A 55602-nucleotide genomic window follows, 5' to 3' on the forward strand; every position below is an offset into this window, starting at 1 on the left:
ACGATCTCTTCATGGGACTCGTCGAAGACCCATGGGATCTCCACCCGGACACCAGCGAGGGTATTCACCGCGAAGAACCTGCGGTAGTTCAGTTCGGCGTCGGCCCTGCGCCAGCCGATGAGCTGGTAGTGCTGCCGGGCGTGGACGTCCTGGGGACTGTCACCAGGGGCAAAGGTGCCCTCGGCCAAGGGAAAACGGTGATCGTAGTAGTGCAGTTCACTGTCCACCACAGTGAGTTGCTCCAAGTCCTCATCGCTGCCCAGGACCGGAATACGGATTTTCCCCCCACCGAAATCCCAATCGACGTCGAAGGCCTCGGCGTACTTGGACCCGGGTCCTTCCTTCAGGAGCTGCCACCACCAGGCATTCTGCCCGGCCGAGGCTACACCCATGTGGTTGGGCACAATGTCGGCCAGAATGCCCAAGCCCTGTTCCCGGGCCGCCTTTGAAAGTGCAGCGAGCCCCTCGGGACCACCGCGCGAGGGATCCACGGTGGAGGGATCGGTGACGTCATAGCCGTGATCCGATCCCTCCTCCGCGGTCAGGATGGGCGAGAGATAGACCCAGTCCACCCCGAGGGTCCGCAGGTAGCCCGTGAGCTCCGCCGCGTCCTGGAGTGTCAATTCTGGCCGGATCTGGAGCCGGTACGTCGAGACGGGAGTCCTCATGAATCCGCCTTCTTCGTTGCTCCGGACTCCTCGTCGGCCGGGGCGTCTCCCTTGTAGTCGAAGGGCAGCGACGTCACAGCAGGAGCCGTGATGGACGCCGTTTCCGGAGTGCTCGTCTGGGTCAGCGCAGCCAGTGATGCTGCCACGGAGTGGTCAGGCTCTATCTCGGGAGTGCTGTGCGCACGCAGTACTACCAGGGACTTGGCACCGACCATGAGGATCTGGTCCGGCTTGACGACACCCGCCTCGGCACCTTCTCCGGCGGTGTCGATCATGACATCCCATGCCGGTGCGTATTCATCCGAGGGAATCCGGAAGCCTACCTCGTCCTGATCCGCGTTGAAGTAGAGCAGGAAGTTGACGTCGGTAATGCGCCGTCCTTGGTTATCACGGCCGTGAATACCATCGCCGTTCAGGAAAACACCAACGGAGCGTCCCAGCGCTTCATCCCAATCCGAGGGACTCATGGTGCTCGCGTCAGCGTCCAACCATACGATGTCCGGCAGACGTTCGCCTTCGCCTCGGAGCACCGGGCGTCCATCAAAGAACCGGCTTCGTCGAAGGCTGGGGTGCTTGGCACGCAGTGCGCACACGGCCGCGGTGAACTCGATGAGCGGCTGGTCCACGTTCTCCCAGTTGATCCACGTCAGTTCAGAGTCCTGGCAGTAGCCGTTGTTGTTGCCGCGCTGTGTCCTGCCGAGCTCGTCGCCGTGGAGCAGCATGGGTACACCTTGCGAGAGGAACAGCGTGGCGATGAAGTTGCGCTGTTGGCGCGCCCTCAGGCCCAGGACTGTGGGGTCCTCGGTGGGTCCTTCGGTGCCGCAGTTCCACGAGCGGTTGTGGGATTCGCCGTCGTTGTTGTCTTCGCCATTGGCCTCATTATGTTTTTCGTTATAGGAAACGAGGTCGGCCAGGGTGAAGCCATCGTGGGCAGTGACGAAGTTGATCGATGCCACCGGACGGCGGCCCGAGTGCTCATAAAGGTCTGCGGAGCCGGTCAACCGGGACGCGAATTCACCCAAGGTGGACGGTTCCCCGCGCCAGAAGTCGCGGACAGTATCGCGGTACTGGCCGTTCCATTCGGTCCACTGCGGCGGGAAGTTACCCACCTGGTAGCCGCCGGGACCAACGTCCCACGGCTCGGCGATGAGCTTCACCTGGGAAACCACCGGATCCTGCTGGATGAGTTCGAAGAAGGTTGAAAGCTTGTCGACGTCGTAGAACTCGCGGGCCAGCGTGGACGCGAGGTCGAACCGGAAACCGTCCACGTGCATCTCGGTCACCCAGTACCGCAGGGAGTCCATGAGCAGTTGAAGGGAGTGCGGGCTCCGGACATTCAGCGAGTTTCCCGTGCCGGTGTAGTCCATGTAGTACTTCTGGTCGTCTTCCACCAGGCGGTAGTACGCGGAGTTGTCAATCCCCTTGAAGGACAACGTGGGGCCCAGGTGGTTGCCCTCTGCCGTGTGGTTGTACACCACGTCCAGGATGACTTCGATGCCCGCCGTGTGCAGGGCACGCACCATGGCCTTGAAGTCCTGGACCTGCTGGCCGGTATCGCCCTTGGAGCTGTAGCTGTTGTGGGGCGCAAAGAAACCAATGGTGTTGTAGCCCCAGTAGTTGTTCAAACCCTTGTCCTGCAGAATGCCGTCGTTGACGAACTGGTGCACCGGCATCAGTTCAATGGCGGTGATTCCCAGTTTCTGCAGGTGCGAGATGACCGCCGGGTGGGCCACACCGGCATAAGTACCACGCTGTTCTTCGGGTACCTCCGGGTGCATCTGCGTCAAGCCCTTAACGTGGGCCTCGTAAATGACCGACTTGTGGTACGGAATCCGCAGAAGCTTGTCTCCGTCCCAGTCAAAGAACGGGTTGATGACGACGCCCAGCATCATGTGCGGTGCGGAGTCCTCATCATTGCGGGAATCCGGGTCCCCCAGGTTGTACGAGAACAGCGCCGGGTCCCAGTCGATCTGCCGGTGGATGGCCTTGGCGTAAGGATCCAGCAGCAGCTTGTTGGGGTTGAAGCGCTGACCGGCGTCGGGGTCGTAGGGGCCGTGCACACGGTAACCGTACTTTTGCCCCGGCTGAACCTGCGGAAGGTAGCAGTGCCATACGTAACCATCCACCTCGGTGACTTCCACGCGGACTTCCCCGCCGTCGTCGTCAAAGAGGCACAACTCTACTCTTTCGGCCTTCTCGCTGAACAGCGCGAAGTTGGTGCCGGTGCCGTCAAAGGTGGCACCCAGCGGATAAGCCGATCCAGGCCAGACTTCCATGCGTTCTCCTCTTGATGATGCGAACAACTGCTGCAAGCCTACTCATGACCCATGACACGGACAGTAACCTTAGGGTCTTGGACGGTCGCATTCCGCGTTGAGCGAACCGATGACGCCTGGTACCGCTGCCATGATCGCCGACGCTGTAATGGGGCCGCCGGCCAATTCCGCGGACGCTGCCGTTCCTGCGCGTCCATGGACGCTCGCCGCAACAGCAGCCACAGCAGCCCAGCGGTCGGCAACGTCCAGTCCCAAGCCGGCATAGGCGCCGTCGTCGTCCTTGATCGTTTCCGCGCTCTGCGCCAGCAACGCGCCCAGCACTCCTCCCAGGACATCCCCGCTTCCCGCAGTCGCCATCCACGCGGTGCCCTCGGATTGGCTGAAAACAACGCCCGACGGCGACGCCACCAGTGTGGTGGCTCCCTTCAGGAGCACGGTGGCGCCCGTTTGTTCGGCGGCCTGCCGTACGAAATGCAGCGGACGCGACTCCACGTCATCACGGGTCACAGCTACCTCCCCCGTGGACGGAAGGGAGTCCAGAAGCGTAGCCAGTTCTCCAGCGTGTGGCGTCAGTATCCAATGGGGCGGGCAGCGCTCCGGAAGGAGGCTGAGTGCACCAGCATCCACCACCACCGGCACATCGGCGGCCAAGGCAGCCGCAGCAGCGTCCCTCGCGCGCTCCAGCTGCTCTTCCCCAGCAACGCCCGAGCCCAGCAACCACGCCTGGACGCGGCCGGGTTCGTCGGGTTCCCAGAGAGCTTCGGGGGTTTGGGCGAGCACCAACTGTCCCACCGTTTGGGGGCCGGCGTAGCGCACCATCCCAGCTCCTGCGAGGGCTGCGGCATGCACACCCAAGACAGCAGCACCGGGAAACCGAACCGAACCGGCTACGACGCCCAGGACACCCCGGGAGTATTTGTGTGCCCGGCGGCCAGGATGGGGCAGTACTGCCCCTACATCCTGGGAGGTGAGGCGGCGGAGCTCCGGCTGCTGGGACGTTAGCGATCCTTCGATGCCGATCTCCACCAAGTGCACCCGCCCGGCACTGCCCTCACCGGGATCGGTCATCAGCCCTGCCTTCACGCCTCCAAAGGTGACTGTGACATCTGCTTCCAGCACCGGCCAGTGAACTTCACCGCTGTTGGCGTCCAGGCCGCTGGGGAGATCACAGGCCACTACCAACCGTGGACGCAGTTCCTGGAGGCACGCAACCAGTTCCGCTGAAGGGCCACGCAGGCCCCCACGCGCACCCGTCCCGAGCAGGGCATCGATGACCACATCGCCGGCGGCGCACAGGACCGCGAGTTCTTCAGCATTCCCGGGTTCGAGGTACAAGGTCCTCCCGTTGGCTGCGGCAAAAGCAGCCAACGCCTCCGGGTGTACTTCAGCCGAGGCGAGTACCGCCGTCGTTCGCATCCCCCGGCGGGCGAGCAGGGAGGCGGCGAAGAGACCGTCCCCGCCATTGTTGCCCTTGCCTGCCAGGACAGTCACACTGGTGCCCGCCAGCCTGCGCCGGGTTTTGACCTCGCGCACCACGGCTTGGGCCAGCCCGAACGCTGCCCGTTGCATAAGAACAGCGCCCTCACCGGCGTCAAGGAGCGGTTGTTCCGCATCCCTGATCTGTTGTCCGGTGAAGGCGCTGATCATTGCTGTTGAGAGTCCGTCTAGCCCTCGGCGAGGACAGTCGCCGTAGCGATGCCGCCGTCGTGGCTCATGGACAGGTGCCAGCGCTTGACGCCCTTGGCCTCGGCCACTGCCAGCACAGTTCCCTTGACCTGGACTGTAGGACCGTTCTCATCGAGACCGATCCAGCAGTCCTGCCAGTTCATGCCCGCGGGAGCACCCAAGACCTTGGCCACGGCTTCCTTGGCCGCAAAACGTGCGGCCAAGGAGCGGGTGTTGAGTTCCCGTTCGGCAGGAACAAACAGGCGGTCCCGGAGTCCGGGCGTCCGTTCCAGCTGCCGGCCGAACCGTTCGATGTCTACGACGTCTACGCCAATGCCAACAATCATGGCGTTATTCTACGGTCACGCTCTTGGCGAGGTTACGCGGCTGATCCACGTCATAGCCCTTGGCTCCGGCCAGTTCAGCAGCGAAGATCTGCAGCGGAACGGTAGTGAGCAACGGCATCAGCAGCGTGGGCGTTTCAGGTACGTAGAACACATGCTCTGCATAGTCCTTAACCGACTCGTCGCCTTCTTCAGCGATCACCAGGGTACGGGCACCACGTGCACGGACTTCCTGGATGTTGCTGACCACCTTGGAGTGCAGGGAGTCGCGGCCGCGCGGAGACGGCACCACAACGAAGACCGGCTGGCCGTCGTCGATCAGGGCGATCGGACCGTGCTTGAGCTCGCCGGCGGCGAAGCCTTCAGCGTGGATGTACGCGATTTCCTTGAGCTTCAAAGCACCTTCGAGGGCAACCGGGTAGCCGACGTGGCGGCCCAGGAACAGCACGGATTTTTCGTCCTTCATGCTGCGGGCGAGCTCGCGCAGGGGGCCTGCGTTGTCCAGGATTTTCTGGATCTTGGCCGGGATCTTGTTGAGGTCCGCGAGGACGTCCTTGATCTGGCCGGAGAAGATGTTGCCGCGCAGCTGAGCCAGGTAAAGGCCCAGCAGGTAGGCGGCAGTGATCTGCGCCAGGAATGCCTTGGTGGAGGCCACTGCGATTTCCGGGCCGGCGTGCGTGTAGAGCACGGCGTCGGATTCGCGCGGGATGGTGGAACCGTTGGTGTTGCAGATGGAGATCGTCTTGGCGCCCTGTTCACGGGCGTAGCGGACGGCCATCAGCGTGTCCATGGTCTCGCCGGACTGGCTGATGGAAACCACCAGCGTGTTGGAGTCGACGATCGGATCGCGGTAGCGGAACTCGTGGGCGAGCTCCACCTCCGTGGGGATGCGGCACCAGTTCTCGATTGCGTACTTGGCAACCAGGCCGGCGTACGCCGCGGTGCCGCAAGCGAGCACGATGATCTTGTCAACCTGCTTGAGGAGCTCCGGATCGATGCGGACCTCGTCCAGGGTCAGCTTGCCATCAAGATCCGAGCGGCCCAGGAGGGTCTGCGCAACGGCGTCAGGCTGGTCGTGGATTTCCTTCTCCATGAAGGAGTTGAAGCCACCCTTTTCGGCAGATGCCGGGTCCCAGTCAACGTGGTATTCCTTGCCTTCGGCGGGAGCGCCGAAGAAGTCGGTGATCTCCACGGAGTCCGCGGTGATGGTGACGATCTGGTCCTGGCCCAGTTCCACGGCACGACGGGTGTAGTCGATGAAGCCGGAGACGTCGGAGCCAAGGAAGTTCTCGCCTTCGCCCAGGCCAACCACCAGCGGGGAGTTGCGGCGGGCAGCTACGACGACGTCGGGCTGGTCTGCGTGGACTGCAAGAAGGGTGAAAGCGCCTTCGAGTCGCTGGCAGGCCAGGCGCATCGCTTCGGTGAGGTTTCCGCCGTCGCCGTTGAGCTGGGTGCGGAAGATGTCGCCAACCAGCGCGGCGGCAACCTCCGTGTCGGTTTCGGACTCGAAGGTAACGCCCTTGGCCAGCAGTTCCTGCTTGAGCTCTGCGAAGTTCTCGATGATGCCGTTATGAATCAGCGCAAGGCGGCCGCCATCAGAGAGATGCGGGTGCGCGTTGCGGTCGGTCGGCCCGCCGTGGGTGGCCCAACGGGTATGGCCGATGCCGGTCAGGGATTCAGGTACTGGATTTGCTTCCAGTTCACTGATCAGGTTGCTCAGTTTGCCGGACTTTTTACGGGACGAGATTGCCCCGTCAGCCACCACTGCGACGCCTGCAGAGTCATAGCCGCGGTACTCAAGACGACGCAGCCCTTCCACGACGACGTCAAGGGCGCTGTGACCAGCTGCCTTGCGAGACGAATTGCCAACATAGCCTACGATTCCACACATGGGTACAAGCCTAACGGCTAGCGCAAACAACTGACGTGGGACATCCCAGCTCTTCCCGTTGCCGCTATGATGTCCGGCCCCCACAATTCACCCTCCCGTCGTCGTGCATTTCCTGATCCGCCGCGTGGAGGGCAGAATCATGAGCGTGACTTTGCAACGCACCGAAGCTAATGGCGACGGCGCTTCCCCGTTTGTAGAGCTGGACCGTCAAACGTGGTCCAGGCTTGCAGCGCAGATGGAGCAGCCCCTCAACGAAGAGGACATCTTCCGTCTCCGCGGCCTCGGCGACCCCCTTGACATGAAGGAAGTCAGGGAGGTTTACCTCCCACTTTCGCGGCTTCTGCACCTGTATGTAGAGGCTTCCCACCAGCTTCACGCTGCAACAACCACGTTCCTGGGCGAACAGACCCAGCGCACTCCGTTCGTGATTGGCGTCGCCGGTTCTGTGGCGGTTGGCAAGTCCACCATCGCCCGCGTGCTCCGGGAAATGCTCCGGCGATGGCCCGGTACCCCCAACGTGGAACTCATCACCACGGATGGCTTCCTCTATCCCTTGGCCGAGCTGAAGCGCCGGCACCTTCTTGAACGCAAGGGTTTTCCCGAGTCCTATGACCGGCGGGGGCTCCTCCGCTTTGTGTCGGAAGTCAAAGGCGGCGCCGAGGAAGTCCGCGCACCCTGGTATTCCCACGTAACGTACGACATCGTGCCGGGCAAGGAAGTGGTGGTCCGGCGTCCCGACGTCCTGATCGTGGAAGGGCTCAACGTCCTCGCCCCCGCGCGCCCCCGGATGGACGGAAAACAAGGACTGGCCGTCAGCGACTTCTTCGATTTCTCCATCTACGTGGACGCCAAAACCTCCTACATCGAGGAATGGTACGTGGACCGTTTCCGCAAACTGCGCACCACCGCCTTTGCGCAGCCGGAATCCTACTTCCACCGCTACGCCACGCTGTCCGACGACGACGCCGAATCCACCGCCCGCGGCATTTGGAAGCGCATCAACGAACCCAACCTTGAAGAAAACGTGCTGCCCACCCGTGGGCGCGCCCAGCTGGTTCTCACCAAGGACGCCGACCACTCCATCCGCCGCATGCTGCTGAGGAAGGTCTAAGGTGGCCGATCCCCAGCCGCTGCCCAGCCGGCGCGCTTTTGCAGGCTTGATCGCCGCTGGCGCTGGGATGGCAGCGTTGTCCGCGTGCACGCCGGAAGCTGCCGCCCCCTCCCCCGCCGCCGCAACCGCCGCCAGTGGGGCTGCTGCGCCTTCTACGGCCCCTTCCAGCTCCCCCGCCATGGATCCGGCAACGATCGCGCCTGAGACGGCCGCGCCGTCGCCCAGCGCCACGCCTTCCAGTGCCGCGCCCTCCAGCGCAGTTACATCGCAGCATTCGCTGTCGGACCCCGCCAGCCCCTGGGTCATCGTCAACAAACACCGCCCCCTCAACCCCCAGGACTTCGTCCCAACCGATCTGGTACAGCCGAACATCCGCCTCGCCGTCAGCGGCGAAGCCGCCCTGCTGAACAGCACGACGGCGGCTGCCGCAGAAAAGATGTTCGGTGCTGCTGCGACGGAAGGCGTCGTTATGGCGTTGGCATCGGGCTACCGCTCCTACTCAACCCAAGTGGCCACGTACGGCGGCTATGTCGCCAGCACGGGCCAAGCCGCAGCCGACCGCGCCTCGGCCCGCCCGGGACACTCCGAACACCAAACAGGTTGGTCCTTCGACATTGCCGACGGTGGTGGGGCCTGCAGCTTCCAGCCGTGTTTCGCTGAGCAACCGGCAGCGGTGTGGTCGAAGGCCAACGCCCATAAGTTCGGTTTCGTGGTCCGCTACCCATGGATGTTCCACGACATCACCGGGTACTTTTACGAGTCGTGGCACCTGCGTTACATCGGGGTGGAGGCAGCAACTGACATGGTCACGCGGGGCATCGTGACGCTCGAAGAGTATTTCGGCCTCGAAGCGGCCCCGGATTACCTTTAGCCCTTAAATGGCTTCGGCCCGCTCCCCTGCCAGGCAGGGGTGCGGGCCGAAGCTCGTTCTGGCTTCTTTAGACAGCCATCTCGCTGGAAGCGCCGAGGCGTTCCTTAACTACTGCAGCAAGGCTGTTGCAGATTCGCTCAGCCGTTTCCATGTCAGCGGCTTCCACCATGACACGGACCAGAGCTTCAGTGCCCGACGGGCGGAGCAGCACGCGGCCGGTTTCGCCCAGTTCGAGTTCGGCTGCAGCAACAGCGGCCGCCACACCTTCGTCGGTACCGGCGCGGGCCTTGTCCACGCCCTTGACGTTGATCATCAGCTGCGGGAGCTTGGTCATAGCGGTGGAGAGTTCCTTGAGGCTGCGGCCTGTCAGTGCAACCTGCGCTGCAAGCTGCAGGCCGGTCAGAACACCGTCACCTGTGGTGGCGTAATCGGAGAAGATCACGTGGCCGGACTGTTCGCCGCCCAGGTTGTAGCCGCCGTTACGCATTTCTTCGAGGACGTAACGGTCGCCGACGCCGGTTTCGCGGATGGTGATACCGGCACTCTTGAGCGCGATCCTGAGGCCGAGGTTGCTCATGACGGTGGCCACGAGGATGCTGTCCTTGAGCTTTCCAGCCTCGTTGAGGGCCAGTGCAAGGATGGCCATGATCTGGTCGCCATCCACTTCATTGCCCTCGTGGTCCACGGCGAGGCAACGGTCGGCGTCGCCGTCATGGGCTACGCCAAGGTCGGCGCCATGCTGGAGAACTGCTTCCTTCAACGGGCCCAGATGGGTGGAGCCTACGCCCTCATTGATGTTCAGGCCGTCCGGCTCAGCGCCGATCACTACGACGTCCGCGCCGGCGTCCTTGAACACCTGGGGTGAACAACCGCTCGCAGCACCGTGGGCGCAATCAAGGACCACCTTCAGGCCGTCAAGGCGCTTGGGAAGCGTTCCCAGCAGGTGCACGATGTATCGGTCCTCAGCGTCGGAGAAACGCTGGATGCGTCCGACGTCGGCTCCCACCGGGCGCTGCGGCTCTTTGCCGAGCTGTGCCTCGATGGCGTCTTCGACGTGGTCCGGGAGCTTCTGGCCGCCGCGGGCAAAGAACTTGATGCCGTTGTCCGGCGCGGGGTTGTGGGAGGCCGACAGCATCACGCCGAAATCGGCGTCGAGATCTGCCACCAGGTAAGCGGCCGCCGGGGTGGGAAGAACACCGGCGTCATAGACGTCGATTCCGGAGCTGGAAAGCCCTGCTTCCACGGCGGCGGCGAGGAACTCGCCACTCGCTCTGGGGTCCCTGGCGACGACGGCGCGCGGCCGCTTGCCGTTGGTTGTGCGGTCATGGCCGAGTACGACGGCGGCGGCCTGGGCAAGCTGCATAGCCAGCTCGGCGGTGAGCAATCCGTTCGCGAGACCGCGCACGCCATCTGTTCCAAATAATCTAGACATCGGCTCAAGTTTAGACGACGCCGGGACACCATCAGTTCAGGAGCGTGTCGGAGCGTCACATGCGCGCCGTGCGACGCCCGTGTTTAACGGCGAAAGCCCGCCCCGCCGAAGTGGCGGAACGGGCTTTCGATGCCCCAATGCAGGGGCGAAGCGAATTAACGCTTGGAGTACTGCTGAGCCTTGCGTGCCTTCTTGAGACCAGCCTTCTTACGCTCGATGACGCGGGCGTCACGGCGCAGGTAACCGGCCTTCTTGAGGGTGGCGCGGTTGTTGTCGACGTCGATCTCGTTCAGCGAGCGAGCAACACCGAGACGCAGTGCACCGGCCTGGCCGGAGATGCCACCGCCGTGGATACGGGCGATGACGTCGTAAGCGCCTTCGAGATCAAGGATCTTGAAGGGCTCGTTGACATCCTGCTGGTGCAGCTTGTTCGGGAAGTAGTTGTCCAGCGTGCGGCCGTTAATGGTCCACTTGCCGGAACCCGGTACAACGCGAACGCGCGCAACGGCTTCCTTGCGGCGGCCAACAGCTGCGCCGGCAACGGTCAGTGCCGGGCGTTCCTTCTTGGGCGCATCTTCACCAGATGTGCTTTCAGAGGTGTAGCTGGTGAGGGTTTCCTCAGCCTCGACGGCTTCGGCGGTCAGTTCTTCGTTCTGAGCCACGGTTCTCCTTGTAATAAAAAGTTTAGTTGGTGGCCAGGACTACTGGGCGACCTGGGTGATTTCGAAAGTCTTCGGCTGCTGAGCGGCGTGGGGGTGCTCGGGGCCTGCGTAGACCTTGAGCTTGCCCAGCTGCTGAGCGGCGAGGGAGTTCTTGGGGAGCATGCCCTTGATGGCCTTCTCAACAGCGCGAACCGGGTTGGATTCCAACAGCTCGGCGTAGTTGACGGAGGTCAGGCCGCCCGGGTAACCGGAGTGGCGGTATGCGCGCTTCTGCTCCAGCTTGGCGCCGGTGAGGGCAACCTTTTCAGCGTTGATGATGATGACGAAGTCGCCCATGTCCATGTGGGACGCAAAGGTCGGCTTGTGCTTTCCGCGCAGCAGTGTTGCGGTCTGGCTGGCAAGACGACCAAGGACAACGTCGGTGGCGTCAATGACGTGCCACTGGCGGTTGATATCGCCGGGCTTCGGGGTGTACGTACGCACGGTTTTGCCTCGTTCTTGTTCTGGCGTTCATGTTTTAGGCGACACGCAATAAGGCGTGTACCTACTATGTATGCGCTACCGGAGCAGAGGTGAGGGCTCTATGTACCAGTCATCCCAGAATCTCGAAATGCCTCAGGAGTTGGCGATCCTGCAACTGGATCCCCCGTAAGGCATGTGTCATCGAGATAGGACACGCACAACGACTCTAAACAATACCTTCAACGGGCCGCCCGGGTCAAAATGGGGTAATCGCCCTTGGGGCTTGGGCACTGATTGAGGGAGAGCACATGACCGACGGGCCCGCCTTTCCACTCATTATCGCCCTCGCGGGCCTCCTCCTGAGCCCTGCTGCAGAGTGGCTCATCTCAGTGCGGCTGCCTCGGCTCGGCGGACCCCCTTCCCCGAGGGTCCGGATCACGACGGCGGCTGTCACCTCGCTGCTGTTTGGCTTGCTCGCGTGGCGGTTTGACGCTTCATGGGAATTGCCGGCATTTCTTTTCCTGGCATTACTTGGAGTGCAACTGTCACGCATCGACTTTGCCCTCCATTTGCTGCCCAACGCCCTCGTCGTGATCCTCCTCGGAGGTGGGCTGCTGCTCCTGACGGCATCCGCAGCCCTTGCCCCGGGATGGCCGGAGCTGTTCCGGGCCCTCGCCGGCGCAGCCATTCTGTTCAGTGGCTACTTAATTCTTGGACTTCTTTCGCCGGGAAGCATCGGAATGGGCGATGTGAAGCTCGCAGCACCCCTGGGGCTGTACTTGGGGTACTTGGATTGGCAGCAAGTACTCTTCGGGGGACTACTGGGATTCGTGGTGGGCGGGGTGCTCACGGTACTGATGTTGCGCCTGCGACGCGCGGAAAAACCCACAGAATCAGCCCATGGCCCGGCAATGGTCATCGCCGCCCTTGGCGTTGCCCTGGTCATGAACTGAAGCGGCTTAGTACGCACTTACCTCCCCCTTCACAGGCGCCCAAATTGATAAGGCAGCTTTCGAAACCAAGTAGTTTCGGCGCCTTTTCCTTCCAAAACTGAGTACTTCCTACCCTCAGTACGTGCCGGCGAGTAGAGCCACCTCCCCCAAGTCGAGTACGGCTACGCATTGTCGCGACTGCTTCCCAGGGTGAATTCTTATCTCATCGAATTCCGAACCGCTAAAGGCAACATGGGGGTAGTTCGGAAGTCGAAGCAAATTCCGATAATTTGCTGGACCTATAACCCAATTCGTAAATATTTTTTCTGGGAAGGAAATTCCAATGTCTGCACTCATGCTTTCCATTACTTCGTACATCGCCGGCGTCAAGACCCGCTTCACCAAGGAGGAGAAGGGAGCGACGATGGTTGAATACGGCCTCATGGTCTCCTTGATCGCAATTGTCGTGATCGCCGGCCTTCTGATTTTGGGCCCCGCCATCCGCGATCTCTTCATCGGCGTTGCCGGCCAACTCTAGGTTGAGCTTTGGCTGCGCTGGCGATCCAGTCGCCGGCGCAGTCAATCCTCCTCTTTAACGCCACATTTGCTTCCGCGATTCTGGGCCTGGGAGACGCTCGTGAAAACGAAAGAGAAAGAACGCGGCGCAGTAGCCGTGGAAATGGCAATCATCTTGCCGCTCCTACTGCTGATCTTGATCGGGGTCATCGAGTTCGGTCGGGCATTGAACGTCCAGGTTTCACTAACGCAAGCAGCCCGTGAAGGTGCCCGCTTCGCAGCAGTTCATTACCAGGACGGCGCAGTGGACGTAGCTGGAACGGCGCTCTCATCCGCACCTTCGCTCGATGGTCTGGGCGTGTCGGTCAGCGACAACGCATCAAGCTGCGCTCCTGGCTCCACTGTCACGGTGACTACCAGTGTCTCGTTGCCCTCCATGTCGGGATTCCTCGACTCAGGTTTCTTTGGCGCTCCAGGTATCTTTCCGCTCAACATGACAGGGGTAGGGGTGATGAGATGCGGTGGTTAGCAGGAATGAGTCGCCGGATCCGGGCAATAACAGCAGCGGAAGATTCGGAGCGTGGCGCAGCCACAATAATGGTCGCCGGCATGATGGTGGTCCTGCTTGGCTTTGCCGCTCTGGCCGTCGACGTCGGAGCCCTCTATGCGGAGAAGGCACAGCTCCAGAACGGGGCTGACGCTGCCGCCCTGGCCATCGCCACTGACTGCGCCGGCGGCAGCTGTGGAAGCAGCACATCTACGGGAAACCAGTTCGCCAACGACAACTCCAACGACAACACCAGCGGTGCTGTCGTAACTTTTCCAGCCGCGGCCACCGTGCGGGTGGTCACCAACGCCCGCGACACAGCGGGGGAAAACAGCTTCTCGTTGTTCTTCGCACGGGCCATGGGCTTCAACACCGCAAATGTTGATGCCGCAGCCGAAGCATCCTGGGGCGCTCCATCCTCTGCGAGTACTCTTCCGTGGACGGTCAGCGAGTGTGTTTTCAAGAAATACCTCTCACCAACGCAACTGGCATCGCTGAATTCCACCGGCACTTTCACCGGCGATCCTGTGCCTACTCATATCCTCCTCCGCTATGACGAGAACACTCCGACCGTGCCGGGGTGCGCGGCCCAAAATGGGTACCAGCCCGGCGGCTTTGGTTGGTTGGTGACCACTTCCGGATGTTCCACAGACATCGATCTTGATATGACAGTCAATGGTCAAACAGGAAACCATTTCCCGAATGCGGCAGGCTGCAATGCAGCCTTGTCCAACATCATGGATGAGCCCGCCCTCATCCCCCTTTTCAACACAGCAACCGGCAATGGAAGCAATGCGAAGTACACCTTGATCGGGTTCGCGGCATTCCAGGTGACCGGTTACAAGTTCAGCGGCTCTGGGGCCGTTGTCGATCCCCTTGCTCCAAGCTGCAACGGAAATTGCCGAGGACTCCAAGGGTATTTCTCCCGCTTCGTCTCGCTCGAAGAGGGCATGCAGGCTACCGAGGGAACCCCGAATTACGGGGCCTCTGTTGTCACGCTCACTGAATAGCCGGTTGAAATGCCGCTGTTCTGGAATCCGAAAGAATCAGAGGAGTAGAAGTGAAAACACGCCTACTGGGAGGCATTGCAGCACTGCTTTTGGCAGTCATAGGCACCGTTTTGCTGGTTACCTATGTACAGGGAGCCGACAAGCGAGCGCAGCAAGGGCTTGATCCCGTCACCGTACTTGTAGTTAAAGAACGCATCCCTGCCGGCACCAAGGCAGAGGAACTGCAGGCCAAGGTCAAGACCGAGACCTTGCCGCAGTCGGCAGTCGCACCCGGCACCATCAGCGCCCTCAATGATCAGAAGGGCAAAGTAACCTCCGCGGACCTACAGCCCGGGGAACAACTACTGGGCGTCAAACTGGTGGATCCCAAAGAGCTCGCGCCAGGCACAGTACCAGTCCCCGAGGGCTTGCAGGAAGCAACGTTTGTTCTTGCACCCGAACGAATCCTGGGTGGCCGGATTGAGGCTGGCGACGCCGTCACCGTGTTTGCCTCTTTCAAATTGGATGAAGCTGTTCCTGCAGGAGCAAACCTTCCTGCTGGCTTGACCGGTTGGAAAGATTTCACAGAACTGCTTTATCACGACGTTTTGGTCACTGCCGTCCAGCAAGCGGCACCTGATGCAGAGAAATCAGCAGGAACCGACAAGGGTGTGGCACTTCCCAACGGCTCCGCCTACGTCACTGTCGCCCTCAGCGATGCCGACGCCACAAAGATGGTGTTTGGCGCCGAATTTGGCACCCTATGGCTCTCCAAGCAGACTGACAAGACTGTCAAGAGCGATCCTCCCACCACCACCTTTGGAGGGCTGGTCCAATGAGCCGCTTCGTAGCCATCACCGCCGTCCGTGATTTTGAAGGACGCGTACGGCAAGCCATCAGTGGCGCACTGCACGGAGAGCTGCAAACGCTGTCTCCGACGGTCCTCCAATCCGGCACCGACGAGATCTTCAAGCAGCTCACAGGTGCTCCTCCTGAAGTCATGATCCTTGGCCCAGGCGTCAACCCTGACGATGCTTTCAAGCTGGCCACAGTGATCGACCTCCAATACCCGGAGATCAGCCTCCTGATGGTGGCCGAACCCAGTGCCGACATTGTGCTTAAGGCCATGCACGCCGGGGTCAGGGACGTGGTTGCGCCGGAAGCTGAGGTCAATGAACTCCGCGTCCTCCTGGAGCGCGCTTGCTTGGCATCCGCGAGCCGGAGACGAGGGATGCAGCCTGCTGCCGAATCCGGACAGGAACGAGGAAGGGTCATTGCCGTCATGTCACCGAAAGGTGGCGTCGGAAAGACGACGGTGGCCACCAATCTCGCAATTGGGTTGGGAACACTCGCGCCGATGAGCGTAGTGATCGTAGATCTCGATTTGCAGTTCGGCGACGTCGCCTCGGGTCTGCTGTTGGAACCGGAGCATTCAATCACCGAGGCAGTCCACGGGGCTGCAGCCCAGGACTCCATGGTGCTCAAAGCATTCCTAACAGTCCACCCGGCTGGAATCTATGCCCTCTGCGCCCCGCAAAAGCCGTCCGATTCGGACTACATCACCGCCGAACATGTAACCCGGCTCATCAACCAGCTTGCCACCGAGTTCAAGTACGTCGTGGTGGACACTGCACCAGGCCTTGGCGAGCATTGCCTCGCCACCCTGGAGTTGGCCACCGACGGAGTATGGGTGTGTGGGATGGACGTGCCCAGCATAAGGGGTCTGAGAAAGTGCTTCAGCGTTCTGAAGGAACTTCAGCTATTGCCACAAGGCCGGCATACCGTCTTGAATTTCGCGGACCGGAAGAGCGGTCTTTCCGTTCAGGATGTCGAAGCTACCATCGGGGTTCCCATTGACACGGTGATTCCTAGGTCCCGCACGCTCCCCTATTCCACGAACCGGGGAATTCCTGTACTTCAAGGGACTGCCAGGGACGCGGCCATCAAGGGACTACGGAAGCTGGTTCAGCGTTTTGACCCGCGCCTGGAATCCACACCTCAGAACAAACTGCACCGGAGGGTGGTGGTGTCATGAAACTCTCGGAGCGGCTTTCGAAGAACAATCCTTTTGCTGTCAACGAGACCATCGACGCATCGTCCGGACAAGCGGTGGCGGGTAATCATGAGGCTGCATCGGGTCCTGCAGTGCCAGGGCCCTCCGTTCCGATGCTGGGCGGCGCTCCCTCAGTTCCCGTTGTCGACGCGCTTTCGGGGCTGAAGCAACGCGCTGCTTCGGCACTTTTTACTCGAATGGGGTCAAGGATCGGGGATACGTCTTCCTCCGAAGAGGACCTCCGGTCTTTCGCAGTGGAGGAACTGTCAGCGGTCATTGATGATGAACAAGTCCCGCTGTCTCCCGAGGAACGCCGTAGGTTGATCCGTGAGATTTCGGACGAAGTGATGGGTTATGGGCCGCTCCAACGCCTGCTGGAGGACCCCTCAGTCACTGAAGTCATGGTGAATCGCTTTGATCAGATTTATGTGGAGCGTCACGGTCATCTTGCCCTGACCGAACTGCAGTTCAGTTCGGATGATCACCTGAGGAAAGTCATTGAACGGATCGTTTCCAAGGTGGGACGCCGCATCGATGAATCATCTCCCTTGGTGGATGCCCGGCTGGAAGACGGATCCCGTGTCAATGCCATTATTCCTCCCCTGGCAGTCAACGGCCCCTCGCTGACCATTAGGAAATTCAGCCATGTTCCTCTCACTGTGGCGAACCTGATCGAGTGGGGGTCCATGAGCCAGGAAATGGCGGAGTTACTGAGCGCCTGTGTTCGGGCCCGGCTCAACGTCATTGTGTCCGGCGGAACCGGCACAGGCAAAACGACCCTCCTCAACGTTTTGTCCTCGTTCATCCCCGCCTCTGACCGCATCGTCACCATTGAAGATGCGGTAGAACTTCAACTACAGCAAGACCACGTGGTGCGCTTGGAAAGCCGTCCCCCCAATATCGAGGGCAAGGGTGCCATCACCATCCGCGATCTCGTTCGAAACTCACTCCGCATGAGGCCTGACCGGATCATCGTAGGTGAGGTGCGCGGGGGTGAGTCATTGGACATGTTGCAGGCCATGAATACCGGCCATGACGGGTCGCTTTCCACGGTGCACGCCAATTCTCCCCGCGATGCGATCGCTCGTCTGGAGACCCTGGTGCTGATGGCTGGTATGGACCTACCTCTCAGGGCCATTCGCGAGCAGGTTTCCTCTGCTGTGGATCTGATCGTCCAAATCACCCGGCTGCGCGACGGAACACGTCGTGTCACGCATGTTACCGAGGTGCAAGGCATGGAGGGCGACGTCGTGACCCTGCAGGATGCTTTTCTGTTCGACTACTCTGCAGGAATTGATGCTCAAGGCCGTTTTCTGGGTCGCGCTCTTCCGACCGGCATCCGACCACGATTCCTCGACCGCTTCACTGAGTTGGGAATTGCAGTTCCCCCATCAGTTTTCGGCGTAGCTCCTGCACCCCTGGGAAGGCGGTAACCATGGACTCCCCCGTGCTCTTCGTGGTCGCCATAGGGCTGTGTTTTGCCGCTATTGCGGTCTTGGTCTTGATTGTCTTGAAACCGAAAAATGGAGCCATTCCCCTTGAACGCCGCAGGCTTGGTGCCTCAACCGATGACTCTGCAGTCGGAAAAGTCTCGCAATCCGCCGTCCACTTTGTCGACACGGCAATTGGTCGCTCGGGCGGCCCCTTCAACCGGGAGGTCCTCTACCAAGCAGGCGTGAAGCAGGCACCAGCTGACTTTACGGTTATGGTGGCCATCGCAACGATCGCAGTAGGTGTCCTCGGATCGCTGCTCGTCTCGGTGATCATCGGAATCCTGATGGCGCTGTCTACTCCGTTCGTGGCAAAACTCGTATTGGTAGTCAAGACAGACAAGCGCCGATCGAAGTTCGATGCACAACTGACGGATACCATCCAGATGCTCATCGGCGGCCTCCGCGTGGGCCACAGTATCATGCGCTCCCTTGAGGCGGCTGCCCAAGAAGCAGAGGCACCCACCTCCGAAGAACTGTCCCGAATTGTCAATGAAGTGAGGATCGGAAAGGATCCACGACAAGCCCTGGAAGAATGTGCCACCCGGATGGATTCCGAGGACTTTCGCTGGATTGGACAGGCCATTCAGATCAACCGGGAAGTGGGTGGCGACCTTGCGGAGGTCCTGGAGCAAGTTGCAGGAACTATCCGGGAACGCAGTGAAATCAAGGCCCACGTCAAGGCACTGAGTGCCGAGGGAAAGATGTCTGCTTACATCCTCATGGCTTTGCCAGTTGGTGTCGGTCTACTCCTGACCTTGATGAACCCCAAGTACATGTCAGTCTTCGTCACCCATCCTGTGGGGATCGCCATGCTGGTTGCCAGCGCAATCCTCTTCGTCATCGGCGGTTTCTGGATGAGCCGCACTGTAAAGATCAGGTTCTAGGAGGACTGTCATGACGCTTATCCCGTGGTTGATCATTGCAGCAATTATCCTTCCCGTCGGCTACTTCGCCTGGTCCCTCGCATCGATCGACCGGAAAGGCATCGTAGCCATTCAAAGCAATTTGGGTTCCGGCTTTGCGCAAGGAACTGGAGTCGACGTCCGACGTCCGCCCCTGCTTCTGGGAGTCGCCCGGAAACTGACCCCTGGAAGCTACGAAGCCAAGCTTGATCACTGGCTCGCTTTGGCCGGTCGCCCCAAATCCATGCCGCTGACAAAACTCATCGCACTGAAGCCAATCCTCGCGGTGTCAGGAGCCGGCGCGGGTGTGCTGCTTATTCTTGCGAATCCCAGCCCGCTCAGCATCGGATTGTGCATTTTCCTCACAGTCTTTCTCTATTTCATCTGCGACCTTCTTGTGTACAACACCGGACTCAAACGTCAGGAGGCCATCCAAGTAGAGTTCCCCAACACCTTGGACCAGATGCTGATCTCGGTTGAGGCAGGACTCGGTTTCGAATCTGCCATGGAGCGCGCGTCAGCGCATGGGGACGGCCCGCTGGCGCATGAGCTGATGAGGACGCTTCAAGATATCCAAGTAGGACGTCCTCGGCAGGAAGCCTACGAAGCACTTGCAGAGCGTTCTACTGTTTCCGACGTTCGCAGCTTTGTCCTTGCCGTCATCCAGGCCGACAAGTACGGCATTGGCATAGCCAATGTGCTCCGGGCCCAGGCCAAGCAGGCAAGAGTCAAGCGACGTCAAAACGCTGAAGAGAAAGCGATGAAGTTGCCTGTCAAGGTGCTTTTCCCACTGCTGTTTTCAATCTTCCCAGTGTTGTTCATAGTCCTTCTGGGTCCCGCAGTAATCAAGATAGCCGAGGCCTTCTCCTGATCTTGATCCTCGGGAAATAGACCGGCACTTCGCGGATCCCAGACCACGGAGTGCCACAACGGCCCCCTTCCGGTACCCAGAGCCGGGAGGGGGTCCTCCAACGCCCAGGGAAAGCAGCAAACAAGAAGACGCTACGCCCGCCGCGCCCGCGTCAGCTCAGCCCGGGCCAGCATCTCGGCATCCGAAGGATAAGAAACTTCCTCCAGCACCAAGGGATGCGGTGCGGCGAGCACGGATTTGGCATCGCGCTTCCTCTCCAGAAGGCGCGAGTGCAGCCAGCCCGGAGCCTCCAACTTCTCCCCCACCCGAAGCGCAGAGCCCACCAAGGACCGCACCATGTTGTGGCAGAAAGCGTCGGCCTGAACGGTGGCCACAATGACACCGTCGCTGTCGCGGGTAAAGGAGAACTTCTGGAGTTCCCGGATGGTGGTGGCGCCTTCGCGCGGCTTGCAGTACGAGCGGAAATCCTGGAGTCCCAGCAGCGCCACGGCCCCGGAGTTCATGAGCGAAACATCCAACGGCGCTTTGTGCCACAGCGTGATTCCCCGCAGCAGGGGGTCCCACCGTTCGGGACCGTCGGCAATGCGGTAACTGTACCTGCGCCACAACGCTGAAAAGCGGGCGTCGAAGCCTTCAGGCGCCAGACCGGCGTCGTGCACTTCCACAGCGCCGGTGAGGTCGCCGAGGATCCGGCTCAAAGCTCCGCGGAGGCGCCGCAACAGCGCGACGGCGGGATCGAGTTCGTGCCCACGCGGCAGTGACAGCCACTCGGCTTCGGTCAGGTCCAGGTGAACCACCTGGCCGCGTGCGTGGACTCCCGCGTCAGTCCTGCCGGCCACCGTCACGCGGACAGGTCGTTGCAGCAGGAGCGCCAGCGCTTCCTCCACGGAGCCCTGGACAGTACGAAGCCCGGGCTGCAGGGCCCATCCATTGAAGGGTGCGCCGTCGTAAGAGAGATCAAGCCTTACACGCAAAAACCCGCCGCCCCCCAAAACGGGGGCAGCGGGTTTTCGTTCGTTCATAGACTTAAGTCTACTGCGAAGAATTCAGTGAATTACTTCTTGTCCTCAGCGGCCGGAGCCTCTTCGGTTTCAGCGGCTTCAGCTTCAGCAGCGTCGGCTTCAGCGGCCGGAGCCTCTTCGGTCTCAGCAGCTTCTGCTTCTACAGCTTCGGTCTCAACGACCTCTTCCTCAGCAGCCGGAGCTTCAGCAGCCGGAGCAGCCTTGGCAGCGGCAGCGGTTGCTTCAGCAACAACGGCCTGCTTCGGGGAGACCGGCTCGAGAACGAGCTCGATGACAGCCATGGGAGCGTTGTCGCCCTTGCGGTTGCCGATCTTGGTGATGCGGGTGTAGCCACCATCGCGGTTGGCAACGGCGCCGGCGATGTCGGTGAACAGCTCGTGGACAACGCCCTTGTCGCTGATCAGGCCGAGAACGCGGCGGCGGGAAGCGAGGTCGCCACGCTTGGCGAAGGTGACCAGACGCTCTGCGTACGGCTTAAGGCGCTTGGCCTTGGTGACCGTGGTGGTGATGCGCTTGTGCTCAAACAGAGCAGCTGCCAGGTTCGCGAGCATCAGGCGCTCGTGAGCCGGGCCGCCTCCGAGGCGCGGACCCTTAGTGGGGGTAGGCATAGTTATTTCTCCTGTTATGTAAGCCGTTCAGGTCCATTGCTGGACCCAGCGGCCAAGATCTGCTGTTTAGAGCTCGTCGTCGCTGAACGCGGCGTCGTCCTCTTCGATGGCTGCGGCGCGGGCTGCGAGATCGAAACCGGGAGGGGAGTCCTTGAGGGACAGACCCAGTTCCACGAGCTTTGCCTTGACCTCGTCAATGGACTTCGCACCGAAGTTACGAATGTCCATCAGGTCAGCCTCGGAGCGGGCAACGAGTTCACCCACGGTGTGGATGCCCTCACGCTTGAGGCAGTTGTAGGAACGGACGGTGAGGTCCAGATCCTCGATCGGCAGAGCCATGTCAGCTGCCAGGGCAGCGTCCGTCGGCGACGGGCCAATCTCGATACCTTCAGCTGCGGTGTTCAGCTCACGAGCCAGACCGAACAGTTCCACCAAGGTGGTGCCTGCGGAAGCAACAGCGTCGCGCGGAGCGATTGCCTGCTTGGTCTCGACGTCGACAATGAGCTTGTCGAAGTCGGTGCGCTGCTCAACACGGGTAGCTTCCACGCGGAAAGTTACCTTCATGACCGGCGAGTAGATCGAGTCAACCGGAATACGGCCAATCTCGGAGTCGCCGGACTTGTTCTGAGCTGCCGAAACGTAGCCACGGCCGCGCTCGATGGTCAGTTCGAGTTCGAACTTGCCCTTCGAGTTCAGAGTGGCAATGTGCAGATCCGGGTTGTGGAATTCGACGCCGGCCGGCGGAGCGATGTCCGCGGCGGTGACGACTCCGGGGCCCTGCTTGCGCAGGTACGCAACAACCGGCTCATCGTGCTCGGAGGAAACCGAAAGGTTCTTGATGTTCAGGATGATCTCGGTGACATCTTCCTTGACACCCGGAACCGTGGTGAACTCGTGCAGCACGCCATCGATCCGGATGCTGGTTACAGCGGCACCGGGGATGGAGGAGAGCAGGGTACGGCGGAGGGAGTTTCCGAGGGTGTAGCCGAAGCCCGGCTCCAGCGGTTCAATGATGAAACGGGAGCGGTTCTCGGATACAACTTCTTCAGACAGGGTGGGGCGCTGTGCAATGAGCACTTAGGTTTCCTTTCGGCGAGCATCCGCTATATGACGCAACACAGGTGGTGGAAATCGGCTTCGGTTTCCAGCCTGACCAGCCGGGCCATGCTTATGAAGGGTCGAAACTCTCCACAGCAGGCCCGGCCAGTCAGGCAGGGAAGACCTAATTAGACGCGGCGGCGCTTCGGCGGGCGGCAACCGTTGTGGGCGCTGGGGGTGACGTCCTGGATGGAGCCAACCTCGAGGCCAGCGGCCTGAAGCGAACGGATTGCGGTTTCGCGTCCGGATCCCGGGCCCTTGACGAATACGTCAACCTTGCGCAGACCGTGCTCCTGAGCGCGCTTTGCAGCGGCTTCAGCAGCCATCTGGGCGGCGAAGGGAGTGGACTTACGGGAGCCCTTGAAGCCAACCTCACCGGCGGAAGCCCATGAGATGACAGCACCGTTCGGGTCCGTGATGGACACGATGGTGTTGTTAAAGGTGCTCTTGATGTGCGCCTGGCCAAGCGCAATATTCTTCTTATCCTTGCGACGCGGCTTACGAACCGCTCCACGAGTCTTCGGGGGCATTGTTTCTCCTACAGAAAGTTATCGGGGGAAAACCGGATCAATCCCGAGGGATTAACGTCCGGCCTTCTTCTTGCCGGCGACGGTGCGCTTCGGGCCCTTACGGGTACGAGCGTTGGTCTTCGTACGCTGTCCGCGTACGGGCAGGCCCTTGCGGTGGCGCAGGCCTTCGTAGCTGCCGATCTCTACCTTGCGGCGGATGTCAGCGGCTACCTCGCGGCGAAGGTCACCCTCAACCTTGTAGTTGCCTTCAATGTAGTCACGCAGCTGAACCAGTTCGGCGTCAGTCAGGTCCTTGACGCGAACGTCGGCGCTGATGCCAGTGGCAGCCAGGGTTTCGTGTGCACGGGTCTTGCCCACGCCGTAGATGTAAGTAAGCGCAATTTCCAACCGCTTTTCGCGGGGAATGTCTACGCCAGCGAGACGAGCCATAGTGGCGGTACTCCTTGAATAAACCGGAGGTCGTAGGCAGTACACCCACACGTTCCGTGTGGCCCCAGCCTCCGACCGGGGGTTCGCTGACCAGGCTCTATACTGCAGTCCTGGCACAGCTTGTGCTGCCTTTATTTACTTGCGTGGGCTAGCAACCCAGGTTTGCCCTTGCGGGCGCTGATTCCCGGAAGGGGAATTAGCCCTGGCGCTGCTTGTGGCGCGGGTTCTCGCAGATCACCATGACCCGGCCGTTACGGCGGATCACTTTGCACTTGTCGCAGATCTGCTTGACGCTCGGCTTGACCTTCATGGCGTTCCTTTGCGTGTTTTGCAGTTGATCTGCTGGAGCGGCTTAGGCACTATTGCCTGGCCGCCCAGCAATTTACTTGTAGCGGTAGACGATACGACCACGTGTGAGGTCGTATGGGCTCAGCTCAACCACTACCCGGTCCTCGGGGAGGATTCGAATGTAGTGCTGTCGCATCTTCCCAGAGATGTGTGCGAGAACGACGTGCTTGTTGGTGAGCTCAACGCGAAACATCGCATTGGGCAGCGCCTCAGTCACAACGCCCTCGATCTCAATGACCCCGTCCTTCTTGGCCATATCCTCCGCTAACTGTTGTTTGCCGCTGTCCTTCAGTTAGGCACCGAAGATCCAGCGGACGTTTTTTGTTTGCTTGGCCCTCTTGAACCACGACACTAAAAAGGGCGTGGCTGCACAGACAACCAACAAATAACTCTACGCCAATCAGGCCGGAAAGTTAAATCCGTCCATGGTAGCGCAAGGGTCCCCCGCCGTCACTCCCCTGCGGGCCTGAAAGCCGGGAATTCACCTGCCGCCGTCGAGACACTTTCCGCAGCCCCGACGCCGTCGAGTATCGCGAGCCGAACGGCTTCCGCCGCGGCACTTTGAAGCGTTATCAGCGACACTTGCCGCGCCTGTTCAGTACTGCGATCCAGCACGACGGCGCCTGTCGCCAAAGCGAACACGGTATCACCGTCCGCAAGGGTGTGCGACGGATCCAAGGCCCGGGCCAACCCCGCATGCCCGGCACTGGCGGTCCGCCTGCATTCGGCAACATCAAGGGCAGCATTCGTAGCGACCACCACCAACGTCGTGTTGAGCCCCTGCGGTGGAACCCCCGGGCCGGCAGAGGGTTGTGGCCCTGTCGCGCTGAACACCGGCGAACCAAGCGCATTTACTACCGCGATGGCCCCCACAATCACGCCGCCGTCGAGGGTGATGGACGACGTTCCGATGCCACCTTTGTACTGCCCGCGCGCAACAACGGCACCAGTCCCCGCACCCACGTTTCCACGTTCGACGACGGCATGGTCACCTGAGGCGAACGCTGCAGCGGCTGCCTGGTATCCCATGTCGGCGCCGGGTCGAGCTTTCACGTCACCGCCCCGCCCGAGGTCGAAGATGGCGGCCGCAGGCACAATCGGCACCACAGTTCCGGGAACAGCGAAGCCCCTCCCCTGTTCTTCGCACCACAACTGGGCCCCGCCAGCCGAGGCCAACCCAAAAGCGCTGCCCCCGGTCAGCACCACGGCATCCACAGTGGATACCAGCGTGGTGGGATCCAGTGCGTCGGTCTCATGAGTCCCAGGACCTCCACCGCGAACATCCACAGACCCCACGGTCCCCACGGGAGGAAGAACAACAGTCACCCCGGACAGCCACCCCTCCCCCACCCTCTGCACATGCCCAACCCGTATGCCGGCAACATCGGTGATCGAATTCATGGCTCCATTCTCCACCTGCACGAAGGCGGACTCAGCGAATTGACTGGCACCCGGCAGCGCGCGTCTAAGGGAGGAACGACCGAGCGCGCAGAGGGTGGCAGCCAATTGGCTGCCACCGATGAAGGGCAAAGTGGGAGCCCGGCCTCGAATACGAACAAGCGAGTAACGCCGAGTAAACGGGTTGGGAAGTGTCAGACAACTATCGCTACGGACCGCGTATTCGGCCCATTCAGCCGCTGTGCGTGTGGTGAGCTAGGCCTGTCTTCGCCGCCCCGTTCCGGGAGTTGGCTGCCCCACGTTCGCCAAAAAACGTTAGTGACCCATGACTACCCGACAGATTCACAGCAGCACCGCGCCTGCAGGCAGGCCGGACTCCACGCCGCCGGTTCCGCCCGTCGATGCCGCCCAGCACCCTCCGGTAAGAAGGGGCTGGTCTGGCCGCAGCCGCAAAGACTTCATGGTTTTCCTAGCCATGGCTTTGCCGAACCTAGTGTTGATCGGCACGTTCACGTATTGGCCCCTGATCAACAACATCTATTACTCCACGCTGGATTGGACGCTGGGTTCGGCGTCGGCCACGGTGGTGGGGCTGCAGAACTATGTCACCTTCTTCACCAGCGAGGATGCGTCCAAGGTTCTGGGGACCACAGCCGTCTTTACGTTGGTGACGGTGGGTGGGTCGATGGTTCTCGGGTTGCTGGTTGCCCTGGCGTTGAACTCGAAGGTCCGTGGAACCACCTTTGCGAGGTCCGCGGTGTTTGCCCCTTACGTGCTGTCCGGGGTGGGCGTCGGCCTGGTGTGGCTGTTCATCTTCGATCCCGGCTACGGCGTGCTGGCGTGGATTCTTCGGGGAATGGGGCAGCAGAGCCCACAGTGGATCAACGATCCCCAGTTGTCGTTGGTGATGGTCATCATCGTCTACATCTGGAAGAACCTGGGCTATTGCGCCGTGGTGTACCTCGCCGGGTTGCAGTCCCTTCCCCGCGACGTCATGGAAGCTGCAGCGCTTGATGGGGCAAACAGCGTGCGGAGGTTCTTCAACATCTCCATGCCGCTTCTTTCCCCCACTACGTTCTTCCTCTTGATCACCACCATGCTGAGCTCTTTGCAGGCCTTCGACCTCATCCGCATCATGACTCCGTTGGGCAACGGCACCAGCACGTTGATTTATGAGGCGTATCTGCAGGCATTCGGCGCCTATAACCGGGCCGGGTATTCCGCCGCGATCTCGGTGATCCTCTTCGCCATCCTGCTGATCATCACGGTCCTCCAACTGCGGTTCGTTGAGCGAAAGGTCCACTACTCATGAGCGCACCGTTACCAGCCGCCGTCGTGCCTTCCCCACAGGACTCACAGCAGGACAACCGGCAAGAGTCGCAGCAACCGCAACGGCCGCGTCCCTTCTCCAGCGCCAACCTGCTCCAGACTGTCGCAACCGGGTACGTCCCGTTGATCATTGCCACACTGGTGGTGTTCCTGCCCCTGCTGTGGATGCTGTTGAGCTCTTTCAAGCAGCCGGGCGAGATCGTCACCATGGATTTGAAGATCCTGCCGGAGTCCCTGAACCTGGAGAACTACGCCACGGCGATGACCACCGTCCCGTTTGCGCAGTTCTTCGCCAACAGCCTGATCGTTACCGTCATCGGCTCATCCATCAAGGTCGTCCTGGCCATCCTGACTGCCTACGCCCTCGTGTTCGTGCGATTCCCGTTCAAGAACGTGATCTTCGTGCTGATTCTGGTAGCCCTCATGGTCCCGGCCCAAGTGTCCATCCTGCCCAACTACATCCTCATTGCAGGAATGGGCGGGAAGAACACGTTGTGGGGCATCATCCTCCCCGGCCTCGGCACAGCGTTTGGGACGTTCCTGCTGCGCCAGCACTTCCTGACGCTGCCGCCATCGATCCTCGAAGCGGCCGAAATCGATGGTGCCGGCCACTGGCGGCGCTTGTGGCAGATCATTGTGCCGGTCTCGGTCCCGTCCATCGCCACTGTGGCGTTGGTGACCGTGGTCAGTGAATGGAACGACTACATCTGGCCGCTCATTATCACTGACCGCCCCGAAACCATGACGCTGCCCGTGGGCCTGACGTTGCTGCAGAACTCGGAAGGCAATGGGGCAGGCTGGGGAATCCTCATGGCCGGCGCCGTTCTGGTGATCGTCCCCATCCTGCTGGTGTTCGCAGCACTCCAGCGCTACATCGTGGCCGGCCTGACCCAAGGAAGCGTCACCGGCTGATTTTCTCCCTCCGCACCATTCGCATCGAAATACCCTAGTGAAGTTATTGAGAGGAAGCACCATGCGTACCAACCTTGACCGCCGACATTTCCTGGGCCTGGCCGGACTGGGCGCCGGAGCCGCGGCACTGGCCGCCTGTGGCGGACCTTCGACGGCGGGCACGGCAGACGCCGTCGAGACCGCAGCGATCGATTTCAGCGGCGTGAAGCCGGCTGGCTCCATCGACTTCTGGACCAACCACCCAGGCAAGTCGCAGGACGTGGAGAAGGCGATCATTGAGAAGTTCCACGCCAAGTTCCCGGACATTAAAGTCAACCTCGTCACGGCCGGGGCCAACTACGAGGAGATCGCCCAGAAGTTCCAGACCTCGCAGGCAGCCAAGACGGGTCTACCGGCGCTGGTTGTCCTCTCTGATGTGTGGTGGTTCCGCTACTTCTCCAATGGCAGCATCATCCCCATCGATGGACTGGTGAAGCAGCTGGACATCAAGATCGACGACTTCCAGAAGTCGCTGGTGGACGACTACAAGTACGACGACAAGCAGTGGGCGCTCCCCTACGGCCGGTCCACCCCGCTGTTCTACTACAACAAGGACCATTTCAAGGCGGCGGGCCTCCCTGATCGCGCACCGGCCACGTGGCAGGAATTCGCGGAGTGGGCCCCGAAGCTTAAGGCCACGTCCGGCGCACAGTATGCCTACATCTACCCGGCCCTTGCCGGCTACGCGGGCTGGACCTTGCAAAACAACCTGTGGGGCTGGGGCGGCAGCTGGTCCAAGGACTGGGACATCACGTGTGATTCCACCGAGTCAGTCGCTGCATTGCAGTGGGCGCAGGATTCCATTTACAAGGAGGGCTGGGCGGGCGTTTCGTCCAAGGAAGCCGCAGACGACTTCGCCGCGGGCATCACCTCGTCCACCATTTCCTCCACTGGTTCCTTGCTGGGCGTCCTGAAGGCAGCCAAGTTCAACGTTGGCGTCGGTTTCCTTCCGGGCGGGCCCGAAGTGCCCAGCGGGGTCTGCCCCACGGGCGGTGCCGGTCTCGGCATCCCGAGCGGCATCACCAAGGAGGAACAGCTTGCTGCGGCCACGTTCCTGAAGTTCATGACCGAACCGGAGAACACCGCCGCTTTCTCCGCTGCCACCGGGTACATGCCCACGCGTCTCTCGGCCGACATGTCCGCTGTCCTCGCCGCGACACCGCAAATCAAGACCGCCATGGACCAGCTCGCCGTGACCAAGGTCCAGGACAACGCACGCGTGTTCCTGCCGGGTGCGGACCAGGAGATGGCCAAGGCCGCTGCCAAGATCCTCACGCAGCAGGGCGACGTGCAGGCAACCATGACCGAGCTTAAGAAGACGCTCGAGGGCATTTACACCACGGATGTGAAGCCGAAGCTGAAGGCCTGATTTCTCCTCCAGGCATGAAGAGAGCCGGGCTGCTTCAGCAGCCCGGCTCTTGTGCTTCGGGGCGTACGGCCCGGGTCTTACGGGATTGGTACAGGCCTTACGGGATCGGTACAGGCCTTACGGGATCGGTACAGGCACGACGCCGAGCGGCGCCAACTGCTCGGCGCCCCCATCCGGGGCGGACAGGACCCAGATGCCCTTTTCGTGGACGGCGACAGAATGCTCCCACTGGCAGGAACGCTTGCCGTCAGTGGTGACAACGGTCCAGTCGTCGTCGAGGGTGGCGGTTTCGATGCCCCCGCGCACCAGCATGGGTTCGATGGCCAGGCACAGGCCTGGGCGGATCTTCGGTCCGCGGTGGCCGGTCCGGTAGTTCAGGACATCCGGGGCCATGTGCATTTCGGAGCCAATGCCGTGCCCTACGTAGTCTTCCAGGATGCCCAAGGGCTTGCCGTGGACGGAGGAGACGTAGTCATCGATCGCGTTGCCGATGTCTCCGACGAATTTTCCGTTGGCAAGGGCGGCGATGCCACGCCACATGGCAGCCTCAGTGACGTCGGAGAGCCGCTGGTCTTCGGGATCCGCCGTACCCACGATGACCGTCCGCGCAGAGTCTGAATGCCAGCCGTCCACGATGCAGCCGCCGTCGATGGAAATAATGTCACCCTCCTTGAGGACCTTGGTCCCGGGGATGCCATGGACCACTTCTTCGTTGACGGAGGTGCAAATTGTGGCGGGGAAGCCGTGGTAGCCGAGGAAGTTGGACTTGGCACCTGCATCGTTGAGGACCGCGGCAAAAACATCGTCCAGGTCTTTGGTGGTGACGCCCGGCTTGGCCGCCGCAACTGCAGCATCAAGTGCACGGCTCAGGACAAGCCCGGCCTCCTGCATCTTGCGCATCTGCTCGTTGGTCTTGTATTCAATGCGGGGCTGACCGAACGCCATGTTCTCCTCTGGAAAGTTTGCTGACGGAGCCGATCAGGCTCCGTGCTTGAACCATTTTCCCGCATCCGAGACTGTGGTCGAAATTGGCTCGATTCCCAGCTCGTGCCGGAGGCGTTCCAAGGAGTAGGTTCGCTCCCTCCCGAGTTGGCTCACCGCGTAACGTGTGAGCCGCGGATTCCGGCCGCTCGCCCGTGAAACCGCCTCCGAAATGCCGGCTAAAGCCATGGCCGCGGGCTCGGGAAGGTACCTGATGTCCACGCCGTGGAATCCAGAGGAGTCCAGCACCTGGCGCAGCACTCCACCCAATTCAACAGGCTCAGCGTCCCCCACGTTGACGGCGCCCCGGATTTCGGAGCGGCAGGCGGCAAGGGTAGCTTGCACCAGATTGTCCACGTGCGTCAATTGATGTTTCACCTGGGCATGTCCGACACTCAGCAAATGGCCTCGCCTGATGTTGCTGATCAGACGTGGCAGCAGCGTCCGGTCCCCCGGCCCGTAGACACCGTGCGGGCGCAGTGCCACGGCATTGCCATGGCGACGGGCTTCGACGTCGGCGAGCGCCTTGCTGCGTCCGTAGGCACTCAGGTGGCGTGTGGCTACCTCATCCTCGGCCCGGTTGACACATGATTCCCACCACGGGTACACGCTGGAACTGGAGATGTGGACCAGGCGGGTGCCAGCGAAGGCCTCGGCCACGGCACGGGTGCCCAGGACGTTGGCCCGGTGGAAGAGGGCAGACGGACCCCAATCGGCAACGTGTGCTGCCGCGTGCACCACAGCGTCAACGCCGGGAAGCCGCGCTGGGGGAAGCCCGGTCAGATCCCAGTAATTCAGGCCAGGTCCGTGCTGTCTCGCGAAGCGGACTACCTCCCATCCCTGGGCCTCCGCAGCTGCGGCCACGGCTCCCCCGATGAACCCAGTGGCGCCGGTGACTGCAATCTTCACCGTGTTCCCGCTGCGTCTGCGTCTGCCTCTGGCTGGGTGCGTGACGCGAACTCCTGCCGCAATGCTGCACGGTCAGGTTTCCGGTGCCGGCCACCGGACAGGATGGACTCCAGGACTTCAATGTGGTCCGGGAGCGCGGATTCGTCGATGAGCCGTGGGAGGTCTCGGGCAAGCCGCGACTTCATCAGGGCTGCACTTTCGCCAGCCGCAACGACGACGGCCAGCCACACTGCCTCGTCTCCGACGTCATCCGGAACGCCTACCATCACTGCTTGCCGGACCCCGGGGATCCCGGCAATGACCGGCTCGTAGAGTGCCGGGTAGATGTTGGTCTTCCCTCGGATGATCATGTCCTTCTTACGCCCGATCATCACCAGCCTGGGCGCCCCGGCGCTGCCGTGGTCCAGCCGGACGAGGTCCCCCGTCGCGTGCTCCACCATCGGGTCTTCGCCCAGGTAGCCGTGGCACACATTGGGACCCCGGACCAACAGTTCGTGGTCTTCAGCCACCCGGATTCCGACGGCGGGCAGCGGCTCCCCCAGGAAGTCACCTTCGCCTGTGCCGTCGGGGGCCGTTACTTCAGCCTCTGCACCTGACGCGAAGGCCAATTTCTCGTGTCCGTCGGCAATGGCGATTGGAAGCGCTTCGGTCATGCCATAGATCAGTTTGAACTCGATGCCCGGAAGCAGTTGCATGGCCCGTTTCAGAAATGGCGCCAGGATCGGCGCCGCCCCAAGCATGACTGTCCTCAGCGATGCCGGCATCCTGACCGTTCCTTCCTCGATCGAGTCCAGGATGGGCGCCAACTGTGACGGCACCAGGAAAAGGTGGGTGGCGCCGTCGTACGCTGTTTTTTGGCCGGCCACAGGCCCAAGTTCGCCCGCAAGCCGGAGAGGATCGATGTGGGCGGAGAATCCGTACGCCGGCATGGTCCAGTGCGCACCGGCAATGAGCGCGGGCAGGCCCATCATGAGTTGCTCCGAGTGGACCCTGTCGCCTTCCCTGAAGGTGCAGCGCGTGGTGAGTTGTCCAAAGCCCGCGGCGAGCGATCCCCGGGTGTGGATCACGCCTTTGGGAGCACCGGTAGTCCCCGATGTGAAGATGATGACGGCTTCCTGCGAGGACGCATTCACCGCGTCGCCGCCAATTTTGCCATCCCCCGTTGCCATCCGCGTCGACGCCAGGGCCCTCACCGGCGACGCGCCCCGTGGCACGCCAGGCAACCACGGTCCCGCGTAGTAGTGGCGGACCTCCATGGCGCCATAGTCGGGGAGAAGCAGGCCCCGTCTCCGTGCAAGGGGACGGAAAGGGCTCTTGGCGCTCAACGCGTACAGGAGCGACTCCGAGGCTGCCCACTGCGGCGACGCGAGCCCTGCACGATCCCGAAAGAGGGAAGGACCGATTCCCGGGTCAATAAACACCACCGAGCCACCCGCCCGTACAGCGCCCAAGGCCAGGACAAACGCCGCAGGGCTGGGACGTACGGAGAACAACATGCGCTCCCCCAAGCCGAATCCGTCCTTCTGGAGGCTGAGCGCCGTCGCCTCGATCCCGTCCACCAGCTCACGGTAGGTGATGGTCTGTCCGGGTTTCACTGCCTCCGCACCACGCACGCCCCTGATGCGGCGTGCTTTGCCTGGGGCTGTGATCGCCGGGTGTTGCGGGAACCGTTCCGCTGCTGCATATACGGCGGCGATCAGGTCGGCAGTGCCCGCTGACTGCTCAACTGTCTCCTCAGACATTCGCCAGTTCCAGACTCTTGTATCCCGGAATGAGAACACCTCTGCTGACACGGCGGCTCCGGATGGTCCAGGGTTGCTGAAGATACCGGTCCAGCAGTACGTCCAAGGCTGCGTTGATCTCGGCCATGGCCAACGGCATGCCGATACAGAAGTGTGCTCCCGCGCCGAACCACAGCTGACGCGCTTGCGGGGGTATGGCTTCTGCCGGGTCAAAGCCGCGGAGGCTCTTGGCAGCATGGACGGTGGACAGCAGTATCCTGTCGCCGGCCCGGACCTCCGTCCCTCCAATGACCCCGGGGGCCACTGCATCCCGGATCATCATGGGCGATGGCACTGTGAAGCGAAGGGCCTCATTGATCACGGCAGGAACGGTTGAGCGCTGGTTGGCCAGTTCCTCCACCCGTCCGCTGTCCGTAAGGAGCGCCACCATCCGCGGAAGGAATGAGACCAGCGTTTCGGTGCCCACCATGACGAAGGCACTGATGATGCCCATCGCTTCTTCCTCGCTCATGCCGAGTTCCCGGAGCCTCCCGGGAAATGTCCCGGGGTCACTCTCCCGGTAAGCCACCCTGGCCGGTCCTGCCAGGATTCCGACGGCGGAACGCCCCTTCGCGATTTGCCGCGCCGTCAGGGAGGGACGCCCCAAGCGGACAAGCGAGGAAATGGAAGAGCCCAGGTTGAAGAGTTCCTTGTTGGGTAGCCTGCCCGGCGCGTCGTCGGGCACTCCCAGCAACCGGGAGATCACTCCCCCTGCCAGGTCCTTCACGCATTCCACCACGTCCACCGAACGTCCCGCGTCCAGTTCCTTGGCGATTCGTGACTCAAAGGCGGATGCCGCCGGCTCCACTATCCCGGCTACCGATCGCGGCGTGAACAGATCACCGAGGCGTTGCCGCAATTTCTTGTGGTCTTCTCCATCCATGTTCACCAAGGCTTTGGGGCCCACCACGGGAGTCCAGAGGGCGCCTGAACCCGAGCGGCCATTCTTGACAAATCTCTGCTGGTCCATGAGGACCTCACGAACCAAGCCGGCTTCACTGACCAGCACCCCCAACCCTGGCAGCTTGACCACCGGACGGAGGCTGCCCAAACCTCGAATCAACGGATACAGCAGAGGGTGGGCGCCCAGGTGGATGCGTCGTTCCCATTGCTCCGCCGTGGCCACGTCCGCCATCACCGGATATCCACGTGCTCGGGACGGTACCGGTGGTCTGCATACCACGCCAGAGTGTTCTTCAAGCCCCAGGCCTTGACGCGGCGTGATGAGCCGAACACCACAACATCCCGCCGCAGGGCGTAGTTCCGGGTCAGCTTTCTGACCCGGTTGGACAGTGCCCTGTCCTCATGGAGGTCTTCGATGCTGGAGCGGGGGAATCCGCCGGACCGGTGGTACATATCTGCGGTGATGGCCATGTTGCAGCCCGGGAGCATTTGGTACGGCCCCAGGTACCCCTCGCCCTTATTGCCGGGACGAATACGCCCAAAGAATGAGGCCACCTCCACCGCGAGCAACATCATCCGCCGTTCACCGGCGCTGATTCCCTCATCAAGCCTCGGATTAAGCTGACCAGCGATCAGTTCCAGCCCGTCATCGAAGGCGGCCATGATCCTGGCAGTCCAGTCCGGAGCTGCAAGGCAATCGGAATCGGTGCGGGCCAACCATACTGCGCCGTGCTCCACACCGAAGCGCATGCCCGTATCCGCTGCCGCCCCAGTACCCTTCTGCCCTTCGGTCAGGAGCCGGATGTCCATTCCGGGATGTTCCGCGGCGAACTCAGCCACGATGCCACGGCTGTTATCAGTGGAGCCGTTGTCCACCACAACAACCGTGAAATCCTTGTGCTCTTGGGCCGCCAGGGACAGCAGTGTCTGACGTACCAGTTTCTCCTCGTTCAGCATCGGAACAGCGATACACAGCGGCCTGGTGGGAGCGCTGCTTTCCAGCCCTGGGCTTGCAGGCTCCGGCCGTGCGTTCATGGCCGTCACAGCCGCACCACTGCCATGCCCAGGCTGACGCCGCCGGCCAATCCCACCAACGCGACGAGGTCACCTGGTCCACACCGCCCGCTGTCCATGGCGAGTTTCAGTTGCAGCGGCAGGCTGACTGACGCCAGGTTGCCGAAATCCTCCACGGAAGGGACCAGCAACTCACTGGGAACACCGGCACGCTCAGCGAAGATCGCCCGGTACGGAGCACTGACTTGATGAACACACACCACTGCGAAGTCCGTCCATGACAGGTCAAGCCGCTCGAGCGTCTGGTCAAGAATCTCAGAACCAAGATCCAGGAACGCGTCCTTCAGCTTTTCACCGTCCATGCTGAAATAGCTGGCTTCCGGATCGCGGGGAAACGCGGAACCTCCCGCTGAGAGCGTACCCACAGACCAGTGGCTGCTCCGCGCCGTGAAGGCCATGGACAGGATTCCGGCCGCCCCTTCGGGACCTGACGGCTCCCGGTCTGCCGCCTCAAGCAAAACTGCGGCACCGCCGTCGCTCATGGTGTACCCGGGAAAACTGGACGCAAAAGTCTCAAAGTCCGGAACCTTCCACCGAACTGCCCTCGACGGCGATTCACCGGTGGCCACCAGCACGCGGGCATAGCGTCCCGTAGCGATCAGGGAGTCCCCCACTTCGACGCCGTTGAGGAAACTGTTGCAGGCGTTCTTGACGTCCATGACCGGGCATGCGAGCCCCAACTTTGCCGCAACCATATGTCCGGTGGCCGGCTCCACCATGTCCTGGCTGGCCGAAGCAAAGATCAAGAGGTCTACTTCCGGAGCCTGCAGTCCACACTCAGCCATAACCTTGGCCGCAGCGTTGGCCGCCAGGTCCGACGCTTGTTCGGTTTCAGCCATGACACTGCGGGAACGGATTCCCGTGACGCGACCGATCAGGCCCTGAGGGACCCGGAACCCCGGACTGTGCTCAGCAATACGGCGCTCGACGGCGGCCGTGTCCAGCCGGGCGGGTGGCAGGTAGACCTCGAGCCCCGAAATCCGGCTGTGCCCAGATAAAGCAGTGTGCATGCGGTTCCCCCAACAGTCTGCCGCGAAACGAAAAATGGGTGTGCCCCGCACCAATGGTACGGGACACACCCTTCGCTCCAGAGCCGCGCGAACCGGCTATGTGGAAAACAAGCTAGACGGCCTTGGCCGACTCAATCGCGGTGAGGACACGATCGGTAACTTCATCGATACCGCCAATGCCATCAACCTGCGTGAGGATTCCACGCTCGGCGTACTTGGCCACAACGGCTTCGGTTTGCTCGTGGTACAGATCAAGACGGTGACGGATCACGGTCTCGTTGTCATCGGAACGTCCGGTCTCTTTGGCACGGCCAAGGAGACGGGTCACCAGTTCTTCGTCATCGGCGGTCAGCTGGAGCACGACGTCGAGCTCCTGCTGGCCTTCGGCGAGGATCTGGTCCAGGTAATCAACCTGGGCCGTGGTACGCGGGTAGCCGTCCAGGAGGAAGCCGTTCTCCACGTCGCTCTGGCTCAGGCGGTCCCGAACCATGTCGTTCGTAACGCTGTCCGGAACAAAGTCGCCTGCGTCCATGTACTTCTTGGCTTCAATGCCCAAGGGTGTTTCGCCCTTGACGTTGGCACGGAAGATATCGCCAGTGGAAATGGCGACTACGCCGAGGCGCTCGGAAATCCGTTCAGCCTGCGTACCCTTGCCCGAACCGGGAGGTCCAATGATCAGCATTCTCGTCATCGCAAAAGCCCTTCGTAGTGACGTTGTTGTAGCTGCGCATCAATCTGCTTGACGGTTTCCAGGCCGACACCCACCATGATCAGGATTGAGGTGCCACCGAACGGGAAGTTCTGGTTGGCATTGATCAGGACGAGTGCAACCAGCGGAATCAACGCCACGAAGCCCAGGTAGAGGGCTCCAGGCAGGGTGATCCTGGAAAGCACGTACTGCAGGTAGTCCGCGGTCGGTTTACCCGCCCGGATGCCCGGAATGAACCCGCCGTACTTCTTCATGTTGTCCGACACTTCTTCAGGGTTGAAGGTGATGGCCACGTAGAAGTACGTAAAGAACACGATCATGGCGAAATAGAGCGCCATGTAGATGGGGTGGTCGCCACGGGTGAGGTTGTTGTTGATCCACTCAACCCACGGGGCCATCTGCTCCCCTGGCGCCGGCTGGTTGAACTGCGAAATCAGCCCGGGCAGGTAGAGCATGGAGGACGCGAAGATGACAGGCACAACGCCGGCCATGTTCACCTTGATGGGAATGTAGGTGCTGGTACCGCCCACTGTGCGGCGGCCGATCATGCGCTTCGCATACTGGACCGGAACACGGCGCTGGGACTGCTCCACGAAAACAACCAAGGCCACAGTCAGCAAACCGACAGCCAGCACGGTGAAGAAGGTGCCGGGACCCTTGCTCTCCCAGATGGCACCCAGCGAACCCGGGAAGCTTGCAGCGATGGAGGTGAAGATGAGCAGCGACATACCGTTGCCCACACCCTTCTCCGTCACCAGCTCGCCCATCCACATGATGAGGCCGGTACCGGCCGTCAACGTGATGATGATGAGGATGGTGGTCATGATGCTCTCATCAGGGATGATGGGCAGGTTGCAGCCCGGGAGCAGTTGACCGGACCGGGCCAGCGACACCAGAGTGGTGGCGTTCAGCAGGCCGAGGGCGATAGTGAGGTACCGGGTGTACTGGGTCAACTTTGACTGTCCCGAGGAACCCTCTTCGTAGAGCTGCTGGAACCGGGGAATGACCACCCGGAGCAGCTGCACGATGATGCTCGCCGTGATGTAGGGCATGATGCCCAAGGCAAAGACTGAGACCTGCAGCAACGCGCCGCCGCTGAACAAGTTAACCAGCTGGTAGATGCCCTGCGAGGTGTCACCGGTGTTCAAGCATTGCTGGACATTCTGGTAGTTCACACCAGGCGAGGGGATAAAAGCTCCCAAGCGGAAGATTGTGATGATTCCCAGCGTGAACAACAACTTGCGTCGCAAATCAGGCGTCCGAAACGCCCGGCCGAATGCGCTTAGCAAGCGTCCTCCTGAGTAGAAAGTACAAGGATGTGATCGGGCTCAATGAAACCCAACAACCGAGTCTAACTGCTTGTGACGCCGTCGTAATAATCGAGAGTCCTCAACCACGAAAAAAATCCCGGTACACAGGGCCGAAGCCCCGCGTACCGGGATCCTTTTTTACAACGGGCATCTGCCCCACTGGCTCTTAGAGAGCAGTGGTGCTTCCGCCTGCTGCAGCAATCTTTTCCGTAGCACTGGCGGAGAATGCGTGGGCCGTAACATCAACCTTGACGGTGATGTCGCCGGTGCCAAGCACCTTCACGGGCTGGTTCTTGCGAACGGCACCCTTCTCAACCAGGGACTCAACGGTGACAGCGCCACCTTCCGGGAACAGCTCGTTGAGCTTTTCCAGGTTGACAACCTGGAACTCAACCCGGAACGGGTTCTTGAAGCCGCGCAGCTTCGGCAGGCGCATGTGCAGCGGCAGCTGGCCGCCGGCAAAGCCAGCCTTTACCTGGTAGCGGGCCTTCGTACCCTTGGTACCGCGACCAGCGGTCTTACCCTTGGAGCCTTCACCACGACCAACACGGGTCTTGGCGGTCTTGGCACCCGGGGCGGGACGCAGGTGGTGGACCTTCAGAGCGTTCTGCTTCTCAGCAGTCTCTGCGGCGGTCTTGTTCTCTGCCATTACTTCGCCTCCTCTACATTCACGAGGTGCGGAACCGTGTTCAGCATTCCAACGGTCACGGCATCAGCGGAGCGGACAACAGTGTGTCCGATGCGCTTGAGGCCGAGGGACCGAAGGGTGGCGATCTGGTTCTGCTTGGCGCCAATGACGCCCTTGATCTGGGTGATTTCCAACTTGGCGTCGGAGGAAGTCAGGTTCTTAGCCATGACTAAACACCTGCCTTCTGGTTCTGGAGCGCGCGCACCAGAGCAGCAGGAGCAACCTCGTCCAGCGGCAGGCCACGGCGGGCAGCCACGGAAGCGGGCTCTTCGAGCTGCTTCAGAGCGGCAACGGTCGCGTGAACGATGTTGATCGCGTTGGAAGAACCGAGCGACTTGGAGAGGATGTCGTGGATGCCCACGCACTCCAATACCGCGCGGACCGGGCCACCGGCGATAACACCGGTACCGGCGGAAGCCGGACGCAGCAGGACTACGCCTGCAGCAGCCTCACCCTGCACACGGTGCGGGATGGTGCTGCCAACGCGGGGTACGCGGAAGAAGGACTTCTTGGCCTCTTCAACGCCCTTGGCGATAGCAGCGGGAACTTCCTTGGCCTTGCCGTAGCCGACGCCGACCATACCGTTGCCGTCACCGACGACGACGAGAGCGGTGAAGCTGAAGCGACGACCACCCTTGACGACCTTGGCAACGCGGTTGATGGTGACAACACGCTCTACGAACTGGCTCTTCTCAGCCTCACGACCGCCGTCGCGGCCACCACGGCCACCACGGTCGCCGCGGCCCTGGCCACGGTCGCCGCGCTCGCCACGACGTCCGCCGCGGCGGTCATCGGCAGCGGGTGCGGTCTCAGTTGCTTCAGCAGCTACAGCTTCAGTCACCTGAATGTCCTTTTCGTTATTTTCAACGGTCACAGTGCCAGCCCACCTTCGCGAGCACCGTCAGCGACGGCGGCGATGCGGCCGTGGTACTTGTTACCGCCACGGTCGAAGACAACAGCCTCGACGCCTGCAGCCTTGGCGCGCTCTGCAACGAGCTCGCCGACGCGCTTGGCCTTGGCAGTCTTGTCTCCGTCGAATGCGCGAAGGTCAGCTTCCAGGGTGGAAGCGTAAGCCACGGTTACACCCTTGCTGTCATCGACAACCTGGACGAATACGTGACGTGCCGAACGGTTGACGACCAGACGAGGACGTACAGCCGTACCGGTGATGCGCTTGCGGATACGAAGCTGGCGACGGCTGCGTGCAGCAGACTTGCTCTTGTTCGTACGCTTCTTATTAATTGCGATGGCCATGGTTTACTTACCAGCCTTTCCGACCTTGCGGCGGATGACTTCGCCGGCGTAACGGACACCCTTGCCCTTGTAGGGGTCAGGCTTGCGCAGCTTGCGAATGTTGGCAGCAACCTCGCCGACCTGCTGCTTGTTGATACCCGAAACAGAGAGCTTGGTCGGACCCTCTACTACGAAGGTGATGCCTTCGGGTGCAGAGACGTTAACCGGGTGGCTGTAGCCCAGAGCGAACTCCAGGTCAGAACCCTTGGCCTGAACGCGGTAACCAGTACCAACGATTTCAAGCTTCTTCTCGTAGCCCTCGGTAACGCCCTGAATCATGTTGGCGATCAGGGTGCGGGTCAGGCCGTGCAGCGAACGCGAGTTGCGCTCGTCGTTCGGGCGGGTGACCGTCAGGGTGTTCTCTTCCTGGGTAACCTCGATCGGGCTGGCCACAGTGTGGCTCAGCTCGCCTTTGGCACCTTTGACGTTGATGACGGAGCCATCAAGCTTGACCTCAACTCCGGCAGGAACGGTGATGGGGAGACGTCCAATACGTGACATTATTCTCTTCCTTTCCCGTTACCAGACGTACGCGAGGACTTCGCCGCCCACGCCCTTCTTGCCGGCCTGCTTGTCAGTCAGGAGGCCGGAAGAGGTGGACAGGATTGCGACACCCAGGCCACCCAGCACGTGCGGCAGGTTGGTGGACTTCGCGTAAACGCGGAGACCCGGCTTGGAGATGCGGCGGACGCCAGCGATGGAACGCTCGCGGTTCGGACCGAACTTAAGGTCGATGGTCAGCTTCTTGCCAACCTCGGCGTCTTCTTCCTTCCAGCCGGCAATGTAGCCTTCTGCCTTCAGGATGTCAGCAACGCGTGCCTTCAGTTTGCTGTACGGCATGGACACGGTGTCGTGGTATGCCGAGTTTGCATTGCGCAGACGCGTGAGCATGTCTGCGACAGGATCTGTCATAGTCATTTGGGCTATAGCCCTTCCTCGTACCGGTTTCCGCTGCGCCGGCTCTCAAGAGCCTGCGAAGACGGACCTGTCACGTAGTTAGTTTTCGGTCTTGAACGGGAAACCAAGCGCCTTGAGCAGCGCGCGGCCTTCGTCATCGGTCTTGGCGGTGGTGACGACCGTGATGTCCATACCGCGAACGCGGTCGATGGAGTCCTGGTCGATCTCGTGGAACATAACCTGCTCGGTCAGACCGAAGGTGTAGTTGCCGTTGCCATCGAACTGCTTGCCGTTGAGGCCGCGGAAGTCACGGATACGCGGCAGAGCCAGCGAAACCAGACGATCCACGAATTCCCACATGCGGTCCCCACGCAGAGTTGCGTGTGCACCGATCGGCATGCCTTCGCGCAGCTTGAACTGTGCGATTGACTTGCGGGCCTTGGTTACCTGCGGCTTCTGGCCGGTGATCAGGGTGAGGTCGCGGACAGCGCCGTCGATCAGCTTGGAGTCCTTGGCGGCATCTCCAACACCCATGTTCACTACAACCTTGACCAGGCGGGGAACCTGGTTGACGTTCGCGTAGCTGAATTCCTCCTGCAGGGACTTCTTGATGGTCTCTGCATACTTGGTCTTCAGACGCGGAACGATCTTCACTGGAGTCTCGAGTGTCTCACTCATCAGATGTCCTTCCCGGTGGCCTTGGACACGCGGATACGGACGGTCTTGGTAGCGCCATCCTTCTCAACGGTGTCGAGACGGAAACCAACACGGGTCGGCTTCTTGGTCGACGGGTCAACCAGAGCAACGTTGGAAACGTGGATCGGGGCCTCAACGACCTCAATGCCACCGGTCTTGGTGCCGCGCTGCGACTGACCGACCTTGGTGTGCTTGGTGACGCGGTTGATTCCCTCTACCAGCACGCGGTTGGTGTCCGGGAATACGCGCAGAACCTTGCCCTGCTTGCCGCGGTCTCCGCCGCGTTCCTGCTTGGCGCCGGTGATGACCTGAACGAGGTCACCCTTCTTGATCTTAGCCATGGACTAAAGCACCTCCGGGGCCAGCGAAACGATCTTCATGAACTTCTTGTCGCGAAGTTCACGACCAACCGGGCCGAAGATACGGGTACCGCGGGGGTCACCGTCATTCTTCAGGATCACAGCTGCGTTTTCGTCAAACTTGATGTAGGAACCATCCGCACGGCGGCGTTCCTTCTTGGTACGAACGATGACAGCCTTGACGACGTCACCCTTCTTTACGTTGCCGCCAGGGATAGCGTCCTTGACGGTAGCGACGATCACGTCGCCAATGCCTGCGTAGCGACGACCAGATCCACCGAGAACGCGAATGGTAAGGATTTCCTTAGCACCCGTGTTGTCGGCGACCTTGAGTCGCGACTCCTGCTGAATCAATTTCTACTCCTTGCGTCGCGCCGGTTCTCAGACCGAAATCATGCATACGGAATGAGCCTTGCGGAACGGTTGATCGGGGTGTCTCTTGACCTGCCTGGATTTTGCCAGTACAGGCCTAAACGCCCGTGCCACAAGCATCAGCTTCCCTTGCAGAAAACTCTGCGCGGGGCAGTATGCAGCGGCACGATTGTTTACGAGGTAGTTGACGGCGCACAAGTGGCGCCATACAAACTCAATATCCTAGCACGTTTACGGCCTGAAGCCGAAACGGCCGGAGATGCGGAAAGGCCCGCGCTCCCTGGGGAACACGGGCCTTTCCAGTGAATCACTGCCAGGCATGCCCGGCGTCGGATTTACTTGGCCTTTTCGAGGATCTCCACCAGACGCCACCGCTTGGTAGCGGACAGCGGGCGGGTCTCAGAGATGAGAACGAGGTCGCCGATGCCGGCGGTGTTCTCTTCGTCGTGAGCCTTGATCTTCGAGGTGCGGCGAATAACCTTGCCGTACAGAGCGTGCTTCACGCGGTCTTCAACCTGAACAACGATGGTCTTTTCCATCTTGTCAGAGACAACGTAGCCGCGACGCGTCTTACGGTAACCGCGCTGTTCAGCGCTGGCTGCTGCTTCCGTCACAGTTTCCTTCTCGCTCACTTGGCGTCCTCTCCAGCTTCAACCTCGGCCTTTTCAGCCTTGGCAGCCTTCTTGGACTTCTTTTCTTCCTTGGCTTCCACAACCGGTGCGGCAACCTCGGCACGAATGCCCAGCTCGCGCTCACGGAGAACGGTGTAGATGCGTGCGATGTCCTTCTTTACCGCACGCAGGCGACCGTGGTTCTCCAGCTGTCCGGTGGCGGACTGGAAACGCAGGTTGAACAGCTCTTCCTTGGACTTGCGGAGTTCTTCAACGAGACGCTCGTTGTCGAAACCGTCCAGCTGTGCGGGTGCGAGATCCTTCGACCCTACTGCCATTTCTATTCACCACCTTCGCGACGCACAATGCGTGCCTTCAACGGGAGCTTGTGGATTGCCAGGCGCAGGGCCTCGCGAGCTACCTCTTCATTGACACCGGAGAGTTCGAAGAGAACCCGGCCCGGCTTGACGTTTGCGACCCACCATTCCGGAGAACCCTTACCGGAACCCATACGGGTTTCAGCAGGCTTCTTCGTCAGCGGACGGTCCGGGTAGATGTTGATCCAGACCTTGCCGCCACGCTTGATGTGGCGGGTCATCGCAATACGAGCGGACTCGATCTGACGGTTGGTAACGTATGCCGGGCTCAGGGCCTGGATACCGTACTCACCGAAGCTGACCTTGGTGCCGCCCGTAGCAGCGCCGGAACGACCCGGGTGGTGCTGCTTACGGTGCTTTACTCGACGTGGGATAAGCATTTAAGCCTGTCCTCCTTCTGCTGCGGGAGCAGCAGCTTCAGCGGCCGGTGCTTCAACGGCAGCGGGTGCTGCCTCAGCTGCCGGACGGTCGTTACGACGACGGCGGTCGCCACCCGGGCGGCCCGGACGGTCTCCTGCACGGCCACGGGACGGAGCAGCAGCTGCCTGCTGAGCCAGTTCCTTGGCAGTTACGTCACCCTTGTAGATCCAAACCTTCACACCGATGCGGCCGAAGGTGGTCTTGGCTTCGTAGAAGCCGTAGTCGATGTTCGCGCGGAGGGTGTGCAGGGGCACACGGCCTTCGCGGTAGAACTCCGAGCGGGACATTTCTGCGCCACCCAGACGGCCCGAGCAAGCAACACGGATGCCCTTGGCACCCGCACGCTGTGCGGACTGCATTGCCTTCTTCATCGCACGGCGGAAAGCCACGCGGGAAGTCAGCTGCTCAGCGATGCCCTGGGCAACAAGCTGTGCTTCCATCTCGGGGTTCTTGACCTCGAGGATGTTCAGCTGAACCTGCTTGCCGGTGAGCTTCTCGAGCTCGCCGCGGATGCGGTCTGCTTCAGCGCCGCGGCGGCCGATGACGATACCCGGGCGTGCCGTGTGGATGTCCACGCGGACACGGTCACGGGTGCGCTCGATCTCGACCTTGGCGATGCCGGCGCGCTCCATGCCGGTGGACATGAGCTGACGGATCTTGATGTCCTCGCGGACGAAGTCCTTGTAGCGCTGTCCGGGCTTGGTGCTGTCAGCGAACCAGTGCGAAACGTGGTCGGTGGTGATGCCGAGTCGGAACCCGTGCGGGTTTACTTTCTGTCCCACTTAGCGAGCCTCCTCTTTCTCCGGGGTTGCGACAACCAGCGTGATGTGGCTGGTCCGCTTCCTAATGCGGTAGGCGCGGCCCTGGGCACGCGGCTGGAACCGCTTCATGGTCGGGCCTTCATCAACAAATGCTTCGGTGATGAAGAGGTCGCTGTCGTCGAATGCAACGCCGTCACGGTCCGCGAGGACACGTGCGTTGGCCATTGCCGACTGAAGTACCTTGAATACCGGCTCCGAAGCTGCCTGGGGGGCAAACTTCAGAATTGCCAGAGCCTCATTCGCTTGCTTACCACGAACAAGGTTGACGACGCGCCGGGCCTTCATAGGCGTTACGCGGATGTGACGCGCAATAGCCTTGGCTTCCATTGCTTTCCTTCTCTCGTCTAAGACGTAAAGTCAGGCGCCTAGCGGCGCTTGCCCTTACGGTCGTCCTTAACATGGCCGCGGAATGTCCGCGTGGGAGCGAATTCGCCGAGCTTGTGCCCGACCATCGACTCTGTGACAAACACCGGGATGTGCTTGCGTCCGTCGTGTACGGCGATCGTGTGCCCGAGCATGTCGGGGATGATCATCGAACGGCGGGACCAGGTCTTGATGACGTTCTTGGTGCCCTTATCGTTTTCCCGTGCGACCTTCACAAAGAGGTGCTGGTCAACGAAAGGACCTTTTTTCAGGCTGCGTGGCATGTGTCCAGGCTCCTATCGCTTGTTCTTGCCAGTACGGCGGCGACGAACAATAAGCTTGTCGCTCTCTTTGTTCGGACGGCGGGTACGGCCCTCGGGCTTGCCGTTCGGGTTAACCGGGTGACGTCCACCGGAAGTCTTACCTTCACCACCACCGTGCGGGTGGTCAACCGGGTTCATGGCTACACCACGGACGGTCGGGCGAACGCCCTTCCAGCGCATGCGGCCGGCCTTGCCCCAGTTGATGTTCGACTGCTCGGCGTTGCCCACCTCGCCGACGGTTGCGCGGCAGCGCACGTCAACGTTGCGGATTTCACCGGAGGGCAGACGCAGCTGGGCGAAACGGCCTTCCTTGGCAACGAGCTGTACCGAAGCACCTGCGGAACGAGCCATCTTGGCGCCGCCACCCGGACGCAGTTCAACTGCGTGGATTACGGTACCAACCGGGATGTTGCGCAGCGGCAGGTTGTTGCCCGGCTTGATGTCAGCGTCGGGACCAGCCTCGACGAAGTCACCCTGGGACAGCTTGTTCGGAGCGATGATGTAACGCTTGGTGCCATCAACGTAGTGCAGGAGTGCGATGCGAGCCGTGCGGTTCGGGTCGTACTCGATTTCGGCAACGCGGGCGTTGACGCCGTCCTTGTCGTGACGACGGAAGTCGATCAGACGGTACTGGCGCTTGTGCCCACCACCCTTGTGACGGGTGGTGATCTTACCGGAGTTGTTACGGCCGCCAGTCTTGTGCAGCGGACGCAGCAACGACTTTTCCGGAGTCGATCGCGTGATTTCAGCAAAGTCGGCTACGCTCGAGCCACGACGGCCCGGGGTAGTCGGCTTGTATTTACGGATTCCCATAATTTATTTCCTCGTTAAAGTGGTCTCCGCTACGCGAGCGGACCGCCGAAGATGTCGATTGTGCCTTCTTTGAGGGTGACAATTGCACGCTTGGTGCTCTTGCGCTGACCCCAGCCGAATTTGGTGCGCTTGCGCTTACCGGCACGGTTGATGGTGTTGATCGAGTCAACCTTGACCGAGAAGATCTTCTCGACGGCCAATTTGATCTCGGTCTTGTTCGAGCGAGGGTCCACCAGGAAGGTGTACTTGCCTTCGTCGATCAGACCGTAGCTCTTTTCCGAAACGACGGGTGCAAGCACGACGTCGCGCGGGTCCTTGATGGTGGTTACGCTCACTTGGAGGCCTCCTCGTTCTTTAGCTTGTCAGCGACGAACGCCTCGAAAGCAGCCTTGGTGAAGACCACGTCGTCGGAGATAAGCACGTCGTAGGTGTTCAGCTGGTCTGCGTACAGAACGTGAACATCCTGGAGGTTGCGCACGGAAAGTGCAGCAACATCGTTGGCGCGCTCGATTACGACGAGCAGGTTCTTGCGCTCAGTGACGGAGCGCAGCGAAGCCAGTGCGTCCTTGGCGGACGGCTTGGTGCCGGCTACCAGTTCAGCGATGACGTGGATGCGGCCGTTGCGGGCGCGGTCAGACAGGGCGCCGCGGAGTGCAGCAGCCTTCATCTTCTTGGGGGTGCGCTGGCTGTAGTCACGAGGGGTCGGACCGTGGACAACGCCACCGCCGGTCATGTGAGGAGCACGGATTGAACCCTGACGGGCGCGGCCGGTGCCCTTCTGCTTGAACGGCTTGCGACCTGCACCGGAAACCTCGGCGCGGGTCTTCGTCTTGTGGGTACCCTGGCGTGCAGCAGCGAGCTGTGCGACGACGACCTGGTGCAGCAGCGGCACGTTGGTCTGGACGTCGAAGATCTCTGCAGGCAGGTCTACCTTGACAGTGCTAGTCATTGAACTAGGCTCCCTTCACGGCGGTGCGTACGAGTACGACCTGGCCGCGGGCGCCGGGGACGGCACCCTTGATAAGGAGCAGCGACTTCTCAACGTCAACAGCGTGAACCGTGAGGTTCAGCGTGGTGTGACGTTCGGCGCCCATGCGGCCGGCCATTTTCAGGCCCTTGAAGACGCGGCTCGGGGTGGATGCGCCACCGATGGAGCCAGGCTTACGGTGGTTCTTGTGGGCACCGTGGGAAGCGCCAACGCCGTGGAAGCCGTGACGCTTCATAACACCGGCGAAGCCCTTACCCTTTGAGGTGCCGACGACGTCGATCTTCTGGCCGGCTTCGAAGATCTCAACAGAGAGCTCCTGGCCCAGCTCGTAGGATGCGGCGTCTGCGGTACGCAGTTCGACGACATGGCGGCGAGGGGTGACGCCAGCCTTTTCAAAGTGACCAGCCAGCGGCTTGGTGACCTTGCGGGGATCGATCTGGCCGTAGCCGATCTGTACGGCGACGTAGCCATCTACCTCTGCGTTGCGCAGCTGGGTGATGACGTTGGAGTCAGCCTGGACAACAGTTACCGGGATGAGCTTGTTGTTCTCGTCCCAGACCTGGGTCATGCCGAGCTTCGTGCCCAGCAGGCCCTTTACGTTACGGGTTGCGGTCATAGTCTCTCAGCACCTCCCTAGAGCTTGATTTCGATGTTCACGTCTGCAGGCAGATCGAGACGCATAAGCGAGTCGACGGCCTTCGGCGTGGGGTCGATGATGTCGATCAGACGCTTGTGAGTACGCATTTCGAAGTGCTCACGGCTGTCCTTGTACTTGTGAGGAGAGCGAATTACGCAGTAAACGTTCTTCTCCGTGGGCAGCGGCACCGGGCCGACTACCGTTGCGCCTGCGCGCGTGACCGTCTCAACGATCTTCCGCGCTGAAACATCAATGACCTCGTGGTCATATGACTTCAGCCGGATGCGGATTTTTTGTCCCGCCATGTCGCCTGACTCTCTTTCAGCTAGTGCTGCTCTAGTTAGGGCTGCTCTGTTTACTTACCTGTTGATGTGGCCGCCGAAGCGTTTGAGGATTTACCACCACACGCCGCACAAGCTGAATCCGGATATTCCGGGTTCCTCAACCTGCCGGCGCACCGACCCCCGCGGTCGGGCGTGTCGCGATTTCCACGCAGACTCGACCGCATTCCATGGGGTTCAGGGTTATGTTTGGTCTTCCACTTGGACCCTGACACCCGGCATTATCCGGATCGGGACACGAAGAAGCGCTTGAACAACTCATCCAGTATGGCGGAAATATGAGGCAAAGGCCAATCGACGGTATAAGGGCCCCTGCAAGACCATTGCCCGGGCGCCTGCACCTGAGGAAGATGGGTGCATGACCGTCCAGGATTCAGGCTCAGTGGAAGATCTTGCCGCGCGCCTGCGTCCGGGTTTCACCCTGGGGGTGGCGTCTGCGGCTTTCCAGATTGAAGGATCACTGACCGCTGATGGCCGTGGTCCGTCGGGCTGGGATGCCTTCGCGGAAAAGCCAGGAGCAATAGTCGACGGCGACTCCCCCACTGTAGCGTGCGACCATTACAACCGCGCCGATGAAGACATCGCGTTGATGCAGGAGCTTGGCGTGGACTCCTACCGCTTCTCGCTGTCCTGGCCGCGGATCCAACCCGGCGGCAAGGGCTCCATCAATCAACGCGGTCTGGACTTTTACGATCGCCTCATCGACAAACTCCTGGCCGCAGGCATCTCCCCCATGGCTACCCTGTTCCACTGGGATACCCCTTTGGAACTGGAGCATGCAGGCGGGTGGATGAACCGCGACACTGCCGAGCGCTTTGCTGTCTATTGCGCCGCCGCTGCAGACCGCTTCGGTGACCGTGTTGATCACTGGGTCACCATGAACGAACCCGTGTCAGTCACCGTGCAGGGGTACTCCTTGGGAGTGCACGCCCCGGGCCGGCAACTGCTTTTCGATTCCCTGCCTGCCGCACATCATCAATTACTGGGACACGGAATGGCCGTCCGGGCCCTGCGGAACGCCGGCGTCAAAGGGCAGATCGGAGTGTCCAACATGCACTGCCCCGTCGAGTCTGCCAGCAACAGTCTGGGCGACCGGCTGATGACGCAGGCGCTGGACCTGATCCTCAACCGCATCTATGCCGATGCGATACTGCTAGGCCAATACCCCAAGCCACCCTGGCCCATGAAGCCGTGGTTCCGCTCACTCGGCACCATCCACGACGGCGATCTTGAACTGATCAGCCAACCTTTGGACTTCTACGGGCTCAACTACTACTACCCCGTGAAGGTGGCAGCAGGACCCGGGCCTGCGGAGATCCCCACCGGAAAGTCACCGGAGATGAGCGAAGTTCCCTTCCACCTGGCCGCCTACCAGGAGTATGAAACCACAGGGTTCGGCTGGCCCGTTGCACCGGAGTACCTGGCGCTGTTGCTGCGACAAATGAAGGACCGGTACGGGGACGCTCTTCCCCCGGTGTACATCACCGAAGGCGGGGCAAGTTTTCCGGAGCCGCCCCACGTTGACGGCCCCGTCCAGGACACCAACCGCATTTCCTACCTGGCTGAGCACCTCGGCCACGCCCTGACAGCGACAGGTCCGGGCGGTATTGCCGAGGATGTGGATCTGCGCGGCTACTACGTCTGGACGCTGCTGGACAATTTCGAATGGGCGGCCGGCTACTCACAGCGTTTCGGATTGGTCCATGTGGACTTCCACACCCAGGAACGGACTCCCAAGGAGTCCTATTACTGGTTGCGTGCACTGGAGCGAGCCCGCTCCCAAGAACCGTAGGCCGCCTGGCTAGCCCAGTCCTGCTAAAACGACGGGTTACTTGTTCTTGTTGGCACGCCTGATGCGCTTTGCGCGTTCAATCTCGCTCCGGAAGTTCTTGCGGCCCCACAGCACGCCCCCACCGATGGCGGCAATGACTGCCAGGAAAATCAGGAATTCCATACTGCGCTCCTCTTCGTAGACTGCCAGATTATCGGATTCCGTCCCTGTCCTGTCCCCACGGGGCATTACCGGGCGAAGCATTGCCCGGGTAGACACCGTCGGAGTGAGCACTGTCGGGTGAAGTATCGCCCCGGTTGAAGCCGTCGGTACTGGCGGCGCCCGGCGCAAAGTTCTGCGGCGGAACACCACCCGGCGCAAAGTTCTGCGGCGGAACACCACCCGGCGCAAAGTTCTGCGGCGGAACACCACCCGGCGCAAAGTTCTGCGGCGGAACACCCCCGGGCGCAAAGTTCTGCGGCGGAACACCACCGGGCAGCTGCGGCTTCCGGTTCAGGCGCCACACTGCCAGGACAATCAACGCCAGGGCAACCAGCGCCAGCATGGCGAACGCGTACGAGCGCAACGCCCACATGACACTGAGGGCAACGCCCACGGCGCCCCACCACACCATGGCCCGTTCGGCCAGCAGCAACCCGGCGACCAGAAGCACCGCGTGGCCCACCAGCACATACAACTGCTGCGGGGCTGTTCCGCCAAAGATGGTCCCCAAGGATGTCAAAGACAGGGCGCCCGCGGCAAGGACCAGCCGAAGCAGACCTTCGCTCCGCTGCTTTCTCATGTAGCGCAGCCCTGCTAAAACAGCCCCGGCCAGGACGTACCACTGCACGGTCCAGAACCAGTCCGGCCCAGTGTCGCCCACGAACAGCACCGCACGCTGGAGGGCGGCTAAAGACGCCAGCGCCGCAATTTCTCCAGCAAGCCACTTGCCGTACGGTATCTCAACAACTACCAGCGCACCGGTCGCGACCACCAGGAAAAAACCGACCCATGATGTCTCATCGCTGATCAAACCAATGGCGGCCGACGACGCGAGCGCCACGGCTGCTGTTCCCGTCAGGGCGTTTCGCCTCAGCGGTTCCCCGCTGATTGCTGCTCCTCCGAGCCGCTTCACCGCGTAAAGAAGCACTGCTGTTCCAACACCACCCACCAGCCATGGTGCGTAGTCGCTCCATACTCCCGGCGCCATGTCCCTCAGCAAACCTTCGACGGCGGGAACGGCACCAACCAGCATGGACGGCGCGGCGCCGAGGTAGAGGGCGGGCAAGTGCTCAACGTGCGAGGCAGCGAACAGCACGGACGCAAGGACCAGCACTGCCAGCCCAGCCAGGGCGTAGGACACGGCAAGGGTCAACAGACCACCGGTGACGACGAACGCCACTGCAGCAATGAACCAGAACCAGCGCTCCGCAACGTGGCCGGCGGCACCTTGTCCGGGACGGACCGTGGCACGCACAACCCGGACAACGACGAGCACGGCTGCGAGCCCCAGGAGCACCACCGGTACCTGGGCCCTGTCCAGCAGTGGCTGGTACAACCAGGTGCCCGACGGGAACGTCAAGGACGGACCGGAAGCAATCACGCCCCCGACCACGGCAGGGATACCGAAGTATTGGATTCCATGGATTCCCAGAAGACGCCAAGCGATCACAGCGGAGGCCGCGCAGAGTCCCAACTCGATAAGGACCACCCAACGGCCGCCGCCGTTGTAGGTCACTGCCAGCAGGTAAGCCGCGGGCAGAAGGAGCTGGGCAGCCAGAGTACCCCACACCATGGCCTGCTGGAAGGCGATGTCCACACCACGGCTTCTCTGGATCCAGGTCACGGCATGCTGCAGCACGAGGACCACAGCCAAGGTCATGGAGACGGTGGTGGTCGACCCGGAAAGATCCCCCACCAGCACGCCAATGAAGGCCAAAGACAAAACACGGAGTCCCAGCATGTAGGCGCCCCGTACTAAACGGCCCTTTGCCGCTGCCACCATGAAGCCGCTGTAGGCCGCGAAGAGTCCCAGCAGGATCTCAACATCCCGCACACTTCCGAGCCGTAGAGCCAGAAGCAACACCAATGCCGCCGGCGCGAAAAGCCATGCTGCCGAATGCCTGCGCAGGACTACGCCGCAGAGAATTGCCGCAAGTGCCGTCGCGATTGCTGCAACCCCAGGCTGCCAGCCTCCGCGCAGGAATTGCTCCCCTGAGGCCATGGAAACCGTCAGGACGGTGGCGGCTCCCGCCATCACGGTCACCACCGCTCCGGCGTCGACCACGGATGCACGGGGGAAGCGCCTGCGGCTGCTTTGCTGCAAGGGAAGGACCAGCTGCAGGGCCCCCGCTGCAACTACGACCAAGGCCACCTTGGGTAGCTCGCCAGCCACGCTGAAGCTGAAGCCATGCCGCATCGCGTCAAAGTAGGAAGAACCGGCCAGGACGGTACCTGCAGCCCGAGCAAGCCACCAATAGGACTGGCGGTGGGAGGAAACAGGCATTCGGATGGCGGTCGCGGCGAAGTAGGCAACCGCTACCAGGAGGACCACGTTGCCCAGCGCCAGCGACACCGTGGCCGATGCCACCACGCCTGCAACGATGGCCGTAGCCGGGGCCAGGACCTCGCCCAGGGTAGGACGCCAGGACCCGACGCCGGCCTTGCTTTGCCGGGTGGGCGGGAACATCAAAGCACCTGAGGCTGCACCTGCGAACAACACCAACAGCACCGCGGTCCCTACGAGGGGATGACCCGCAGCTCGGTCCACGAACGGCAGGACGAGCAAGCCCGCTACTGCGAGCCCACCGAATCCAGCAAGGGTCGCCTGCGGAACCAAAAGGTGGACTCCAGCACGTTCAAGCCAGGCGCTGACCAGTTGCTGCACTCCAGCCGCAGCCACAAGTGCTACCAAGGAAAGGGCAATCCTGTCCGGGCTTTCGGCAAAAACACCGGCAGCCGCGGTAGGCGCTGCCACCGTCACGGCAAGTCGTGCTGCAAGCACCAATGGTTGACGGAAGGATGCCGGATGAGCAGCCGCCCGCACTGACCAGTACAGTGCGGCAGACGCCAGGAGCGCCGACACCGGCCATGCGCCCAACAGACCCATGAACGGCAGGGACACCGCGAGGACGACGCCGGGCGCGAACTCGGTGCCGTGGCCCAACTTCCAGCCCACCACCATGGCGGTCACCATGGTCACGCTGAGTGGAACATAGCCGGGCAAGTCGTAAGCCCCGAGGGCCAAGACCACTGTCAGGATGGCTGCCGTCGCCAATTGAAGGCCCAGGCAGGACAAGGCGTCGTACCACCAGTGCCGCAGATTCAGCCCCTTACCCCCGAGCGCAACTCCCAGGGACTGGACTCCACAGCAAATAACTGCCGCTAGCATCACTGCGCTGACATCCGAGGTGGTATCCCACACCACTCCCAGCAACGCCAACGTCAGCGTTGCGCGCGCTCCGTAGGCGTGCTGCAGTCTGTACCGGGCCTGTGGAATGAAGGCCATTACGGCGAAGTACATGCCGCACATCAGCATGACCAGCGGGTACTCACCCTTGGCCAGGAGGTGAGGTGTGACCGTGACCGCAAGCGCCACCAAGGGCACTACATAGGGATGGAGCACCATCAGCGGACGGACATAAAGCGGTGGCAACCACCGCGGACGAGTCAGCGCACCCAGGGTCAGGACGATGGCGACTCCGATCAGCGCAGTGAAGTACCAGACCAAAGCGCCGCCCAGCACTGAAACTCCGGACCACGCGGTAGAGACAACGAAGCTCAGGGAAAGGAAGGCCAGGACCTTGTTGTCCAGACGAACCGCGGTATACGTATAAACAGCTGTTCCCAGCAGTGAGGTGACCAGCCACGCGGCCGGACCGTTGGGCAGCACAAAGTTGTACATGGCAAGGCCCGTCACGGGAATGAGCGCCAAACCCGTGCCGACGAAGGCAACTGCGGCTGGACGCAACCGCGGCATTTTGGCATGGATGACCAAACCGGCAACGTAGAACAGGGTGGTGATGAAGCAGATACCTGCAAAGCGGAAGAGTGCAGGAAGGCTTGTCCCCACAAAGAGGGCACCCGCGGCGACCAAGAGAAGACTGGCTACGTAGAGCGTGACGTTGATGTTCTGTTGGTCGCGTTTGGCCTTACGGGCCGCGGCCGCCTCGGGAGTTTCCCGATGTATCGGTACCTGCTGGCCCGCTGCCCACTGCGGCTGTGTGGCCATGACGGGACGCTGCGGGACTGCGGGAGGGTGAACGCCCGACGGCGGCTTGGGGGCCTGCGCTGGGAAGGGCACCGCCACGTGCGTCGGTGGATGCACTGAGTGCGCGGGGGCCTGCGCTGGGAAGGGCGCTGCCACGTGCGTCGGTGGATGCACTGAGTGCGCGGGGGCCTGCGCTGGGAAGGGCGCCGCCACGTGCGTCGGTGGATGCAGTGGTGCTGATGCAGGCATCACGGCGGCCCCGGCCCCGTAGGTTATCGGAGCCGAAGCGGCTGGTTGAGGGGGCGTCGACACCTCTGCAGCGTGGATCTTGGCCTCGGCGTCGCGCCAGCCGGCCATGTGGCCTGCCAGAAAGCCTGCCTGGTAGGCGCGGTGCTCAGCGATGCCTGTGGCGGCAGCGGTCCCCGCGGCATCTTTCCGGCCCCGGCCTCGACCGATGGCACTGCTCACCGCCGCTGTCACAGCAAGGAGTATCAGTACTAACAGGACTTCCATGGCTACTCCTTGATGTCACGGGAATCTGGCATTTCGCCGACGTTTATTCCAATCGATAGAGTAACTGTACCAAAAAGAACCCCACCGCCGAAACGGTGGGGTTCTTCTTGAATGACTACCGGTTGAGCCGGAAGGTCACCGATCTACAAGTAGTGACTACTTGATGATGCTGGTGACACGTCCCGAACCAACGGTGCGGCCGCCTTCGCGGATAGCGAAGCCGAGGCCCTCTTCCATAGCGATCGGCTGGATGAGCGCAACGGTCATCTCAGTGTTGTCGCCAGGCATAACCATTTCCGTGCCTTCCGGCAGGGTGATGACGCCGGTTACGTCCGTGGTACGGAAGTAGAACTGCGGGCGGTAGTTGGAGTAGAACGGGTTGTGACGTCCGCCTTCGTCCTTGGACAGGATGTAGACGTTGGCTTCGAAGTCGGTGTGCGGGGTGATTGAACCCGGCTTGACGACAACCTGGCCACGCTCGACATCGTCGCGCTTCAGACCGCGGAGCAGGAGGCCACAGTTCTCGCCGGCCCATGCTTCGTCGAGCTGCTTGTGGAACATCTCGATACCGGTAACCGTGGTCTTCTGGATCGGGCGGATGCCAACGATCTCAACCTCGGAGTTGATGGCGAGGGTTCCACGCTCGGCGCGACCCGTAACAACGGTGCCACGACCGGTGATCGTGAAGACGTCTTCGATCGGCATCAGGAACGGCTTGTCGCGGTCACGTACGGGGTCCGGAACGGACTCGTCGACTGCTGCCATCAGGTCCTGGACGGACTTGACCCAAACCGGGTCGCCTTCCAGAGCCTTGAGGCCGGAAACGCGAACAACCGGAGCCTCATCGCCATCGAAGCCCTGCGAGCTCAGGAGCTCACGAACTTCCATTTCGACGAGGTCGAGGAGTTCTTCGTCATCAACCATGTCGGACTTGTTCAGTGCGACCAGCAGGTAGGGAACGCCAACCTGGCGGGCGAGCAGAACGTGCTCACGGGTCTGAGCCATCGGACCATCGGTTGCAGCAACCACGAGGATTGCGCCGTCCATCTGGGCAGCACCGGTGATCATGTTCTTGATGTAGTCAGCGTGACCCGGGGCGTCTACGTGTGCGTAGTGGCGCTTCTCGGTCTGGTACTCCACGTGGGAGATGTTGATGGTAATACCGCGCTGGCGCTCTTCCGGAGCAGAGTCAATCGACGCGAAGTCGCGCTGCTCGTTGAGATCCGGGTACTGGTCGTACAGCACCTTGGAAATGGCGGCAGTCAATGTCGTCTTACCGTGGTCAACGTGACCAATGGTGCCGATGTTGACGTGCGGCTTAGTCCGCTCGAACTTTGCCTTTGCCACAGGTTCCTCCTAGAACGATTTCAAGTGAAGTGCTCCTCGGCCGCGCTTTTCGCGGCAGAAACTTTAGCAAGTCTACTTGGGGGCTTGGTTTTGGTGAAATTGCAGATTCAGGAACCAATAATAGTTCCTCGAGCCTGTTTGCGCAGGGACCGGGCCGCGGCTCTCGCCGCAGCCCCGCCTCATGCGCTTAGATGCCTTCCCGATACCGGAATTGCATCCGTTACCGGGAGATTACTCGCCGCGGGTTTTCTGGATGATCTCGTCGGCAACTGCCTTCGGGACCTCCGCGTAGCTGTTGAACGTCATGGAGTACACAGC

General features: G+C 61.4%; 63 protein-coding genes (2 of these 63 running past the window's edge). 15 read left to right on the top strand and 48 right to left on the bottom strand.

Annotation, left to right across the window (positions count from 1 at the left end; translation table 11 throughout):
• The 5 genes from treY to glmS form a co-directional block, all read right to left on the bottom strand.
• Positions 1–668 carry the 5' portion of a malto-oligosyltrehalose synthase gene (gene treY, locus AYX22_RS15485; RefSeq protein WP_207594212.1) on the bottom strand. 1645 nt of this gene lie to the left of the window's left edge, so only the first 668 of its 2313 coding nucleotides appear in the window; it begins with the start codon at positions 666–668; its stop codon lies off the left edge, out of view.
• A complete protein-coding gene (gene glgX, locus AYX22_RS15490; protein ID WP_207594213.1) occupies positions 665–2944 on the bottom strand; it encodes a glycogen debranching protein GlgX in 2280 nt (759 codons plus the stop codon). Before glgX ends, treY begins: the two co-directional genes overlap by 4 nt.
• Before the next feature lie 69 nt (positions 2945–3013).
• Complete coding sequence (locus tag AYX22_RS15495; RefSeq protein ID WP_207594214.1) at positions 3014–4591, bottom strand: NAD(P)H-hydrate epimerase; 1578 nt, start codon at positions 4589–4591, stop codon at positions 3014–3016.
• A 17-nt stretch (positions 4592–4608) separates the two neighbouring features.
• A complete protein-coding gene (locus AYX22_RS15500; protein ID WP_011775548.1) occupies positions 4609–4956 on the bottom strand; it encodes a holo-ACP synthase in 348 nt (115 codons plus the stop codon).
• A 4-nt stretch (positions 4957–4960) separates the two neighbouring features.
• A complete protein-coding gene (gene glmS / locus AYX22_RS15505; RefSeq protein ID WP_207594215.1) occupies positions 4961–6844 on the bottom strand; it encodes a glutamine--fructose-6-phosphate transaminase (isomerizing) in 1884 nt (627 codons plus the stop codon).
• Positions 6845–6983: 139 nt separating this feature from the next.
• On the opposite strand from glmS, the gene coaA reads away from it, so the two are divergent.
• Positions 6984–7955, top strand: coding sequence for a type I pantothenate kinase (gene coaA, locus AYX22_RS15510; RefSeq protein WP_011775550.1), 972 nt, complete (start codon positions 6984–6986; stop codon positions 7953–7955).
• Positions 7956–8022: 67 nt separating this feature from the next.
• Positions 8023–8826, top strand: coding sequence for a M15 family metallopeptidase (locus AYX22_RS15515; RefSeq protein WP_207597610.1), 804 nt, complete (start codon positions 8023–8025; stop codon positions 8824–8826).
• Between the two features lie 67 nt (positions 8827–8893).
• On the opposite strand, the gene glmM is transcribed toward AYX22_RS15515, so the two are convergent.
• The 3 genes from glmM to rplM form a co-directional block, all read right to left on the bottom strand.
• Positions 8894–10258 (bottom strand): phosphoglucosamine mutase, encoded by a 1365-nt coding sequence (glmM, locus tag AYX22_RS15520; RefSeq protein WP_207594216.1) that lies wholly within the window; start codon positions 10256–10258, stop codon positions 8894–8896.
• 155 nt (positions 10259–10413) lie between these two features.
• Positions 10414–10920: a 30S ribosomal protein S9 gene (rpsI, locus tag AYX22_RS15525; RefSeq protein WP_089595774.1), complete on the bottom strand. Its 507-nt coding sequence runs from the start codon at positions 10918–10920 to the stop codon at positions 10414–10416.
• A gap of 39 nt (positions 10921–10959) precedes the next feature.
• Positions 10960–11403 (bottom strand): 50S ribosomal protein L13, encoded by a 444-nt coding sequence (rplM, locus tag AYX22_RS15530; RefSeq protein ID WP_011775554.1) that lies wholly within the window; start codon positions 11401–11403, stop codon positions 10960–10962.
• Between the two features lie 287 nt (positions 11404–11690).
• Between rplM and AYX22_RS15535 the strand changes: the two genes are divergently transcribed.
• The 9 genes from AYX22_RS15535 (at position 11691) to AYX22_RS15575 (ending at position 19685) form a co-directional block, all read left to right on the top strand.
• A complete protein-coding gene (locus tag AYX22_RS15535; protein WP_207594217.1) occupies positions 11691–12335 on the top strand; it encodes a prepilin peptidase in 645 nt (214 codons plus the stop codon).
• Between the two features lie 322 nt (positions 12336–12657).
• Positions 12658–12852, top strand: coding sequence for a Flp family type IVb pilin (locus AYX22_RS15540; RefSeq protein WP_242703354.1), 195 nt, complete (start codon positions 12658–12660; stop codon positions 12850–12852).
• 99 nt (positions 12853–12951) lie between these two features.
• Positions 12952–13359, top strand: coding sequence for a TadE family protein (locus AYX22_RS15545; RefSeq protein ID WP_207594218.1), 408 nt, complete (start codon positions 12952–12954; stop codon positions 13357–13359).
• A gap of 5 nt (positions 13360–13364) precedes the next feature.
• Positions 13365–14387: a Tad domain-containing protein gene (locus AYX22_RS15550; RefSeq protein WP_207594219.1), complete on the top strand. Its 1023-nt coding sequence runs from the start codon at positions 13365–13367 to the stop codon at positions 14385–14387.
• A gap of 50 nt (positions 14388–14437) precedes the next feature.
• The gene (locus AYX22_RS15555; RefSeq protein WP_207594220.1) at positions 14438–15205 is read left to right on the top strand and encodes an RcpC/CpaB family pilus assembly protein; all 768 of its coding nucleotides are present in this window, start codon (positions 14438–14440) and stop codon (positions 15203–15205) included.
• The gene (locus AYX22_RS15560; RefSeq protein WP_172324899.1) at positions 15202–16401 is read left to right on the top strand and encodes an AAA family ATPase; all 1200 of its coding nucleotides are present in this window, start codon (positions 15202–15204) and stop codon (positions 16399–16401) included. The genes AYX22_RS15555 and AYX22_RS15560 overlap by 4 nt, the downstream gene beginning before the upstream one ends.
• Before the next feature lie 131 nt (positions 16402–16532).
• Positions 16533–17852 (top strand): CpaF family protein, encoded by a 1320-nt coding sequence (locus AYX22_RS15565; RefSeq protein ID WP_242703643.1) that lies wholly within the window; start codon positions 16533–16535, stop codon positions 17850–17852.
• 2 nt (positions 17853–17854) lie between these two features.
• Complete coding sequence (locus AYX22_RS15570) at positions 17855–18796, top strand: type II secretion system F family protein (RefSeq protein ID WP_207594222.1); 942 nt, start codon at positions 17855–17857, stop codon at positions 18794–18796.
• 10 nt (positions 18797–18806) lie between these two features.
• Positions 18807–19685, top strand: coding sequence for a type II secretion system F family protein (locus AYX22_RS15575; RefSeq protein WP_207594223.1), 879 nt, complete (start codon positions 18807–18809; stop codon positions 19683–19685).
• 131 nt (positions 19686–19816) lie between these two features.
• Here AYX22_RS15575 and AYX22_RS15580 read toward each other — a convergent pair whose 3' ends face one another.
• The 8 genes from AYX22_RS15580 to AYX22_RS15615 form a co-directional block, all read right to left on the bottom strand.
• Positions 19817–20707 (bottom strand): tRNA pseudouridine synthase A, encoded by an 891-nt coding sequence (locus tag AYX22_RS15580; protein ID WP_207594224.1) that lies wholly within the window; start codon positions 20705–20707, stop codon positions 19817–19819.
• Positions 20708–20739: 32 nt separating this feature from the next.
• Positions 20740–21315: a 50S ribosomal protein L17 gene (rplQ, locus tag AYX22_RS15585; protein WP_207594225.1), complete on the bottom strand. Its 576-nt coding sequence runs from the start codon at positions 21313–21315 to the stop codon at positions 20740–20742.
• A gap of 66 nt (positions 21316–21381) precedes the next feature.
• Positions 21382–22392: a DNA-directed RNA polymerase subunit alpha gene (locus AYX22_RS15590; RefSeq protein ID WP_011775567.1), complete on the bottom strand. Its 1011-nt coding sequence runs from the start codon at positions 22390–22392 to the stop codon at positions 21382–21384.
• Positions 22393–22541: 149 nt separating this feature from the next.
• Entirely contained in the window at positions 22542–22943 is a 402-nt protein-coding gene (gene rpsK / locus AYX22_RS15595) for a 30S ribosomal protein S11 (RefSeq protein WP_014922380.1), read from the bottom strand.
• A 51-nt stretch (positions 22944–22994) separates the two neighbouring features.
• Positions 22995–23372, bottom strand: coding sequence for a 30S ribosomal protein S13 (gene rpsM / locus AYX22_RS15600; RefSeq protein WP_011775569.1), 378 nt, complete (start codon positions 23370–23372; stop codon positions 22995–22997).
• Positions 23373–23568: 196 nt separating this feature from the next.
• Positions 23569–23682, bottom strand: coding sequence for a 50S ribosomal protein L36 (gene rpmJ, locus AYX22_RS15605; RefSeq protein WP_011775570.1), 114 nt, complete (start codon positions 23680–23682; stop codon positions 23569–23571).
• Between the two features lie 72 nt (positions 23683–23754).
• Positions 23755–23976, bottom strand: coding sequence for a translation initiation factor IF-1 (gene infA / locus AYX22_RS15610; RefSeq protein ID WP_011775571.1), 222 nt, complete (start codon positions 23974–23976; stop codon positions 23755–23757).
• A gap of 194 nt (positions 23977–24170) precedes the next feature.
• Entirely contained in the window at positions 24171–25121 is a 951-nt protein-coding gene (locus AYX22_RS15615; protein ID WP_207594226.1) for a P1 family peptidase, read from the bottom strand.
• Between the two features lie 322 nt (positions 25122–25443).
• Between AYX22_RS15615 and AYX22_RS15620 the strand changes: the two genes are divergently transcribed.
• The 3 genes from AYX22_RS15620 (at position 25444) to AYX22_RS15630 (ending at position 28767) form a co-directional block, all read left to right on the top strand.
• Positions 25444–26430, top strand: coding sequence for a sugar ABC transporter permease (locus AYX22_RS15620; RefSeq protein WP_207594227.1), 987 nt, complete (start codon positions 25444–25446; stop codon positions 26428–26430).
• Positions 26427–27359, top strand: coding sequence for a carbohydrate ABC transporter permease (locus AYX22_RS15625; protein WP_207594228.1), 933 nt, complete (start codon positions 26427–26429; stop codon positions 27357–27359). Before AYX22_RS15620 ends, AYX22_RS15625 begins: the two co-directional genes overlap by 4 nt.
• A 61-nt stretch (positions 27360–27420) precedes the next feature.
• Positions 27421–28767, top strand: coding sequence for an ABC transporter substrate-binding protein (locus AYX22_RS15630; RefSeq protein ID WP_207594229.1), 1347 nt, complete (start codon positions 27421–27423; stop codon positions 28765–28767).
• A gap of 117 nt (positions 28768–28884) precedes the next feature.
• Here AYX22_RS15630 and map read toward each other — a convergent pair whose 3' ends face one another.
• The 28 genes from map to rpsJ form a co-directional block, all read right to left on the bottom strand.
• Entirely contained in the window at positions 28885–29712 is an 828-nt protein-coding gene (gene map, locus AYX22_RS15635; protein ID WP_207594230.1) for a type I methionyl aminopeptidase, read from the bottom strand.
• A gap of 33 nt (positions 29713–29745) precedes the next feature.
• Positions 29746–30657, bottom strand: coding sequence for an NAD-dependent epimerase/dehydratase family protein (locus AYX22_RS15640; protein WP_207594231.1), 912 nt, complete (start codon positions 30655–30657; stop codon positions 29746–29748).
• Complete coding sequence (locus AYX22_RS15645) at positions 30654–32399, bottom strand: class I adenylate-forming enzyme family protein (RefSeq protein ID WP_207594232.1); 1746 nt, start codon at positions 32397–32399, stop codon at positions 30654–30656. The genes AYX22_RS15640 and AYX22_RS15645 overlap by 4 nt, the downstream gene beginning before the upstream one ends.
• Positions 32392–33573 carry a cytochrome P450 gene (locus AYX22_RS15650; RefSeq protein WP_207597612.1) on the bottom strand — a complete coding sequence of 394 codons (1182 nt, stop codon included), beginning with the start codon at positions 33571–33573 and terminating at the stop codon, positions 32392–32394. The genes AYX22_RS15645 and AYX22_RS15650 overlap by 8 nt, the downstream gene beginning before the upstream one ends.
• Positions 33573–34376 (bottom strand): glycosyltransferase family A protein, encoded by an 804-nt coding sequence (locus AYX22_RS15655; RefSeq protein WP_207597613.1) that lies wholly within the window; start codon positions 34374–34376, stop codon positions 33573–33575. Before AYX22_RS15655 ends, AYX22_RS15650 begins: the two co-directional genes overlap by 1 nt.
• Before the next feature lie 5 nt (positions 34377–34381).
• The gene (locus AYX22_RS15660; RefSeq protein WP_207594233.1) at positions 34382–35425 is read right to left on the bottom strand and encodes a 3-oxoacyl-[acyl-carrier-protein] synthase III C-terminal domain-containing protein; all 1044 of its coding nucleotides are present in this window, start codon (positions 35423–35425) and stop codon (positions 34382–34384) included.
• A gap of 112 nt (positions 35426–35537) precedes the next feature.
• Complete coding sequence (locus tag AYX22_RS15665) at positions 35538–36107, bottom strand: adenylate kinase (protein WP_172324492.1); 570 nt, start codon at positions 36105–36107, stop codon at positions 35538–35540.
• 5 nt (positions 36108–36112) lie between these two features.
• Positions 36113–37423 (bottom strand): preprotein translocase subunit SecY, encoded by a 1311-nt coding sequence (gene secY, locus AYX22_RS15670; RefSeq protein ID WP_207594234.1) that lies wholly within the window; start codon positions 37421–37423, stop codon positions 36113–36115.
• A gap of 187 nt (positions 37424–37610) precedes the next feature.
• Positions 37611–38093 carry a 50S ribosomal protein L15 gene (gene rplO, locus AYX22_RS15675; protein WP_207594235.1) on the bottom strand — a complete coding sequence of 161 codons (483 nt, stop codon included), beginning with the start codon at positions 38091–38093 and terminating at the stop codon, positions 37611–37613.
• Entirely contained in the window at positions 38093–38299 is a 207-nt protein-coding gene (rpmD, locus tag AYX22_RS15680) for a 50S ribosomal protein L30 (RefSeq protein ID WP_207594236.1), read from the bottom strand. Before rpmD ends, rplO begins: the two co-directional genes overlap by 1 nt.
• A 2-nt stretch (positions 38300–38301) precedes the next feature.
• Positions 38302–38973 carry a 30S ribosomal protein S5 gene (gene rpsE, locus AYX22_RS15685; RefSeq protein ID WP_198318248.1) on the bottom strand — a complete coding sequence of 224 codons (672 nt, stop codon included), beginning with the start codon at positions 38971–38973 and terminating at the stop codon, positions 38302–38304.
• A 29-nt stretch (positions 38974–39002) separates the two neighbouring features.
• Complete coding sequence (rplR, locus tag AYX22_RS15690) at positions 39003–39386, bottom strand: 50S ribosomal protein L18 (RefSeq protein WP_089595796.1); 384 nt, start codon at positions 39384–39386, stop codon at positions 39003–39005.
• A gap of 3 nt (positions 39387–39389) precedes the next feature.
• Positions 39390–39926, bottom strand: coding sequence for a 50S ribosomal protein L6 (rplF, locus tag AYX22_RS15695; RefSeq protein WP_089595797.1), 537 nt, complete (start codon positions 39924–39926; stop codon positions 39390–39392).
• An 18-nt stretch (positions 39927–39944) separates the two neighbouring features.
• Positions 39945–40343 carry a 30S ribosomal protein S8 gene (rpsH, locus tag AYX22_RS15700; protein ID WP_089595798.1) on the bottom strand — a complete coding sequence of 133 codons (399 nt, stop codon included), beginning with the start codon at positions 40341–40343 and terminating at the stop codon, positions 39945–39947.
• Positions 40344–40421: 78 nt separating this feature from the next.
• Positions 40422–41000, bottom strand: coding sequence for a 50S ribosomal protein L5 (rplE, locus tag AYX22_RS15705; protein WP_207594237.1), 579 nt, complete (start codon positions 40998–41000; stop codon positions 40422–40424).
• Positions 41000–41359, bottom strand: coding sequence for a 50S ribosomal protein L24 (gene rplX, locus AYX22_RS15710; RefSeq protein WP_062073171.1), 360 nt, complete (start codon positions 41357–41359; stop codon positions 41000–41002). Before rplX ends, rplE begins: the two co-directional genes overlap by 1 nt.
• A 3-nt stretch (positions 41360–41362) precedes the next feature.
• Positions 41363–41731 carry a 50S ribosomal protein L14 gene (gene rplN / locus AYX22_RS15715; RefSeq protein ID WP_003803789.1) on the bottom strand — a complete coding sequence of 123 codons (369 nt, stop codon included), beginning with the start codon at positions 41729–41731 and terminating at the stop codon, positions 41363–41365.
• 353 nt (positions 41732–42084) lie between these two features.
• Entirely contained in the window at positions 42085–42381 is a 297-nt protein-coding gene (gene rpsQ / locus AYX22_RS15720) for a 30S ribosomal protein S17 (protein WP_011775587.1), read from the bottom strand.
• Positions 42378–42698: a 50S ribosomal protein L29 gene (gene rpmC / locus AYX22_RS24325; RefSeq protein ID WP_014922387.1), complete on the bottom strand. Its 321-nt coding sequence runs from the start codon at positions 42696–42698 to the stop codon at positions 42378–42380. Before rpmC ends, rpsQ begins: the two co-directional genes overlap by 4 nt.
• A gap of 2 nt (positions 42699–42700) precedes the next feature.
• On the bottom strand, positions 42701–43117 hold the full coding sequence (rplP, locus tag AYX22_RS15730) for a 50S ribosomal protein L16 (RefSeq protein WP_003803795.1): 417 nt from the start codon (positions 43115–43117) through the stop codon (positions 42701–42703).
• On the bottom strand, positions 43118–43939 hold the full coding sequence (rpsC, locus tag AYX22_RS15735) for a 30S ribosomal protein S3 (protein WP_011775589.1): 822 nt from the start codon (positions 43937–43939) through the stop codon (positions 43118–43120).
• Complete coding sequence (gene rplV / locus AYX22_RS15740) at positions 43940–44305, bottom strand: 50S ribosomal protein L22 (protein ID WP_011775590.1); 366 nt, start codon at positions 44303–44305, stop codon at positions 43940–43942. It abuts the gene before it with no gap.
• 38 nt (positions 44306–44343) lie between these two features.
• A complete protein-coding gene (gene rpsS / locus AYX22_RS15745; RefSeq protein WP_011775591.1) occupies positions 44344–44625 on the bottom strand; it encodes a 30S ribosomal protein S19 in 282 nt (93 codons plus the stop codon).
• Positions 44626–44637: 12 nt separating this feature from the next.
• Entirely contained in the window at positions 44638–45477 is an 840-nt protein-coding gene (gene rplB / locus AYX22_RS15750) for a 50S ribosomal protein L2 (RefSeq protein ID WP_207594238.1), read from the bottom strand.
• 29 nt (positions 45478–45506) lie between these two features.
• On the bottom strand, positions 45507–45812 hold the full coding sequence (gene rplW / locus AYX22_RS15755) for a 50S ribosomal protein L23 (protein ID WP_011775593.1): 306 nt from the start codon (positions 45810–45812) through the stop codon (positions 45507–45509).
• Positions 45809–46426 carry a 50S ribosomal protein L4 gene (gene rplD / locus AYX22_RS15760; protein WP_207594239.1) on the bottom strand — a complete coding sequence of 206 codons (618 nt, stop codon included), beginning with the start codon at positions 46424–46426 and terminating at the stop codon, positions 45809–45811. Before rplD ends, rplW begins: the two co-directional genes overlap by 4 nt.
• A 4-nt stretch (positions 46427–46430) precedes the next feature.
• Positions 46431–47081 carry a 50S ribosomal protein L3 gene (rplC, locus tag AYX22_RS15765; RefSeq protein WP_026539807.1) on the bottom strand — a complete coding sequence of 217 codons (651 nt, stop codon included), beginning with the start codon at positions 47079–47081 and terminating at the stop codon, positions 46431–46433.
• A 17-nt stretch (positions 47082–47098) separates the two neighbouring features.
• Entirely contained in the window at positions 47099–47407 is a 309-nt protein-coding gene (gene rpsJ, locus AYX22_RS15770) for a 30S ribosomal protein S10 (RefSeq protein WP_003803825.1), read from the bottom strand.
• A 394-nt stretch (positions 47408–47801) separates the two neighbouring features.
• Between rpsJ and AYX22_RS15775 the strand changes: the two genes are divergently transcribed.
• Positions 47802–49235 carry a GH1 family beta-glucosidase gene (locus AYX22_RS15775; protein WP_207594240.1) on the top strand — a complete coding sequence of 478 codons (1434 nt, stop codon included), beginning with the start codon at positions 47802–47804 and terminating at the stop codon, positions 49233–49235.
• A 36-nt stretch (positions 49236–49271) separates the two neighbouring features.
• Here AYX22_RS15775 and AYX22_RS24330 read toward each other — a convergent pair whose 3' ends face one another.
• The 4 genes from AYX22_RS24330 to fusA all read right to left on the bottom strand — a co-directional run.
• The gene (locus AYX22_RS24330) at positions 49272–49397 is read right to left on the bottom strand and encodes a hypothetical protein (RefSeq protein WP_268825391.1); all 126 of its coding nucleotides are present in this window, start codon (positions 49395–49397) and stop codon (positions 49272–49274) included.
• A gap of 28 nt (positions 49398–49425) precedes the next feature.
• On the bottom strand, positions 49426–53937 hold the full coding sequence (locus AYX22_RS15780; protein ID WP_207594241.1) for a hypothetical protein: 4512 nt from the start codon (positions 53935–53937) through the stop codon (positions 49426–49428).
• 156 nt (positions 53938–54093) lie between these two features.
• Positions 54094–55284, bottom strand: a complete 1191-nt coding sequence (tuf, locus tag AYX22_RS15785; RefSeq protein WP_011775598.1) for an elongation factor Tu — start codon at positions 55282–55284, stop codon at positions 54094–54096.
• 231 nt (positions 55285–55515) lie between these two features.
• Positions 55516–55602 carry the 3' end of an elongation factor G gene (fusA, locus tag AYX22_RS15790; RefSeq protein ID WP_026539805.1) on the bottom strand. Its footprint extends 2028 nt past the window's final position, so 87 of the gene's 2115 nt are visible here — the last part of the coding sequence; its start codon lies off the right edge, out of view; it ends in the stop codon at positions 55516–55518.

The sequence above is a fragment of the Arthrobacter sp. D5-1 genome (genome assembly GCF_017357425.1).
GTDB lineage: Bacteria > Actinomycetota > Actinomycetes > Actinomycetales > Micrococcaceae > Arthrobacter.

What these genes read in the sequence shown, in the direction of transcription:
- AYX22_RS15665 (WP_172324492.1), bottom strand. Translation starts at nt 36,107, where the DNA reads ATGCTGATCATTGGACCTCCCGGTTCGGGCAAGGGTACGCAGGCTGAA.
- glmS (WP_207594215.1), bottom strand. Translation starts at nt 6,844, where the DNA reads ATGTGTGGAATCGTAGGCTATGTTGGCAATTCGTCTCGCAAGGCAGCT.
- AYX22_RS15540 (WP_242703354.1), top strand. Translation starts at nt 12,658, where the DNA reads ATGTCTGCACTCATGCTTTCCATTACTTCGTACATCGCCGGCGTCAAG.
- rplR (WP_089595796.1), bottom strand. Translation starts at nt 39,386, where the DNA reads ATGGCCATCGCAATTAATAAGAAGCGTACGAACAAGAGCAAGTCTGCT.
- rplO (WP_207594235.1), bottom strand. Translation starts at nt 38,093, where the DNA reads ATGGCAGAGAACAAGACCGCCGCAGAGACTGCTGAGAAGCAGAACGCT.
- AYX22_RS15645 (WP_207594232.1), bottom strand. Translation starts at nt 32,399, where the DNA reads ATGTCTGAGGAGACAGTTGAGCAGTCAGCGGGCACTGCCGACCTGATC.
- AYX22_RS15660 (WP_207594233.1), bottom strand. Translation starts at nt 35,425, where the DNA reads ATGCACACTGCTTTATCTGGGCACAGCCGGATTTCGGGGCTCGAGGTC.
- rpsH (WP_089595798.1), bottom strand. Translation starts at nt 40,343, where the DNA reads ATGACTATGACAGATCCTGTCGCAGACATGCTCACGCGTCTGCGCAAT.
- AYX22_RS24330 (WP_268825391.1), bottom strand. Translation starts at nt 49,397, where the DNA reads ATGGAATTCCTGATTTTCCTGGCAGTCATTGCCGCCATCGGTGGGGGC.
- AYX22_RS15625 (WP_207594228.1), top strand. Translation starts at nt 26,427, where the DNA reads ATGAGCGCACCGTTACCAGCCGCCGTCGTGCCTTCCCCACAGGACTCA.
- AYX22_RS15780 (WP_207594241.1), bottom strand. Translation starts at nt 53,937, where the DNA reads ATGGAAGTCCTGTTAGTACTGATACTCCTTGCTGTGACAGCGGCGGTG.
- rpsS (WP_011775591.1), bottom strand. Translation starts at nt 44,625, where the DNA reads ATGCCACGCAGCCTGAAAAAAGGTCCTTTCGTTGACCAGCACCTCTTT.
- AYX22_RS15655 (WP_207597613.1), bottom strand. Translation starts at nt 34,376, where the DNA reads ATGAACGCACGGCCGGAGCCTGCAAGCCCAGGGCTGGAAAGCAGCGCT.
- coaA (WP_011775550.1), top strand. Translation starts at nt 6,984, where the DNA reads ATGAGCGTGACTTTGCAACGCACCGAAGCTAATGGCGACGGCGCTTCC.
- rpmD (WP_207594236.1), bottom strand. Translation starts at nt 38,299, where the DNA reads ATGGCTAAGAACCTGACTTCCTCCGACGCCAAGTTGGAAATCACCCAG.
- rpsK (WP_014922380.1), bottom strand. Translation starts at nt 22,943, where the DNA reads ATGCCCCCGAAGACTCGTGGAGCGGTTCGTAAGCCGCGTCGCAAGGAT.
- map (WP_207594230.1), bottom strand. Translation starts at nt 29,712, where the DNA reads ATGGCGTTCGGTCAGCCCCGCATTGAATACAAGACCAACGAGCAGATG.
- rplC (WP_026539807.1), bottom strand. Translation starts at nt 47,081, where the DNA reads ATGACCGCAACCCGTAACGTAAAGGGCCTGCTGGGCACGAAGCTCGGC.
- AYX22_RS15560 (WP_172324899.1), top strand. Translation starts at nt 15,202, where the DNA reads ATGAGCCGCTTCGTAGCCATCACCGCCGTCCGTGATTTTGAAGGACGC.
- rplX (WP_062073171.1), bottom strand. Translation starts at nt 41,359, where the DNA reads ATGGCTAAGATCAAGAAGGGTGACCTCGTTCAGGTCATCACCGGCGCC.
- rplP (WP_003803795.1), bottom strand. Translation starts at nt 43,117, where the DNA reads ATGCTTATCCCACGTCGAGTAAAGCACCGTAAGCAGCACCACCCGGGT.
- AYX22_RS15775 (WP_207594240.1), top strand. Translation starts at nt 47,802, where the DNA reads ATGACCGTCCAGGATTCAGGCTCAGTGGAAGATCTTGCCGCGCGCCTG.
- glmM (WP_207594216.1), bottom strand. Translation starts at nt 10,258, where the DNA reads ATGTCTAGATTATTTGGAACAGATGGCGTGCGCGGTCTCGCGAACGGA.
- rpmC (WP_014922387.1), bottom strand. Translation starts at nt 42,698, where the DNA reads ATGGCAGTAGGGTCGAAGGATCTCGCACCCGCACAGCTGGACGGTTTC.
- rpmJ (WP_011775570.1), bottom strand. Translation starts at nt 23,682, where the DNA reads ATGAAGGTCAAGCCGAGCGTCAAGCAGATCTGCGACAAGTGCAAAGTG.
- AYX22_RS15615 (WP_207594226.1), bottom strand. Translation starts at nt 25,121, where the DNA reads ATGAATTCGATCACCGATGTTGCCGGCATACGGGTTGGGCATGTGCAG.
- rplD (WP_207594239.1), bottom strand. Translation starts at nt 46,426, where the DNA reads ATGACTAGCACTGTCAAGGTAGACCTGCCTGCAGAGATCTTCGACGTC.
- AYX22_RS15565 (WP_242703643.1), top strand. Translation starts at nt 16,533, where the DNA reads ATGCTGGGCGGCGCTCCCTCAGTTCCCGTTGTCGACGCGCTTTCGGGG.
- glgX (WP_207594213.1), bottom strand. Translation starts at nt 2,944, where the DNA reads ATGGAAGTCTGGCCTGGATCGGCTTATCCGCTGGGTGCCACCTTTGAC.
- AYX22_RS15620 (WP_207594227.1), top strand. Translation starts at nt 25,444, where the DNA reads ATGACTACCCGACAGATTCACAGCAGCACCGCGCCTGCAGGCAGGCCG.
- AYX22_RS15570 (WP_207594222.1), top strand. Translation starts at nt 17,855, where the DNA reads ATGGACTCCCCCGTGCTCTTCGTGGTCGCCATAGGGCTGTGTTTTGCC.
- AYX22_RS15500 (WP_011775548.1), bottom strand. Translation starts at nt 4,956, where the DNA reads ATGATTGTTGGCATTGGCGTAGACGTCGTAGACATCGAACGGTTCGGC.
- rpsM (WP_011775569.1), bottom strand. Translation starts at nt 23,372, where the DNA reads ATGGCTCGTCTCGCTGGCGTAGACATTCCCCGCGAAAAGCGGTTGGAA.
- infA (WP_011775571.1), bottom strand. Translation starts at nt 23,976, where the DNA reads ATGGCCAAGAAGGACGGGGTCATTGAGATCGAGGGCGTTGTGACTGAG.
- rplB (WP_207594238.1), bottom strand. Translation starts at nt 45,477, where the DNA reads ATGGGAATCCGTAAATACAAGCCGACTACCCCGGGCCGTCGTGGCTCG.
- AYX22_RS15495 (WP_207594214.1), bottom strand. Translation starts at nt 4,591, where the DNA reads ATGATCAGCGCCTTCACCGGACAACAGATCAGGGATGCGGAACAACCG.
- AYX22_RS15650 (WP_207597612.1), bottom strand. Translation starts at nt 33,573, where the DNA reads ATGGCGGACGTGGCCACGGCGGAGCAATGGGAACGACGCATCCACCTG.
- AYX22_RS15630 (WP_207594229.1), top strand. Translation starts at nt 27,421, where the DNA reads ATGCGTACCAACCTTGACCGCCGACATTTCCTGGGCCTGGCCGGACTG.
- rpsJ (WP_003803825.1), bottom strand. Translation starts at nt 47,407, where the DNA reads ATGGCGGGACAAAAAATCCGCATCCGGCTGAAGTCATATGACCACGAG.
- rplF (WP_089595797.1), bottom strand. Translation starts at nt 39,926, where the DNA reads ATGTCACGTATTGGACGTCTCCCCATCACCGTTCCTGCCGGAGTTGAG.
- AYX22_RS15575 (WP_207594223.1), top strand. Translation starts at nt 18,807, where the DNA reads ATGACGCTTATCCCGTGGTTGATCATTGCAGCAATTATCCTTCCCGTC.
- rplQ (WP_207594225.1), bottom strand. Translation starts at nt 21,315, where the DNA reads ATGCCTACCCCCACTAAGGGTCCGCGCCTCGGAGGCGGCCCGGCTCAC.
- AYX22_RS15515 (WP_207597610.1), top strand. Translation starts at nt 8,023, where the DNA reads ATGGCAGCGTTGTCCGCGTGCACGCCGGAAGCTGCCGCCCCCTCCCCC.
- AYX22_RS15580 (WP_207594224.1), bottom strand. Translation starts at nt 20,707, where the DNA reads ATGAACGAACGAAAACCCGCTGCCCCCGTTTTGGGGGGCGGCGGGTTT.
- AYX22_RS15550 (WP_207594219.1), top strand. Translation starts at nt 13,365, where the DNA reads ATGAGTCGCCGGATCCGGGCAATAACAGCAGCGGAAGATTCGGAGCGT.
- rplE (WP_207594237.1), bottom strand. Translation starts at nt 41,000, where the DNA reads ATGAGTGAGACACTCGAGACTCCAGTGAAGATCGTTCCGCGTCTGAAG.
- AYX22_RS15535 (WP_207594217.1), top strand. Translation starts at nt 11,691, where the DNA reads ATGACCGACGGGCCCGCCTTTCCACTCATTATCGCCCTCGCGGGCCTC.
- rplV (WP_011775590.1), bottom strand. Translation starts at nt 44,305, where the DNA reads ATGGAAGCCAAGGCTATTGCGCGTCACATCCGCGTAACGCCTATGAAG.